49 protein-coding genes, 2 tRNA genes and 1 pseudogene (1 of these 52 cut by a window edge) are annotated in these 56,968 nt (G+C 69.6%); 22 read left to right on the top strand and 30 right to left on the bottom strand.

What is annotated here, in order from left to right; translation table 11 throughout:
* The 6 genes from HCR68_RS02175 to HCR68_RS02150 all read right to left on the bottom strand — a co-directional run.
* Positions 1 to 307: the 5' portion of a metal-dependent transcriptional regulator gene (locus HCR68_RS02175; RefSeq protein WP_208320481.1), read on the bottom strand. The gene continues 404 nt to the left of window position 1, outside the view; only the first 307 of its 711 coding nucleotides appear in the window; the start codon lies at positions 305 to 307; the stop codon falls past the left edge of the window.
* Positions 308 to 360: 53 nt separating this feature from the next.
* Entirely contained in the window at positions 361 to 1,095 is a 735-nt protein-coding gene (locus HCR68_RS02170) for a vitamin K epoxide reductase family protein (RefSeq protein WP_167145762.1), read from the bottom strand.
* 94 nt (positions 1,096 to 1,189) lie between these two features.
* Positions 1,190 to 3,052: a serine/threonine protein phosphatase gene (locus HCR68_RS02165; RefSeq protein ID WP_243858892.1), complete on the bottom strand. Its 1,863-nt coding sequence runs from the start codon at positions 3,050 to 3,052 to the stop codon at positions 1,190 to 1,192.
* A 242-nt stretch (positions 3,053 to 3,294) separates the two neighbouring features.
* A complete protein-coding gene (locus HCR68_RS02160; RefSeq protein ID WP_167145758.1) occupies positions 3,295 to 4,152 on the bottom strand; it encodes an HAD hydrolase family protein in 858 nt (285 codons plus the stop codon).
* A 93-nt stretch (positions 4,153 to 4,245) separates the two neighbouring features.
* On the bottom strand, positions 4,246 to 4,419 hold the full coding sequence (locus tag HCR68_RS02155) for a methionine/alanine import family NSS transporter small subunit (RefSeq protein WP_167145756.1): 174 nt from the start codon (positions 4,417 to 4,419) through the stop codon (positions 4,246 to 4,248).
* A gap of 1 nt (position 4,420) precedes the next feature.
* Positions 4,421 to 6,001 (bottom strand): sodium-dependent transporter, encoded by a 1,581-nt coding sequence (locus HCR68_RS02150; protein WP_167145754.1) that lies wholly within the window; start codon positions 5,999 to 6,001, stop codon positions 4,421 to 4,423.
* 227 nt (positions 6,002 to 6,228) lie between these two features.
* Here HCR68_RS02150 and deoD point away from each other — a divergent pair, with 227 nt between their 5' ends.
* Both deoD and HCR68_RS02140 read left to right on the top strand, forming a co-directional pair.
* A complete protein-coding gene (gene deoD, locus HCR68_RS02145) occupies positions 6,229 to 6,951 on the top strand; it encodes a purine-nucleoside phosphorylase (RefSeq protein WP_167145752.1) in 723 nt (240 codons plus the stop codon).
* Positions 6,952 to 7,261: 310 nt separating this feature from the next.
* Positions 7,262 to 7,540 carry a DUF1540 domain-containing protein gene (locus HCR68_RS02140; RefSeq protein WP_167145751.1) on the top strand — a complete coding sequence of 93 codons (279 nt, stop codon included), beginning with the start codon at positions 7,262 to 7,264 and terminating at the stop codon, positions 7,538 to 7,540.
* A gap of 118 nt (positions 7,541 to 7,658) precedes the next feature.
* Here HCR68_RS02140 and HCR68_RS02135 read toward each other — a convergent pair whose 3' ends face one another.
* From HCR68_RS02135 to HCR68_RS02095, 9 genes are all read right to left on the bottom strand, one after another.
* Complete coding sequence (locus HCR68_RS02135) at positions 7,659 to 8,543, bottom strand: hypothetical protein (RefSeq protein ID WP_167145749.1); 885 nt, start codon at positions 8,541 to 8,543, stop codon at positions 7,659 to 7,661.
* A gap of 127 nt (positions 8,544 to 8,670) precedes the next feature.
* Positions 8,671 to 9,315 carry a MarC family protein gene (locus HCR68_RS02130; protein ID WP_167145747.1) on the bottom strand — a complete coding sequence of 215 codons (645 nt, stop codon included), beginning with the start codon at positions 9,313 to 9,315 and terminating at the stop codon, positions 8,671 to 8,673.
* Between the two features lie 87 nt (positions 9,316 to 9,402).
* Positions 9,403 to 9,475 (bottom strand) — tRNA-Ala (locus tag HCR68_RS02125).
* Between the two features lie 40 nt (positions 9,476 to 9,515).
* Positions 9,516 to 9,588, bottom strand: a tRNA-Ala gene (locus HCR68_RS02120).
* A 93-nt stretch (positions 9,589 to 9,681) separates the two neighbouring features.
* Positions 9,682 to 10,323, bottom strand: coding sequence for a histidine phosphatase family protein (locus HCR68_RS02115; RefSeq protein ID WP_167145745.1), 642 nt, complete (start codon positions 10,321 to 10,323; stop codon positions 9,682 to 9,684).
* Positions 10,320 to 10,739 (bottom strand): ribosome silencing factor, encoded by a 420-nt coding sequence (gene rsfS / locus HCR68_RS02110; protein WP_167145743.1) that lies wholly within the window; start codon positions 10,737 to 10,739, stop codon positions 10,320 to 10,322. Before rsfS ends, HCR68_RS02115 begins: the two co-directional genes overlap by 4 nt.
* 65 nt (positions 10,740 to 10,804) lie before the next feature.
* Positions 10,805 to 12,469 (bottom strand): hypothetical protein, encoded by a 1,665-nt coding sequence (locus HCR68_RS02105; protein WP_167145741.1) that lies wholly within the window; start codon positions 12,467 to 12,469, stop codon positions 10,805 to 10,807.
* Complete coding sequence (gene nadD, locus HCR68_RS02100) at positions 12,459 to 13,142, bottom strand: nicotinate-nucleotide adenylyltransferase (protein WP_126413217.1); 684 nt, start codon at positions 13,140 to 13,142, stop codon at positions 12,459 to 12,461. The genes HCR68_RS02105 and nadD overlap by 11 nt, the downstream gene beginning before the upstream one ends.
* Before the next feature lie 183 nt (positions 13,143 to 13,325).
* Entirely contained in the window at positions 13,326 to 14,459 is a 1,134-nt protein-coding gene (locus tag HCR68_RS02095) for an ROK family protein (RefSeq protein WP_167145739.1), read from the bottom strand.
* A 287-nt stretch (positions 14,460 to 14,746) separates the two neighbouring features.
* On the opposite strand from HCR68_RS02095, the gene HCR68_RS02090 reads away from it, so the two are divergent.
* The 10 genes from HCR68_RS02090 (at position 14,747) to HCR68_RS02045 (ending at position 27,092) form a co-directional block, all read left to right on the top strand.
* Positions 14,747 to 15,523 carry a DeoR/GlpR family DNA-binding transcription regulator gene (locus tag HCR68_RS02090; protein ID WP_167145737.1) on the top strand — a complete coding sequence of 259 codons (777 nt, stop codon included), beginning with the start codon at positions 14,747 to 14,749 and terminating at the stop codon, positions 15,521 to 15,523.
* Between the two features lie 112 nt (positions 15,524 to 15,635).
* On the top strand, positions 15,636 to 16,916 hold the full coding sequence (locus HCR68_RS02085; RefSeq protein WP_167145736.1) for a glycosyltransferase: 1,281 nt from the start codon (positions 15,636 to 15,638) through the stop codon (positions 16,914 to 16,916).
* Positions 16,913 to 18,187, top strand: coding sequence for a glycosyltransferase (locus HCR68_RS02080; RefSeq protein WP_167145734.1), 1,275 nt, complete (start codon positions 16,913 to 16,915; stop codon positions 18,185 to 18,187). Before HCR68_RS02085 ends, HCR68_RS02080 begins: the two co-directional genes overlap by 4 nt.
* Positions 18,187 to 19,356, top strand: coding sequence for a glycosyltransferase family 4 protein (locus HCR68_RS02075; RefSeq protein ID WP_167145732.1), 1,170 nt, complete (start codon positions 18,187 to 18,189; stop codon positions 19,354 to 19,356). Before HCR68_RS02080 ends, HCR68_RS02075 begins: the two co-directional genes overlap by 1 nt.
* A gap of 53 nt (positions 19,357 to 19,409) precedes the next feature.
* Positions 19,410 to 21,185 carry an ABC transporter ATP-binding protein gene (locus tag HCR68_RS02070; protein WP_167145730.1) on the top strand — a complete coding sequence of 592 codons (1,776 nt, stop codon included), beginning with the start codon at positions 19,410 to 19,412 and terminating at the stop codon, positions 21,183 to 21,185.
* Complete coding sequence (locus tag HCR68_RS02065; RefSeq protein WP_167145729.1) at positions 21,182 to 22,420, top strand: aminoglycoside phosphotransferase family protein; 1,239 nt, start codon at positions 21,182 to 21,184, stop codon at positions 22,418 to 22,420. Before HCR68_RS02070 ends, HCR68_RS02065 begins: the two co-directional genes overlap by 4 nt.
* Positions 22,421 to 22,470: 50 nt before the next feature.
* On the top strand, positions 22,471 to 23,514 hold the full coding sequence (locus HCR68_RS02060; RefSeq protein ID WP_243858880.1) for a phosphotransferase: 1,044 nt from the start codon (positions 22,471 to 22,473) through the stop codon (positions 23,512 to 23,514).
* Positions 23,511 to 24,836: a UDP-glucose/GDP-mannose dehydrogenase family protein gene (locus tag HCR68_RS02055; protein WP_167145725.1), complete on the top strand. Its 1,326-nt coding sequence runs from the start codon at positions 23,511 to 23,513 to the stop codon at positions 24,834 to 24,836. Before HCR68_RS02060 ends, HCR68_RS02055 begins: the two co-directional genes overlap by 4 nt.
* A 95-nt stretch (positions 24,837 to 24,931) precedes the next feature.
* Positions 24,932 to 26,455: a HAMP domain-containing sensor histidine kinase gene (locus tag HCR68_RS02050; protein WP_243858891.1), complete on the top strand. Its 1,524-nt coding sequence runs from the start codon at positions 24,932 to 24,934 to the stop codon at positions 26,453 to 26,455.
* The gene (locus HCR68_RS02045) at positions 26,433 to 27,092 is read left to right on the top strand and encodes a response regulator transcription factor (protein WP_167145721.1); all 660 of its coding nucleotides are present in this window, start codon (positions 26,433 to 26,435) and stop codon (positions 27,090 to 27,092) included. Before HCR68_RS02050 ends, HCR68_RS02045 begins: the two co-directional genes overlap by 23 nt.
* Before the next feature lie 45 nt (positions 27,093 to 27,137).
* Here HCR68_RS02045 and HCR68_RS02040 read toward each other — a convergent pair whose 3' ends face one another.
* The 7 genes from HCR68_RS02040 to HCR68_RS02010 all read right to left on the bottom strand — a co-directional run bounded on the left by HCR68_RS02040 (position 27,138) and on the right by HCR68_RS02010 (position 36,094).
* Positions 27,138 to 27,611, bottom strand: a complete 474-nt coding sequence (locus HCR68_RS02040) for a ubiquitin carboxyl-hydrolase (RefSeq protein WP_167145719.1) — start codon at positions 27,609 to 27,611, stop codon at positions 27,138 to 27,140.
* A 158-nt stretch (positions 27,612 to 27,769) separates the two neighbouring features.
* The gene (locus HCR68_RS02035; RefSeq protein WP_167145718.1) at positions 27,770 to 29,065 is read right to left on the bottom strand and encodes a glutamate-5-semialdehyde dehydrogenase; all 1,296 of its coding nucleotides are present in this window, start codon (positions 29,063 to 29,065) and stop codon (positions 27,770 to 27,772) included.
* A gap of 34 nt (positions 29,066 to 29,099) precedes the next feature.
* The gene (gene proB / locus HCR68_RS02030) at positions 29,100 to 30,260 is read right to left on the bottom strand and encodes a glutamate 5-kinase (protein ID WP_243858879.1); all 1,161 of its coding nucleotides are present in this window, start codon (positions 30,258 to 30,260) and stop codon (positions 29,100 to 29,102) included.
* A 25-nt stretch (positions 30,261 to 30,285) separates the two neighbouring features.
* The gene (obgE, locus tag HCR68_RS02025; protein WP_167145716.1) at positions 30,286 to 31,884 is read right to left on the bottom strand and encodes a GTPase ObgE; all 1,599 of its coding nucleotides are present in this window, start codon (positions 31,882 to 31,884) and stop codon (positions 30,286 to 30,288) included.
* Between the two features lie 85 nt (positions 31,885 to 31,969).
* Positions 31,970 to 32,227, bottom strand: a complete 258-nt coding sequence (rpmA, locus tag HCR68_RS02020) for a 50S ribosomal protein L27 (RefSeq protein WP_009746875.1) — start codon at positions 32,225 to 32,227, stop codon at positions 31,970 to 31,972.
* Between the two features lie 69 nt (positions 32,228 to 32,296).
* Positions 32,297 to 32,617, bottom strand: a complete 321-nt coding sequence (gene rplU / locus HCR68_RS02015; RefSeq protein ID WP_004565174.1) for a 50S ribosomal protein L21 — start codon at positions 32,615 to 32,617, stop codon at positions 32,297 to 32,299.
* A gap of 183 nt (positions 32,618 to 32,800) precedes the next feature.
* A complete protein-coding gene (locus HCR68_RS02010; protein WP_167145714.1) occupies positions 32,801 to 36,094 on the bottom strand; it encodes an Rne/Rng family ribonuclease in 3,294 nt (1,097 codons plus the stop codon).
* A gap of 633 nt (positions 36,095 to 36,727) precedes the next feature.
* Between HCR68_RS02010 and HCR68_RS02005 the strand changes: the two genes are divergently transcribed.
* The 5 genes from HCR68_RS02005 to HCR68_RS01985 all read left to right on the top strand — a co-directional run bounded on the left by HCR68_RS02005 (position 36,728) and on the right by HCR68_RS01985 (position 45,310).
* Positions 36,728 to 38,275 carry a cytochrome ubiquinol oxidase subunit I gene (locus HCR68_RS02005; RefSeq protein WP_167145712.1) on the top strand — a complete coding sequence of 516 codons (1,548 nt, stop codon included), beginning with the start codon at positions 36,728 to 36,730 and terminating at the stop codon, positions 38,273 to 38,275.
* A 20-nt stretch (positions 38,276 to 38,295) separates the two neighbouring features.
* Positions 38,296 to 39,429: a cytochrome d ubiquinol oxidase subunit II gene (gene cydB, locus HCR68_RS02000; RefSeq protein ID WP_167145710.1), complete on the top strand. Its 1,134-nt coding sequence runs from the start codon at positions 38,296 to 38,298 to the stop codon at positions 39,427 to 39,429.
* 75 nt (positions 39,430 to 39,504) lie between these two features.
* A complete protein-coding gene (cydD, locus tag HCR68_RS01995; protein ID WP_208320475.1) occupies positions 39,505 to 41,256 on the top strand; it encodes a thiol reductant ABC exporter subunit CydD in 1,752 nt (583 codons plus the stop codon).
* Positions 41,253 to 43,145, top strand: coding sequence for a thiol reductant ABC exporter subunit CydC (gene cydC, locus HCR68_RS01990; RefSeq protein ID WP_167145708.1), 1,893 nt, complete (start codon positions 41,253 to 41,255; stop codon positions 43,143 to 43,145). Before cydD ends, cydC begins: the two co-directional genes overlap by 4 nt.
* Positions 43,146 to 43,150: 5 nt before the next feature.
* Positions 43,151 to 45,310 (top strand): GAF domain-containing protein, encoded by a 2,160-nt coding sequence (locus tag HCR68_RS01985; RefSeq protein ID WP_167145706.1) that lies wholly within the window; start codon positions 43,151 to 43,153, stop codon positions 45,308 to 45,310.
* 44 nt (positions 45,311 to 45,354) lie between these two features.
* Here the strand turns inward: HCR68_RS01985 and HCR68_RS01980 are convergent, their stop codons facing one another.
* The 6 genes from HCR68_RS01980 to coaD form a co-directional block, all read right to left on the bottom strand.
* Positions 45,355 to 46,014, bottom strand: coding sequence for a response regulator transcription factor (locus HCR68_RS01980; RefSeq protein WP_126413203.1), 660 nt, complete (start codon positions 46,012 to 46,014; stop codon positions 45,355 to 45,357).
* Positions 46,015 to 46,069: 55 nt separating this feature from the next.
* Positions 46,070 to 47,188, bottom strand: a complete 1,119-nt coding sequence (mutM, locus tag HCR68_RS01975) for a bifunctional DNA-formamidopyrimidine glycosylase/DNA-(apurinic or apyrimidinic site) lyase (RefSeq protein WP_167145704.1) — start codon at positions 47,186 to 47,188, stop codon at positions 46,070 to 46,072.
* Entirely contained in the window at positions 47,188 to 47,982 is a 795-nt protein-coding gene (rnc, locus tag HCR68_RS01970) for a ribonuclease III (RefSeq protein WP_167145702.1), read from the bottom strand. The genes mutM and rnc overlap by 1 nt, the downstream gene beginning before the upstream one ends.
* Complete coding sequence (locus tag HCR68_RS01965; protein WP_167145700.1) at positions 47,982 to 48,599, bottom strand: DUF177 domain-containing protein; 618 nt, start codon at positions 48,597 to 48,599, stop codon at positions 47,982 to 47,984. Before HCR68_RS01965 ends, rnc begins: the two co-directional genes overlap by 1 nt.
* Before the next feature lie 113 nt (positions 48,600 to 48,712).
* On the bottom strand, positions 48,713 to 49,264 hold the full coding sequence (locus HCR68_RS01960) for an ATP synthase F0 subunit B (protein WP_167145699.1): 552 nt from the start codon (positions 49,262 to 49,264) through the stop codon (positions 48,713 to 48,715).
* Entirely contained in the window at positions 49,261 to 49,848 is a 588-nt protein-coding gene (coaD, locus tag HCR68_RS01955; protein WP_167145697.1) for a pantetheine-phosphate adenylyltransferase, read from the bottom strand. Before coaD ends, HCR68_RS01960 begins: the two co-directional genes overlap by 4 nt.
* Positions 49,849 to 50,011: 163 nt before the next feature.
* Between coaD and HCR68_RS01950 the strand changes: the two genes are divergently transcribed.
* The 5 genes from HCR68_RS01950 (at position 50,012) to HCR68_RS01930 (ending at position 55,698) form a co-directional block, all read left to right on the top strand.
* A complete protein-coding gene (locus tag HCR68_RS01950) occupies positions 50,012 to 51,010 on the top strand; it encodes a LacI family DNA-binding transcriptional regulator (protein ID WP_167145695.1) in 999 nt (332 codons plus the stop codon).
* Between the two features lie 362 nt (positions 51,011 to 51,372).
* On the top strand, positions 51,373 to 52,623 hold the full coding sequence (locus HCR68_RS01945; RefSeq protein WP_167145693.1) for a sugar ABC transporter substrate-binding protein: 1,251 nt from the start codon (positions 51,373 to 51,375) through the stop codon (positions 52,621 to 52,623).
* Complete coding sequence (locus tag HCR68_RS01940; RefSeq protein WP_243858878.1) at positions 52,623 to 53,540, top strand: sugar ABC transporter permease; 918 nt, start codon at positions 52,623 to 52,625, stop codon at positions 53,538 to 53,540. The genes HCR68_RS01945 and HCR68_RS01940 overlap by 1 nt, the downstream gene beginning before the upstream one ends.
* Positions 53,530 to 54,366, top strand: coding sequence for a carbohydrate ABC transporter permease (locus HCR68_RS01935; protein WP_167145691.1), 837 nt, complete (start codon positions 53,530 to 53,532; stop codon positions 54,364 to 54,366). Before HCR68_RS01940 ends, HCR68_RS01935 begins: the two co-directional genes overlap by 11 nt.
* Before the next feature lie 3 nt (positions 54,367 to 54,369).
* Complete coding sequence (locus tag HCR68_RS01930) at positions 54,370 to 55,698, top strand: alpha-L-fucosidase (protein ID WP_167145689.1); 1,329 nt, start codon at positions 54,370 to 54,372, stop codon at positions 55,696 to 55,698.
* A 92-nt stretch (positions 55,699 to 55,790) separates the two neighbouring features.
* On the opposite strand, the pseudogene HCR68_RS01925 reads toward HCR68_RS01930, so the two are convergent.
* Together HCR68_RS01925 and HCR68_RS01920 are read right to left on the bottom strand one after the other, a co-directional pair.
* Positions 55,791 to 56,171, bottom strand: a pseudogene (locus HCR68_RS01925) (L-fucose:H+ symporter permease); the annotation flags it as partial.
* Between the two features lie 30 nt (positions 56,172 to 56,201).
* Positions 56,202 to 56,936, bottom strand: coding sequence for an IS3 family transposase (locus tag HCR68_RS01920; RefSeq protein ID WP_243858890.1), 735 nt, complete (start codon positions 56,934 to 56,936; stop codon positions 56,202 to 56,204).
* Positions 56,937 to 56,968: the final 32 nt, after the last annotated feature.

Raw genomic sequence — 56,968 nt, 5'->3', positions numbered from 1 at the left:
CGGCCTCGGCATGGACCTCGTCCCAGCCGAAGCCGAGCTGGGTGACCAGGTAGGTCTCCAGGATGCGGTGACGGCGAATCATGCCCATGGCCCGACGCCGCCCCTCCTCGGAGAGGGTGACGGCCTTGTAGGGCTCGTGGACGAGCAGCCCCTCCTCCACCAGGCGGGCCACGTTCTCCGAGGCGGTCGAGGGCGCCACCTCCATGCGCTTGGCCAGGCCGGTGATGGAGGCACCCGCGCCGCCCCACTCACAAGCCGCCCACACGACCTTGAGGTAGTCCTGGGTGACGGTGGAGTCCCCCACCACCGAGGGCTGCCTCCAGCCGAGCCTGGTCGAGGCCGGCCGACCCACGGGCGGCGTCACCCGAACAACCTCGCCAGCTGACTCCCGAAGGCGATGACGATGGTGAGGACCACTGCCAGGTACATGGCCGCCATGATCCACCAGCGGGCCTTGAGGACGTCCAGCGCCAGGTTGTCACGCAGCCCCAGGTGCCCGCCGGCCGCGGCCCAGGCCCAGGAATGGGCGGCCGCCGGGATGGTGACGGACCAGATGACCATGCAGAAGGGGCAGAGCTTGCCGAAGGTCATGATGGAGACGGACAGGAACCAGATGACGAAGACGATCCCGCCCAGGCAGCCGGCACTCAGCCCCCACCACATCCAGCGCGGCAGGCGCGCGCCACTGAGCAGGACCGCGCCGATCGCCGCCAGGGCGCCGAAGGCGATGGCCCCGATGAACGAGTTCGGCACCCCCAGGAGGTTGCCCTGCCACACGTTGAGCGAGTCGCCGCAGGACACCAGGGGGTTGACGTCGCAGATCAGCTCCGCGTCCGGGTTGCGCAGCAGGTTGAGCTGGGCACTGATGAGCTCCCAGCAGGCAACGATCCCGACGAGGGCGCACACGAGGAGCAGCCAGCCGAAGCCCCGCTCGGCCCCGGAACGGCGCAGCCAGGCCGGCCGTTCGGCAGATCCCTCGTCCGTGTCGCGGCGGGTGCGCCGGTCGAGCTCCTGCCCGGGGGCGGACCCCAGGTAGGCCTCGAGCTCGGCCTCACTCATCTCATCGATCTCGGCATCTGTGGGCATGCGCGACATCGTCAGTCTCCTCACCGGTGGTGCGTCATCAGTTCTTCTGGGCGTTGTGGGGTGATCAGGGTGCGAGCGTATGCCACAAGGGGCCGTCTGCGCCCTACCCGTCCGAAAGATCGGCCTGGTCCTGAGGCTCGGCGCCCTCCTGCGGCTGCGCCGCGTCCTCGCTCCCCGCGGCCTCCTCGGAGTCGGCCGGCGCCTCCCCTGAAGTCTCGGCCGGTGCCGTCTGCGAAGCCGACGCCGACGGGTCGGGGGTCGAGGCCATGGTCGCCGTCTCCTGGCCCGGGGCGATGCCGGGAACCGACCGCCAGGCCCCCACCGTCACCGAGGCGTCGGGGTGAAGGACGACCGCCCGCCAGGCCACCAGTGCGCCGGTGGAGTCGAAGGACATCACGTGGAGGAAGGCGTCCTCGGTCACCGAGCCCAGCGAGGTGCCGCCCTTCCCTGCGCCGGAGATGATCCCACTCACGGGCCTGCCGGTCTCGGGGCTGATCGCCGTGGTCATCCCGCGCTCGGCGTGGACGTGTCCGGCCAGGAGCAGCGGCGCGCACCCCTCCTTCATGAGCGGGTCGAAGGCGGCCGGCTGGTGGATGAGGACGACGTTGACCGGTGTGCGTCCGCAGCTGACCTTGGCCAGGCGAGTGGCGATCTGCTCGGTGGTCTCACCGCTGCGCGGCTTGGTGCCGGCCGTCGTCGTGCGCTCGGCGTCGTCGTCTCCAAGCACCGAGATTCCGGCGACCCTCTGGACCGAGCCGTCGGTGACGGTCCAGCCCTGGGAGCGCAGGCGGGCGGCCGTGGCGTCGGAGTCGTGGTTGCCGATCGTGGCGATCTTCGCGGTTGAGCTCGGGACCGCCTGGGTCAGAGCGTCCACGCACACGCGCTCCGGGTCGGAGCCGGTCATGGTCAGGTCCCCGTCGTCCATGTGGACGTCCGCGCCGGAGAGCTGGTCGAGGACCCCGGAGAAGGCGATGACGTCGAGGTTGCAGTGCAGGTCCGTGGTGAGCACGGCCGTCTTGCGGCCGCGCTCGGGGACCGAGTGGGCACCCGTCACCGGCAGCGCCGCGGCCGAGGGGGTGGCCGAGGCCGACGGCGTCACGGTGGCGTCCGAGCCCTCAGGAGGCAGGGAAGCCTCGTTCCGGGGCGCAGGGCCGGCCTCCACCAGGGTCTTCGCGGAGGCCGCCTTGAGGCGGGCCTGAAGGTCCTCGGTGTCCACCTCTCCGTCGGCAGCGGTGACGTCCACCAGGCCGTCGGTCTGCTCGGAGGCCTTCCAGGCGGCGCGCAGGTTGGTGTCGGCCTTGGCGTAGAAGTCGTTGTTGGTCTCCACGAAGGAGCGCGCCTTGGGGCCGTAGGCGGTGACGACGTCGGCGATGCGCCCCGAGAAGCGGGCCTGAGCCAGCGGAGTCCCCTCCAGCACGGACAGGGTCGAGCCGTGTGCAGTGGCCGTGCGCGTGGCCGGGACCAGGAGGGAGACCACGGTGGCCACAGCGGCCGAGACCGCCACGGTCGTCGCCCAGCGGTGCGAGGCGCCAGCGCGGACCGTCTCCCGCAGAGGCTTCGTCGGTGCCAGGCGCCAGGCGGCCACGCAGCACAGGAAGATCGCCTCGACGACCCCGGCCCGGCGCAGGGCGTCCCCCGCCAGGCCGTAGAGCCCCTGCCGAATCGTCAGGCCGGGGTGGGAGACGAGCGAGAGGTAGGAGGCGGCGTCGGAGGACAACGACTGCCCCACACTGGCGGTGCTGGCGGCGTCGGGGGCAGGGTCTCCGGGGATCTCACCCAGGACCACCTTGACGCCGAGGATGCCCGCGGGCGACTCCATCGAGGCGGTTCCCAGCGGCCCGAGGTCCAGGGTGACGGTGGAGTCCAGGGTTGTCGACCAGGTCGCCTCGTGCGGGCCGACCGGCGCTGAGGCCGTCGCCGTGGACAGGCCCAGGAGGAGGGAGACCATGCTGGAGGACAGGATCATCGCCGCCGTGCCGATCACGGTACGGGTGCCTGAGCGACGTCGGCGCCACCAGATCCGCAGTGACAGCACCACCGTGAGCGCCAGGGCGCCGCAGCGCTGGACGGCCCTCAGCAGTCCGACCCGCAGGTCGGCGGCACGATCGGCGACAACGGCACCGGAACCGGCGCCCGCGTCGGTGTCGGCACCCGTGTCAGAGCCGGAGCCGGTTCCGGAGTCGGTGTCTGTAGGTACCACGGCCCGCCTCAGAGACGGGCGCCCAGCGAGACCCGGGCGGCGTGGTCCTCACCGCTGTGCTCCTGGGAGGCGATGAGGCTCGCCAGGGAGGTGACGTAGGTGACGGTGTCCTGCCATCCGCCCACGGCCTGGCAGGGAACGCCCAGGGCCTTGACCGGGTAGTCGTTGCCCTCGGGGTCCAGGCGGTCGCCGACGAAGAGCATCTCCTCCAGCGCGATGCCGGTCACCTCGGCCAGGCGCTTCATGCCGTAGGCCTTGTCCACCCCCTTGAGGGTGATGTCCACGCTCGTGGACCCGCCCGAGCGCACCTCCAGCTCCGGCAGGAGCGAGGCGACGGCGTCGCGCAGGGCCGCCTTCCTCTCCCCTGTCGGGTCCCAGGCGCGCTTGGCCTCCAGAGGGGCGTCCTGCCCCAGGGCGGAGAAGGTGATCTGGCTGCCGCGGTCCTCCAGGATCTCGCCCCAGGTCCTCTCCTCCCACAGGCCGAGCCGGCGCGCCTGGGCCTCGACGATCTCGAAGCCGGTACGGATCTGCTCAGGCGTCAGGTCATTGGCGTAGACCAGCTTCCACGCATCGTCATCCCGCCCGGCCTGCGAGGGGTCGTAGGTGTAGTACCGCGTGCCGCAGGTGGGCATGAGGTGGAGCCGGGAGAACTCGTCGGCGTCGGCGTCGAGATGAGCCAGGACCTGGTCGCGGAACTGCCCTATCTGTCCCCCGGAGATGATGCAGACGGGGACGACGTCGAGCAGCCGCCTCAGTGCCGTGGCCATGGCGGGCGGCATGGCCGACTTCGAGGGTGCCAGCGTGTCATCGAGGTCGAAGGCCACCAGACGGGGCAGCGTCTGAGGGCTCACATCAGTCTGAGTCATAGGCGTATTGTGGCCCACCCGTCTGGAAACCGGCCGAACCGGGCCCCGGGCGGGTGGTGGAGTCAGTCTCTCTTCCCGGCGGACGGCAGACGGTCAGTCGATCCGCTCGGGGTGGAGCATGTGCTCGCGGGCCCGCGCTGAGGCCTCCGCACGGGCGTCACGATCCTCCCGGCGTCCGCGCGAGATGAGCGCGGTGATGGACACCGCCAGGCCGCCCCAGATGATGACGATGGCGAGCAGCATGATGAGTACAGCGGTTCCGGTCATCTCAGTCCTCCTCCTCGGAAGCGGCCTCGAGCGTGAGGGGCTCGAACTCATCCACCGGGGTCTTCCAGGGGATGAGGGTCATGACGGCGGTGCACAGGGCCACCAGCAGGAGCATCCCCCAGCCGAAGACCATGACGAAGCCGTTGGAGTACGACTCGGGGTCGTAACCCTCAGACAGGTAGGTCCACAGGGTCTGGAGGAACATGTAGCCCAGCAGGACGGGAACGACGACACCGACCAGGACGCGCCACCACAGGCCGATCATCCGTGACTCGGAGACGGCGTTGAGATGGTCCTGAAGCAGCCTGCTGCGCCGCAGGACCCAGGCCACGGCCACGCACATGATGATGGCCGAGGAGACCACCCCGATGTTGTTGATGAAGGCGTCGACGACGTCGAGGTCCGGCAGGCCCGAGCTGGTGGCGAACAGGACGAAGGACAGGACGGCGGCCGGGATGCCGACGACGAGCGAGGCCGCCTTCGGAGTCAGGCCGAGCTTCTCCCCGACGCCCGCGGCCACCACCTGGATGATGGAGATGAAGGAGGTCAGCCCCGCCATGGCGAAGGAGGCGAAGAAGAGCACTCCGAACAGCGCCCCTCCGGGCATCTGGGCGATGACGGTGGGGAAGGTGACGAAGGACAGGGAGGGACCGGTGATCTTCATGTCGCTCAGGCCAATGCCCTGGGTGTGCGCCATGAATCCGAGGGTGGCGAAGACGCCGATGCCGGCGAACAGCTCGAAGGAGGAGTTGGCGAAGCCCGCCACGAGGCCGGTGCCCACCAGGTTGGAGCGACGGCGCTGGAGGTAGGAGGCGTAGGTGAGCATGATGCCGAAGCCCACTGACAGGGAGAAGAAGATCTGGCCGAGGGCCGCCATCCACACCTTGTAGTCCAGCAGGGCGGACCACTTGGGGGTGAACAGGGCGTTGAGCCCCTCCCCCGCACCGGGAAGCATGAGGGCGCGCACCACGAGGGCGGCGAACATGAGAACGAGCAGTGGCAGGAAGACCTTGTTGGCCCTCTCCACACCGCCACTGACTCCCAGGGCGGTCACCACCAGGCCGAAGACCCACACGAACAGCAGCGGAAGGGCCACCCCCATGACGAGGGACGGCGAGTAGGCCACCTCGGAGCCGAGGCGGTCCATACCGATGTAGTGCTCGAAGAAGCCTCCGGCGTCGTCGCCCCAGGCGATGTTGACGGAGAAGAACATGTAGCGCAGGGACCAGGCCACGACCACCGCGTAGTAGGTCATGATGACGAAGCAGATGAAGACCTGGAACCAGCCCAGCCACTCCAACTTGGAGGACATGCGCCGGAAGACCGCCGGCGGTGATCCGCGGAAGCGGTGACCCAGGGCGTAGTCGAGGAAGAGGATCGGCAGTCCCGCCGCCAGCAGCGCGATGACGTAGGGGACGATGAAGGCGCCGCCGCCGTTGGTGTAGGCCACGCCCGGGAAGCGCCAGATGTTACCCAGCCCGATCGCCGACCCGATGGCCGCCACGAGGAAGCCGAGCTGACCGCTCCACTGCTCGCGCGGGGGCGCCTGAAGAGACTCGCTCTCCCCTGTCTTGGAGGTCATGAGCAACCTTCCGTGATGTCACAAACGAAGGCGACCCGTCGGCCGCCTTTTCCTGCGAAGTGGTCGCAGGCCCTTTTGTCGCTGGACGCTAGTCCCAGCGACCACGATGTGTCGTCCGATGTCCACGATGCGGACATCAGGTGGGGTGACACCCTGTCTTTTCTCACGCGACCTGTGCCACACTGAACGTTGCCCCATCACCCACTCGCCCTCCCGAGAGGAGTCCCATGGCCACCCCTCACATTGCCGCGGAAGCGGACGACTTCGCCCCCGCGGTCCTCATGCCCGGCGACCCCAGGCGGGCTCAGCGCATCGCCGAGACCCTCATGAACGACGCCCGCCTGGTCACCGACGTGCGCGGAATGCTGGGCTTCACCGGAACCGTTGACGGCAGACCGCTGAGCGTCATGGGCTCAGGCATGGGACAGCCCTCCTTCACGATCTACGCCACCGAGCTGTTCAGCCAGTTCGGGGTGGAGCGGATCATCCGGGTGGGCACTGCCGGTGGCATCTCCCCGAAGGTCAGGATCGGCGACGTCATCGTGGCCACCGGCGCCCATACGGACTCCTCCATGAACCAGCTGCGCATCCCCGGGGTCAATTTCTCCGCGGTCGCCGACTTCCAGCTCGCCCGAGCCGCCTACGAGGCCTCACTGAGCGAGGGAGCCCAGACGGACGGAACAGTCCACCTGGGTACGGTCATCTCGCGGGACCACTTCTACTTCACCCCCGAGGGCCAGACCGAGGCACTGGCCGCCTACGGGGTGCTGGGCGTGGAGATGGAGGCGGCCGCCCTCTACGGCGTCGCCGCCGAGTACGGCAAGCAGGCACTGGCGGTCCTGACCGTCTCCGACCACCTGCTCGACCACTCCGGCGACATGAGCGCCTCCGAGCGCGAGACACGCTTCGCAGACTCCCTTCGCCTGGCCGTGGCCGCCGCGCACAGCTGAGCCCAGGTGAACCCAGAGGCAGAAGCGGCCAAGGCTTCGGAGGGAATACAGGAGACAAGCTCTTCCCCTCTTTTCCGTGAAGGCGTGCCTTACCTGCAAGGAATAACGAAAATCGACGGCACACAACCCTATATTCCCTCGAGGGGCACCCGGGCACCGCACCACCTCCGACGGAAGCACTGAAACGTTGTCATTCCAACGTTCTTGAATTTCGAACCAAGCAGGCCAGGCTGTCCTTCGTTGCCGGGGCACGGGTGCGGATTTACGTTATTCATGTCCGCAGCGCACGTCCGCTCGAAAGGAAAGCATCATGTCCGTCACCCAGATCGCCTCCTGCACCACCACCTCCTGCGCCTTCAACAACGGGGGCTGCACCGCCTTCGCCATCACCGTGGGTGGCGACAACGGCGCACCGGCCTGTGACACCTTCATCAGCCTCGACGCCCGCGGCGGTCTGCCCGTGGCCGAGGGGCACGTGGGCGCCTGCCAGCGCCTCGAGTGCATTCACAACAAGGACCTCATGTGCACGGCCGAGGCCGTGAGCGTCGGCGGTGACACCGCCTCCTGCAAGACCTACGAGGTTCGCTGACCGGAAGGCTCTCCAGCTCGAGCGGCTGGGGGCCAGCGGGGGATGCCACCGCATGGTGGCATCCCCCGTTTCAGTCTCTGGGCGAAGAGTCGGCCGGAACCGTCCTGAGGCGTCGAGGTCAGGGACGAGCCAGGCGCTGCGGCAGAGCCTGAGAGGCGAGCCGCTCCAGAGCCGGCCCGACCTCTGCGGCACTGGCCAGGGCCTCGGGGAAGGAGACCACCAGGGTAGTGACCTCCTCTCCCGTGATGGACATGAGGGTCACTCCGTGTGCGTCGACGTCAACGCACAGGGTCCTGTCCCACAGCGTGGGGCACACGCCGACGGCGGGGCGCGATGAGCAGGTCCAGCCGGGCATCTGCCCCTCGCGCACGGCCTCGCAGACGGCGCGCAGTCCCAGCTGGCCGACCGCGCTGACCGCCTCGTGAGCGTCCATGACCTCCTGAGGACTCCAGGAGAAGGACGGAATCGTGCCGGCATCGGCGGAGAGGTCAAGAATCTCCTCGATGTCGTGACTGGAGACCCCGGAGACGCAGTGGAGCATGACGCGCTCGCAGGAGATGACGCCCAGGCGCCCGCCGGGCCCCGAGGCGATCTCCCGAACGCGCTCGAGAGGGTCCTCGCCGACGATGGCGCAGTGGCAGGCGGGGGTTCGCGAGGAGGCCAGGACCAGGGCACGGTCCTCACCGTCCACCCACGTCAGGCTGCCGAGCAGGTGGGCCGTGGCGGCCGTGATGCGAACACCGGGCTCAGCGGCGTCAAGGGTGACGTCGAGTCGAACGTCGACGGCGACGTCGTCGGGCGCGATGGCCAGCGGAGTGCCTTGCGACGGGCAGGCCGCCACGAGGATCTGGCCATCGGCCCGCATGGCGTGAGCGACGAAGGCGGCGGGCGCGGAGGGATCGATGCGGTATGCCGTCACCGCGGCGCTTCCGCTGCCGGCCAGGAGACGCCTGGCCATGCGCCGGGCGCGCTGCATGATGTCGGGGACCTGAACGGACGTCACACGCTTACCTTCCTACCGTGTTGCCGCACGTGGGAGCGGGGTGCTCCCGGCAACATCTGAAGGTGAGGCTACCCTCAGACTCTCCAAGGGGCCAGTTCCTCGTGGAAGCCCACACGTGGAGCGCGTCTCAGCGGGCCAGCCCGGGGAAGAGGTGCTGGATCCCGACGACGATCATCTGCACCGCGATCGAGGCCAGGATCATGCCCATGAGGCGGGTCATGATGGTGCGCATCGTCATGGACAGGCGCGCGCCGATGCTGGAGGAGAAGTAGAGGACGATCCCGAGCGCCACGAGGACGGCCGCCAGCGCGGCCGCCACGGCGGCATGCCCGCCAAGCCCTCGGGCCTGGGACTGGATGACGATGATGGTCGCAATCGTTCCGGGGCCCACGAGGATGGGAAAGGTCATGGGGTAGAAGGCGACATCGTTCCCGCCACCGGCCGCATCATGCTGCTTCTTCTCCTGCTTGCTTCCCTCGTGGGCGCTGGAACCGCTGCCGTTGAGCATGGACAGGGAGATGATGAGCAGTACGATCCCACCGGCGATCCGGAAATCGTCGACACCGATTCCGAAGAAGCGAAGAATCGTCGCCCCCAGGAGAAGGACGACGGCGCACATGACGGTGGAGGAGATCGTCGTGCGAACCGCTGTGCGCCGCTGGGTGGTGGCGTCCTGGTCCTGGGTCAGGCTCAGGAACAGCGGAAGGTTGACGAAGGGATTCATGATCGCGAAGAAGGCGCCCAGAGCCTTGACCAGGACAGCAGTAGTCATACCCGGCATTGTGCCGCACACACCTGCGCGCGAGCAGGAATATAGAAAAGCCCTCGCCGAATCGGCGGGGCCCGGTCATTGATTCTGTGGAGCTAGGGGGATTCGAACCCCCGACCTCTTCCATGCCATGGAAGCGCGCTACCAACTGCGCCATAGCCCCGAGATGGGTGCTCCACCCGGAGAAGGATCCGAGCGGTTCGTGGAGCTAGGGGGATTCGAACCCCCGACCTCTTCCATGCCATGGAAGCGCGCTACCAACTGCGCCATAGCCCCGTTCGGGCGTCGCTCGCGAACGGCGACGCGGATAACTGTATGAAGATCGGCCCCGCCAGGGCAAATCCGCGGCGCGTGTACTACCTCACCCGCTCAGCCGAGGATCTTGCCCAGCGGGCTCGGGTCCACCGGCGGCCCGGCGTTCCACTTCACCACGGACCAGCCCGGAGGTCGCCTGTTGGAACGCATGAGTCCGTAGCAGCAGTTGCTCATGCCACGCAGACCGAACCACTGCTGGGCGTCCATGCCCAGCAGGTAGGTGGCCCCCAGGTTGGTGGCCGCCCCGTGAGAGACGACCACGATGACGTCGTCCTTTCCGGCGTCGGCGGCGATGGCCTTGAGAGTCTCCCCCACCCGCTCGGCGGTCTGGCGGCGCCCCTCGATCCTGAACTGAGGAAGGTCTCCGCCGGCGCGCCAGGTGGCGTAGTGCTCGGGCCACTGCTTCTTGATGTCGGCCGCCTTGAGCCCCTCCCAGTCCCCGAAGGACTTCTCCGCCAGCCCCGGATTGGTCTCAACGCTCAGCCCGGTCAGTGACGCCAGGACCTCAGCGGTGGCATGCGCCCGCACCAGCGGGGAGGAGACGATCCGTGTGGGTCCGAGTGCCGCGATGTCGTCGGCTGCTCGCCGGGCCTGATCGCGGCCGGTGTCGTTGAGGGGGATGTCGACCCGCCCCTGAATACGGCCCTGGAGGTTGTAGTCGGTCTGGCCGTGGCGCCACAGGATGAGGTCGGTCATGACGCGGCGTCCCCCTGTCCGCTCTCCTCGTCGCCCTCCCGGCTGCCGGACTGCGTCAGGTCCTCAGGCAGATCGATGGCGGGGCAGTCCTTCCACAGTCGCTCCAGCGAGTAGAACTCCCGGTCCTCGTCCTGCAGGACATGGACGACGACGTCGCCGTAGTCCACCAGCACCCAGTGGGCATCGGCGAAGCCCTCACGAGTCCGCCGCTTGGCACCGGCGCGGTGCATGGCCGCGTCGACCGCGTCGACGATGGCGTGAACATGACGGTCGTTCGAGCCGGAGGCCAGCAGGAAGACGTCGGTCAGGCCGAGTCGCTCGGAGACGTCAATTGCGGCGAGGTGCTCAGCCTTCTTGTCGGCCGCTGCACGAGCGGCGGCAGCAGTAAGGCTGATGGCGTATTCGGTGGCGGGCACGGATCTCCTTCGGTGCGGTCAGTCGGCATCGTGCGGCAGCGGCGACTGTACCGCGCGCGCCGCCGTCATACGAGCTGACGGATCCACTCCCCCGCCCCGACGGTGGCGCTCATGGCGCTGGCACTATTGCTGCTGTTGGAGATCAGCAGCCACGCGACAACCGCGATAATGAGCAGCAGGACGACAATGATGAGCGCGGCCATGAGCATCTTGCCGGTACGCGAGGAGGAGCTGGGCTGCTCCATCGGCAGGACGTGCTCGGGAGCGGGCACCCTCCCGGTCACCTCGTTGACGGGAGCCAGGTACGGCTCCTCGGGTACCTCAGCGGCGGGAGCCGCCACAGAGTCCCACTCGGACCCGCCGACCGGGCCGTTACCGTTCTCGGCCTCGTCGGTATAGAAGGCGTAGGGGCTGACGGCCTCTCCGGACATGACATCGGTGGTCTCAGCCGCCCCGGTCACCCCGGTCACGATCGTCTCCTGGAAGCTGTCCGCCTGGGAGGGCTGGTGCAGCGACTTCCACTGCGGTGCACCGACCGTGCCGAACTCATCGTCCTGCTGCGTCTGCGGCGAGGGCATCATGGTCTGGGCCTCGACGTCGACCGCGACGCTCTCCTGCGTCATCGGCTCCTCGATGGAGGCCATGCCGTAGGCCTCCTGAGCATCGGCGGCGTCCTGAGCGGACGAGGAGCTGTCCACCGGCTGGACCGAGCTGAGCTCGCCCGTGGACGTGTTGACGGTGCGCACCCCCTGCGCGGCGGCCGGAATGCGGACGATCGGGCGGCGTACCGAACCGGCGGAGGACGCCGACCCGGCACTCAGACCGCTGCGGGCCGACTCGGTGACCTCCGGGGCTCCGGACTGCCCGAAGGTGGCGAAGTCGGCGGCCCCGGAAGCCGATGTCGACACGACGGGGACAGCGGAGACCGCGGTGACGGCCTCAGCCGACTGGGAGGAGGACACCGCCTCATCACCGTGAGTCGTCGGCGCGAAGCCCTCTCGGTAGTCATAGGGGCTGGTGGCGGGCTCCTCGGAGTCCGCCTGACCGATATCCTCGGCGGGTCCCTGAGGCTCGATGCCCTCCTGCTCGTCGGTCTGGGAGCCGGGACCACCCTCAAGGCGCTCCTTGAGCGAGAAGCGAGTGGGCACCGGGGCGGGCTCAGAAGCGGCGTCGGCGGCCCAGTGCGCGTCGTAGTCCAGGGTGGCCACCGGCAGGTCGACCGCCTCCATGAGACCGGTCTCGATCTCGGAGATCGCCACGGCCTCGGCCGCCGACAGTGAGCGCCAGCTCGGAGCGGAGGCTGACGGCCCCTCGGGGACGGAGAGGTTGAGAGGAGGGTTCTGCCCTCCCTGCTCGAGGTAGGCCGCACCACCCTCGTCCACAGCCGGGAACTCGGCAGACTCCTCCAGCCCGGTCTCGGCGTCGTCGCCCGACGGGGCGGAGGAACGGGGGGTGACCGATGCCGGATCGGCGAGGGGGTCCTGGAGCGCCTGGGCCTGCTCAGGGGTGATCTCGCCGGCCTCGACAGCCGCCCTGAGCGCCTTGGCCTCCTCACGCAGACGCCTCATCTCGCGCCGGGTCAGGAGCGGCTGCTGACCGGTCAGGATCGCCTCGCGCTCGGCGGCGCGCTCCGCCTGCCGGATCGCACGACGACTGCCGCGTGGAGCGTGCTCATCCTGCGTCGGCTCCTCGGACGTGGGGGCATTGACGCCGGTCTGCTCAGTGCTCACCGTCGTTCTCCTTCCTCAGGGACTGCTCGCGGGCCACTCTCGCCGTCATCGACGTCGCCGACGCCGGCCGCAAGGCCATACGATAGAGCCCGTACTTGCGTATGTACTGCACGACACCATCAGGAACGAGGTACCACACCGGTGACCCCTCGCCGACTCGCTGACGACAGTCCGTCGACGAGATCGCCATCGCCGGGACCTCCACCAGCGAGATCCGGTCCTGGGGGACCCCGGAGTCACTGAGTACGTGCCCGGGACGCGTCACCCCCACCAGGTGGGCCAGGTCGAAGATGCCCTCACTGTCCTTCCAGGTGAGGATCTGCGCCAGGGCGTCCGCGCCGGTGATGAAGTACAGCTCCGCGCCCGGGTACTCGGCCGCGATGTCATGAAGGGTGTCGATCGTGTACGTCGTACCGCCCCGGTCGATGTCGACCCGGGAGACCGTGAACCTCGGGTTGGAGGCCGTGGCGATGACGGTCATGAGGTAGCGGTGCTCGGCCGGGGAGACCCGGCGCTCCTTCTTGAAGGGCTGGGCCCAGGTGGGCACGAAGATGACCTCATCGAGAGCGAAGACGTTCTGAACCTCGCTGGCCGCAACGAGGTGCCCATGGTGAATCGGATCAAAGGTCCCCCCCATGATGCCGATGCGAAGCGGACGAGCAGACTGGGTCACGCGCTGCGCCTCGCTTCTATCCTGGGGGACACGTTGGTTCTCCTCAACCGGTTCGGACGACTGCAGTTGGCGAACATACTGCCACGGCCTGCACCCATTGTGGGTCTCCGCAACACCATAAGCGAGTTGTCAGCCAACGGCGCAGAGACACAAGGTGATATCCAGAATATTATCAGGGCGTTATCAGCCATTCAGAGCGCGCCCGGCCGCGCCCAAGGCCGAAGCCGGCTTCCCGAGCCGGGCCGGCAGCAGACTCGGCACCGGCAGACCGGCCATGAGGTCCGCGACGCGCAGACGCAGCGGCTCCAGGAAGACGGCCTCCCCCGCCCGGGTCAGTTCCGATCCGACGACGACGTCGAGGGGTCCGAGCAGACCGACACCACGAGCGATGAGATCCGCCAGCGCGTCCAGGCCGGTGTCCCAGACACGGCGGGCCTCCCGGTCCCCCGAGCGCATCGCGCTGAGGAGCGCATCGAGCCCCGAGGCGACCGGACCGGTGCGCCGAACGGAGACGACGACGTCGGACTCCCCCGAGCCGGCTGGCGACGCAATCGAGGCTGCGCCACCAGGGCCATCAACGGAGTCATCAGCAGGGCCATCAACAGAGTCATCGACAATGCCGGCCGTGTAGCGCCCCACCATCGCGTCAACGGAGGCGACATCCTCCAAGCGGGCCCTCTCACCGCTCCAGTCGGGATCGGAGACCAGGACCCGTCCGACCTGTCCGGCCCACCCCCCACCGAGCACCGGGACGCCGTCGAGCAGGACGGCGCAGGAGATACCGGCACCGACGGTCAGGTAGAGGCAGCTCTCGCCGCCCGCTCCCCAGCGGCTCTCGGCCCAGGCGCCGCATCGGGCCTCCTGGTAGAGAACCACCTTGACGGACCCGGCGGACTCGGCGGACTCAGTCGCCAGGGACCGGCTGACGAGACTCGCCAGCGCAACGTCCTGCAGTCCCAGCGCGTCGCTGTGACGGACCCACCCCTCGTTCTCGTCGACGACGCCCGGCACACAGACCCCGACCACCAGGGCCGGCAACGCCTGCGCCGAATCCTCGGCCTCCCCACCGGACCCCTGGCCGAGGAGCTCGTCAGCGGTGCTCGCACGCAGGGCGTCGATGACGCCGGCGATCTCCTCGGCCAGTCGCAGGCCGTCCGGACCGCAGCCGCCTGGGACCGGGCGCTCCAGGGAGGAGATGACGTGTCCCCGACCATCGGCGAGGACCGCGGTGATACGGTCGGCACCGACGTCGACCCCCAGTGCGACAGTGCGCCCCCTGGAGCAGGAGCACTCGGAAAGGTCTGCGGGATGTCCCATGTTTTCTCTGTTCTCAGGGGCGGGGCGGCAAGCCCACGGGACCACCGCCCCACACGTTGGCATGATTGATGTCGACGACAGTAGCAAGGTTCGTATCGCTATGTGTCGCTCTCAGCGGGCAACTGAGGGCATTCCTGATCTATGCTGGCATCAGCACACCGACTACCTGCCGCGCGGTCACCAGGATAAGGCAAGTAGTTGATGCACAAATCATGTTCCGTGCCCCAACGCCACGCGGCCCCACTCCCCCGGCCCCGGGCAGCCCCTTGAGCTCCAGGAGGACCGAGATGTCTCGGCATGATCGCCATTCGGCCATCCTCGACATCGTCATGGACGAGGGCAGTGTCCATATCGATGACATCATCGCGCGCCTGGGAGTCTCGGCGGCGACCGCGCGGCGCGACCTCGACCACCTGGCGGATCAGCAGCTGGTCACTCGCACCCGCGGCGGCGCCGTCGCCAACCCCACCTCCACCGAGCCGCCTCTGCGCTACCGCACCTCGAAGATGGCCGATGAGAAGACCCGTATCGCCAAGGCGGCCGCCGCCATGGTGAACCCGGGCGACTCCATCGGCCTCAACGGCGGCACCACGACCACCGAGGTGGCTCGGGAGATCGTGCTGCTACCGGACCTGACCGACCCGGACGTGCCGGTCACCCTCGTGACCAACGCCGTCAACATCGCCAACGAGATGACCGTGCGCCAGTGCGTACGCGTCGTCGTGACCGGCGGTATCGCGCGGGCCCGCTCCTTCGAGCTCACCGGTCCGCTGGCCGGACTCATCCTGCCCTCGATCAGCGTGGGCACGCTCTTCCTGGGCGTCGAGGGCCTCGATGACCGGGGGGCCTACACTCAGCACGACGGCGAGGCCGCCGTCAATGCCGCCCTGGTCGATGCCGCCCAACGCGTCGTCGTCGTGTGCGACAGCTCCAAGCTCGGCACCACCGCCTTCGCCCTCATCTGCCCCACCGCCAAGATCGACCTGGTCATCACCGACGACGGCGCCCCCGCCGACCAGGTCGCGGCCCTGCGTCGGGCGGGCGCCGAGGTGCAGCTGGTTTAGTCCCCCGACAAACCTGAGAGCCTTCTCATCCCCCCTTAATCGTCGTCTTCTCCTGGCCGGTCAGGATCGTCCCAGAACGATCCAGGACTGACACCAAGAGAAGAGACGATCCATGACAACCGCTCCCCTACGGGTGGCGCTCTACAGCCACGACGCCCAGGGGTTGGGACACCTCCGCCGCAATCTCGCCCTGGCCCATCACCTGGCCCGGGCGCTGCCGGGGCTCACCGGTCGTGATGTCACCGGCCTGGTCATCACCGGGCTGGCGCCGGGCCAGGAGCATCGGCTTCCGGACGGCTTCGACTGGCTGGTGCTGCCGGGGGTCAGGAAGGCCAGGGGCACCTACCTGCCCCAGCGCCTGCGCATCACCCGGGAGGACCTGACCCTGGTCCGCGGCTCCCTGCTGTCCGGTGTCCTGAGCACCTTCGCCCCGGACCTGCTCATCGTCGACCGTCACCCCTACGGGGTGCACCAGGAGCTGCGCGAGCCCCTGGCACGCATGCGTCAGTCACGCCCCGGCGCACGCGTGGTGCTCGGCCTGCGCGAGGTCCTGGACACGCCCACGACCGTGCAGCACGAGTGGGACGCGCTCGGCGATGTCGACACGCTACGTCGGCTCATCGACGAGGTCTGGGTCTACGGGGACGCCTCGGTCCACGACCTGGGCGCCGCCGGGGAGGCCCCGCCGGCACTGAGGGAGCGGATGCGCTACACCGGCTACCTCGCCCACGGCCGCGACGTCGCGGAGGCCACGGACGGCACCGCAGCGTCCACGGCCCTGGCCGGTAACACCGAGGAGACGGAGCCCTTCATCATGACGACCGCCGGTGGCGGCTCCGACGGCGTCGCCCTGCTGCGCGCCGCGGCCGCCGCGCGCGTCCCAGACGGGTACCGGCACGTCGTGGTCACCGGTCCCCAGCTCGACGCCGCCCTGTTCCACCAGGTCGCCCAGGTGGCGGGTCCCCGCACCACCGTGCGCCGGACCTGGCCCGGGATGAGCCACCACATCCAGCAGGCCGCGGCCATCATCTCGATGGCCGGGTACAACACGGTCAGCGAGATCCTCGCCTCCGACACCCCGGCGCTCCTCGTGCCCCGTGAGACGCCCCGCCTCGAGCAGCTCATCCGGGCCGCTGCCCTCAAGGACGCGGGCGCCGTGGACCTCCTGCGGGTCACGGACCTGAGCGCTGCCGCGCTGGAGGGATGGCTCACGAAGCATCTGCGGGACCGGGACGCCGACGCCGGCAACCAGCCGGCAGGACGACGTCGTCTGCGCCTGGACGGCCTGGCAACCGTCCCCCGGCTCGCCGCCGAGCTCATCGGCCGGACCGACGGCCTCGACATCCTCGACAGCCCCCTCAACAGCCTCACCAGTCTGGAGATCCCCGCATGAGTCCCGCATCCGACACCCGCATCGGCTACGTCCTCAAGGTCTACCCGCGCTTCTCGGAGACCTTCATCGTCACCGAGATCCTGGCCCGCGAGGCCCAGGGCGAGGACCTGAGCATCTACGCGCTGCGTCCCACCACGGACTCGCGCTTCCACCCCGAGATCGCCCGGGTGGCGGCCCGGGTCAGCTGGGTGGGACGCCCGCAGCGGGCCATCGACATGTGGAGCCAGCTCGCCGGCGGCCTGTCCCGCCAGGACGACCGCGAGCGCTTCGCCGCCATCATGCCGGTGCTGGCGGATCTTCCCGGTGACGAGGTCGCTCAGGGGGTGGAGCTGGCGCGTCAGGTGCGTCGCGACTCGATCACCCACCTGCACGCGCACTTCGCGTCGCTGGCGGGCAGGGTCACATGGATCGCCTCGTCCCTGACCAAGATCCCCTACACGGTGACGACCCATGCCAAGGACATCTTCCATGAGTCCGTGGACCCGGCGTGGCTGCGTCGGATCTGCGGCGACGCGCAGCGGGTCATCGCCATCAGCCGGTACAACGAGGAGCACCTGGAAACGGTGCTGGCGGGCACGGGGGCCACGGTGTCGCTGCGCTACAACGCCATCGAGCTGGATCGCTTCGCCTACCGTGTGCCGGCTCCGACCGGGGTGGCGGGGCCGCTGCGGGTGTGCGCCGTAGGGCGTCTGGTGCCCAAGAAGGGTTTCGCGGACCTGGTCGAGGCGGTGCGGATCCTGGTGAGCTCCGGCGTCGACGTCGAGGTGGAGCTGGCCGGTGACGGTGACGAGCGCGAGCGTCTGACCGCGCAGATCGAACGCTTGGGCCTGACGGGCAGGGTCCGCCTGCTGGGGCCGCTCACGCAGGCGGAGGTGCGTGACCTGCTGGCGCGTTCGGACGTTTTCGTGGCGCCGTGCATCGAGGCGGCCGACGGCAATATCGACGGTCTGCCGACGGTGGTCCTGGAGGCGATGGCCTGCGGGACCCCGGTGGTGGCCACCGCGGTCTCGGGACTGCCGGAGGTGGTCCGTGACGGCGTGACCGGGCTCCTGCTGCCGCCTGGGGACCCGGCCGAGCTGGCCGTTGCCCTGCGTGGGGTCGCGATGGGCGAGGTGGACACCGTCTCCCTGTCGCGGGGAGCGCGCCGGCTCATCGAGGAGCACTTCGACTCCCGTGCCCAGGCAGAGGTCCTGGCCGCCTGGCAGTCGGGGGCTCGCCCCGCTCCCCCTGTTCCCGCCGTGCGTTTGACCGACCGGGAAGGAGCCGCCTGATGCGGATCGCCTACATCTGCTGCGACCCGGGCATTGCGGTGTTCGGGACCAAAGGGGCCTCGGTACACATCCAGGAGGTCGTCCGCGAGCTGAGGGCCGCCGGCCATGAGGTGGTGCTGTACGCCGTGCGCCGCGGCGAGCACGTTCCCGATGACCTGGACGACCTGGAGCCGCACCTGGAGGCCGTGGCCGACGTCGAGGCCGCCGAGCGGGAGCGGGCGCAGGTGCGTGCCGCTGAGCGGATCGCCTCACGGGTGATCGACGACGGAGCCGACCTGGTCTACGAGCGCTACTCGCTGTTCTCCACCGCGCTGGCCGACATCACGGCCTCCACCGGGGTGCCGGGGATCCTGGAGGTCAATGCTCCGCTGATCGAGGAGCAGCGTCGTCACCGCTCGCTGGTGGATGCCTCCGGTGCCGCACGGGTACTGCGTCGCCAGGTCGGGGCCGCCAGGGCCACGGTCTGCGTCTCGGATCCCGTGGCCGACTGGGTGCGTCGTCGCACCGCCGACCCAGCGGGCTGCGATGACGCTTCCGGCAGGATCCACACCGTGCCCAACGGCGTGAGCGTGCGCCGTATCCGGCCTCAGCCGGAGGACCCCAGCCGGGTGGTCGTCACCTTCGTGGGGACCCTCAAGCCCTGGCACGGGGTGGCCGACCTCATCACGGCGGCGGCCCTGGCGCGTGAGGGCTGGAGCCTGCGGATCATCGGTGACGGCCCCGAAATGGGGGCGCTGCGGGCTCAGGCCGAGCGCCTCGGGGTGGAGGCGGACTTCCGCGGGGCGGTTGCTCCGCAGGACGTCCCCGCCCACATGGCGGGTTCGGCGATCGGGGTGGCCCCCTACCCGGACCTGGGTGGGAGCGACCAGCAGTACTTCTCCCCCATGAAGGTCCTGGAGTACCTGGCCGCGGGGCTCGCGGTCGTGGCCTCCGACGTCGGCCAGGTCCCCCGGCTGCTTCGGGACGGGTCCGAACGGCACGGCGTGCTCGTGCCCCCCTCGGACCCCACGGCTCTGGCCGCGGCACTGGACGATCTGGCGGCCTGTCCCGACCGGCGTGCTCGGATGGGGCGCGGTGGGCGCCGCCTGGCCGAGGAGCACCACTCCTGGAGCTCAACGGTGGCCCGGATCCTGGGGCTGGCCGGGGTTACTGAGGACGGTGAGCGCTGATGGCTTCATCTCCTCGTCGTCGGCACGGTCGTTCCCGGATGCGTCATTCCCCGATGCGTCAGACCCTGCGCCTGGTGGGCCCCGATGCGGCGCCGCAGTGGCGTCTCATGGCCGGCGGCACTGCGGTGCTTCTGGCGGAGGTCGTCTTCCGGGTCCTGGAGCCCTGGCCCCTGAAGATCGTCATCGACTCGCTGGTGGCGGCTCTGGGCCGTCACACGGGCAGCGCACCCGCCACGACCTCCTCCCTGGTGGGGCTCGGCGTGGCCCTCCTGGTCATCGTGGCCGGCCGGGCCGTGTGCAACTACCTGGCCACCGTGGCCTTCGCCCTGGTGGGCTCGCGCACGGCGGCCTCCCTGCGCAGCCGGGCCTTCCACCACGTCCAGGGGCTCTCTCAGCAGTTCCACGCCCGCAATCGCAGCGCGGACACCGTCCAGCGTCTCATCGCCGACGTCAACCGCATGCAGGAGGTGGCCGTCACCGCGGGCCTGCCGATGGCCGCCAACACCTTGACCCTGCTGGTCATGGTCGTGGTCATGGTGTTCCTGGACCCGTTGCTGGCCATGATCGTGGTCATGGCGGTGGTGGCCTTCGTCGTCGCCTCCTCGGGCAACTCGCGGCGGATCTCCGCGGCCTCCCTGCGCAGCCGCAAGTCGGAGGGGAACCTGGCCAACACGGCTCAGGAGGCGCTCGGCGCCATCAAGGTGGTCCAGGCCTACGGTCTGGAGCCGCTGCTGCACGAGCGCTTCACGGGTGCGAACACGGTGTCCCTGAGCGAGGGGGTGCGCTCGCGCCGCATCGCCGCGCGCCTGGAGCGCTCCACGGACGTCATCGTGGGCGTGGCCACCGCCGTGGTCATGGTCGGCGGCGGTATCCGGGTCCTCAGCGGCGCGATGTCCCCGGGAGACCTGGTGCTCTTCACGACCTACCTGCGCACCACCATGAAGCCGCTGCGGGACATGGCCAAGTACACCGGCCGCATCGCCCGGGCGACCGCCTCGGGCGAACGCGTTGCCGACCTCATGGCGGTCGAGCCCGAGATCGTCTCCCCGCATGACGCCATCGTGCTGGACCCGGTCCACGGCATGGTCCACTTCGACGACGTGCACGCCGCCTACGAGGGCCGGCAGGTGCTCCACGGTGTGAGCCTGACGGTGGTCCCCGGTGAGCACGTGGCCCTCGTGGGCCCCTCGGGCTCGGGCAAGTCCACCCTGGCGTCCCTGGTGGTGCGGGCCCTGGATCCGACGTCGGGCACGGTCAGCCTGGACGGTCACAGCCTGGACGAGCTGGACCTGAGGTTCCTGCGCTCACAGGTCTCGGTCCTGCACCAGGAGGCGGTGCTGCTGACCGGCACGATCCGGGAGAACATCCGTCTGGGACACCCGGAGGCCTCTGACGAGGAGGTGGAGGCGGCCGCACGCGCCGCCCATGCCCACGAGTTCATCACCCAGATGCCCATCGGCTACGACACGGCCGTGGGTGAGCGGGGCGGCACCCTCTCCGGCGGCCAGCGCCAGCGCATCGCCATTGCCCGGGCGCTGCTGCGCGACTCGCCGATCATCATCCTGGACGAGGCGACCACCGGGCTGGACCCGACCTCGACGTCGGCGGTGCTCCAGGCGATAGACGAGCTGGTGGCCGGACGCACGACGTTGACCATCACCCACGACCCGCAGGCGGCCATGCGCGCCGACCGGGTGGTGTGGATCCAGGACGGGTGGATCCGCCTGGAGGGGAGCCCCCGGCACCTCATGGACACCTCGGCCGAGTTCCGTCGGTGGGCGGCCAGCCGGCTGTCCGACTCCTTCGCCCTGGAGGGAAGCGGATCATGAGCCTTCCGACGACAACTCCAGGAGCTCCAGAGACTCCAGCGACCACGGCGACCACGGCGACGACGGCTACCACGGCCGCTGCCCTGTCCACCGTGCTCGACGCCGACCGACTCAGTGAGCTGCTCGGGCAACCGGTGCGAGCCGACAGGCTGCGCATTAAACCGGAGGTCTCGATCCTGGTCTCGCTGGCGGAGCGGAGCACCGGAGTCGTGACCGGCTGGGCCCGGCTGCTCTGGCCGGTCTCGCACTCCAAGGCCGCCCAGGCCGAGCGCCTGGCCGATTCCCTGGGACTTGAGCGGCCCCGTGTCACTCGGGCCGTGGATGGCGACCTGCTGCTGCAGAGCGGACCGGTTCACGCCGACCCCAAGCTGGCCGAGCCGATCGCACGCGCTACCCGCCAGGGGGCGCTGGGGGCCTGGGAGGCCGGTGACCTGTTGCGCTACAACCCCTCACGGCGTCTCGTGCTGCGAGTCGGTTCCGCTGTCCTGCGGCTGCGGGCGCGCGCCGAAGGACTTGCCGACGACGTCCACCACGCCCTGTCCGGTCTTCTCCCGGTACCGCGTCTCCTCGGCTCTGAGGCCGTGGCCCGGTGCGAGGGGCACGCGAGCCTCCAGCAGTGGTGCGGCGACACGGACCTGGCCGAGGTCGCGGATGACGCGACGGTCGCGGCCACGCGGCGCGTGGGAGCGCTGCTGGCCGAGCTCCACTCCTGCACGGGGATGCTGGAGCCGGGGCTCGTAGGGCGGCTGCCGCGTCAGCACCCCGATCCACGGGACCTGGCCGAGGTCCACGCCCACCAGCTCGAGGTCCTGGCCCCCGAGCTGGCTCACGGGGTGCGGGAGGTGGGCGGCATGCTGCCCGCCCGGATCCCGGGGGAACCGGTTCTCTGCCATGGCGACTTCTCCCCCGACCAGGTGCTGTACGAGTACTCGACCGGGCGGATCTGGCTGACCGATTTCGACCGGGTGCGTCTGGCGTCGGCTGCCGCGGACCTGGGCTCCTACCTCGCCGTGATCCCGCCGTCCCTGCGGCGCGTTCTGCTGGAGGGGTATGGCGAGCATCGAGCGGTACCCGCCACCGATCAGCTGGGGACGGCGATCGCCCTGTCACGTCTGGCACGGCTGGCCGATCCCCTGCGTCAGGCCGATCCGTCCTGGCGTGAGCGCGTTGGGGCCGAGATGGCCGCCATCAAGCGCATCGCTGAGGCCCCGCAGGAGGAGGCGGCCTGGACATGACGGAAGCGGCACACACGACACCGACCGCTGAGACGACAAGGAAGACAGAGATGACGGGCATGCTGAGCACGCTGCACGCGGTCCCCGGAATACGCCGGGCCTGGCCCGAGCACCGGACCTCGGTGCCCGCAACCGCGAGCATCGAGTGCGTCGATGGCCAGGGCCGCCTGCGCGCCGGGCACGTCACTGCGGGGGCCGCCCCCGACCTGCTGCCCTACGCCACGGACCCGGAGCTGCCGGCCCTGTCCGCTCACCTGACCGGGGCGCTCGTCGTCCACCGCGCCGGCCGCCGCGCCGTGGTGATGGAGCACACCCGGGTCCGCAAGATCGTACGGCCCCACAAGGCCGTCTCCCTGGTGCGGGCGCACACGACCGCCGCCTCGGTCCTGCGAGTCACCGGCCTGCGCACTCCCAGGATCCTGGGCGACGCAGACGACGTCGTCGACCTCGAGCTGCTGCCCGGCCGCAGCCTCGACGAGCTCGGCGACGCCGGCCTGCCCGCATGGAGGAGGCTCGCGGACTCCTGGGCGCACCTGGCCCGCGCCGAGGCCGACCTGCCCGTGCACGGGCCGCGGCAGGAGACCGAGGTGCTGCGCCGCTGGTTCGCCTCCGCCCATCGCTACGGCGTCATCGACCAGTCGAACCTCCTGCGCGAGCAGGTGGTGGACACCTGCCTGAGGCTGCGGGAGGACGACGGGGCGCACGTCATCGCCCACCGCGACCTCCACGACGGCCAGCTCCTGTGGGACGGGCGAGACCTGTCCCTGCTCGACCTGGACACCGCCGCCATGGCCGAGGCCGCCCTCGACCTGGGCAACCTCTGGGCCCACGTGGACCTCATGGCGGTTCGGGGCCGGCTCGGCCCTGAGTCCCATGCACGGGTCCGGGACCTGCTCGACGACCTGGCCCGCACGCTGCCCACCACGACGGAGCGTCTGGAGGCCTACTACCGCTCATCGGCGCTGCGTCTGGTCTTCGTCCACGCCTTCAGACCCGCTGCCCACCGGTGGCTGCCCGCCTGGGTGCGCCACTGCCTGGCAGAGGCCTCACCCTTCACCTCTCTGGACCTCACGAACGATTGGAACGACTCATGAACCCCCTCAAGATCACCGTCATCGGCTGCGGATACCTCGGCGCCGTGCACGCCGCCGCCATGGCTCACCTGGGACACCACGTCCTGGGGATCGACACCCGGCCCGAGCAGGTCGAGGCCCTCTCCCAGGGCCGCGCCCCCTTCTATGAGCCGGGTCTTCCCGAGCTGCTGACCACCGGAGCCCAGCAGGGCGACCTGCGCTTCACCTCGAGGCCGACACCGACGGAGCTGGCCGAGGCCGACGTCCACTTCATCGCCGTGGGGACCCCGCAGTCAGCCACCGGCGGGCAGGCCGACCTCAGTCAACTGTGGAGCGTGGTCGACATGCTGCGTGACACGCTGCCCGAGGGCGGACGCAGCCTCGTGGTGGGCAAGTCGACGGTCCCCGTGGGCACCGCCCAGCAGGTGGCCGAGCGCCTGGCCGGTCGCGCCCTGGTGCTGTGGAACCCCGAGTTCCTGCGCGAGGGCTTCGCCGTGGCCGACACCCTCCACCCCGACCGCATCGTCTACGGCGTGCCCGCAGACCCCCGGGACGCCCAGGAGGCCCAGGCCGCGCTCGACGCCGTCTACCGGGACCTGCTGGACGAGGGCATCCCCCGGATCGTCACCGACTACCCCACCGCCGAGCTGGTCAAGACCGCGGCGAACTCCTTCCTGGCCACCAAGATCAGCTTCATCAACGCCATGGCCCACCTGTGCGACACCGCCGGGGCCGACGTGACCGTCCTGGCCGACGCCATCGGCCACGACCCGCGCATCGGCAGGCGCTTCCTCCAGGCCGGCGTGGGTTTCGGCGGCGGCTGCCTGCCCAAGGACATCCGGGCGCTGCGGGCCAGCGCGGACCTGCACGGCGCCGTGCACCTGGCGGACCTGCTGGGACGGGTCGACTCCATCAACCGCGAGCAGCGCGACCGGATCGTCGAGCTGGCCGGCACCCACGTGGGCGGCGACCTGACCGGTAAGGCGATCACCGTCCTGGGGGCGGCCTTCAAGCCCCTGAGCGACGACGTGCGCGACTCCCCCGCCCTGGACGTCGCCTCCCGTCTGGCCGACCTCGGGGCGGAGGTCACCGTGTGCGACCCGCAGGCCCTGCCCGTCGTGGCCCGGTCCCACCCCCACCTCACTCTGGAGGACGACCCCAAGGCGGCGCTCAAGGGAGCCGAGCTCGTCCTGCTGCTGACCGAGTGGGACCAGTTCGTGGCCCTCGATCCCGCCGACGCCGGCGTCGGCGTCGCCGATCGCGTCATCATCGACGGACGCAACGCCCTGGACCCGGCGGCCTGGCGCCGGGCCGGGTGGACCTACGCCGGGGTGGGGCGCTGAGTCCCCTCGGTCCCCTCGCTCCAGGCTCCTCCCGGGCCCGGACTCGCCGGGCGGAGCCCGATGGGACCGGGCACAATGGCGAGGTGACCTCACTGATGCCCTCACGTACCGTCACCATCGGTACCCGCGTCATGTGGGCGATCGTGCTGGTGGCGAGCATCGCGCTCATCACCTGCGGGGCGATCGTCTGGGCGCTGGGGCACTCCAGCGTGTCGGCCGACGCCACCAACCGGCTCGAGCACAGCCGCGACCGGATCCGCCAGCTGGCGGCCGACCGGGTCGACCCCTCCAGCGGCCGGCCCCTGGAGGACGTCTCATCCGTCCTTCGCGCCCATATCCAGCGCACGGCGGAGGGGCCCGGTGAGGCCGAGCTCGGATTCGTGGGTACCAGCTCCGGCACGGAGCTGACATGGGTCTCCTCCGACAACGTCTCCTTCCGCCCCGAGGAGGACGCCGAGCTGCTCAAGCAGGTGACCTCTCAGGCCGCCGCATCGGAGTCGGTCATCGAGACGGTGCGCACCCCCTCATCGAGCTACCGGGTTCTCGTGGTCCCGGTGCAGGACGGCTCCCAGCGAGGGGCGCTGGTGCACGTCATCGATCTTCAGGTCGCAGAGTCTCAGCTCTTGCGCACCATGGCCTTCTACGCCGCGGCCGCCGTCTTCACCGTCGCCCTGGTAACGGGACTGGCCTGGTTCGCCGTCGAGCGGCTCCTGCGCCCCATCGAGCAGCTGCGGCGCGCCACCGAGTCCATCGGCGAGGACGACCTGACCACCCGGGTCCCGGTCAGGGGCCGGGACGACCTCACCGCTCTGGCTGCGGCCGTCAACCGGATGCTCGACCGGGTCCAGACCTCGGTGGAGGCCCAGCGCAACCTGCTCGACGACGTCGGCCACGAGCTGCGCACGCCCATCGCCGTGGTCCGTGGTCATCTCGAGCTCACCGATCCCGGCGACCCGGAGGACGTACGTCAGACCCAGCTGCTGACCATTGACGAGCTCGACCGGATGGGGATGCTCGTAGACGATCTGATCCTGCTGGCCAAGAGCGCCCAGAGCGACTTCACCGCCCCCGTGGCGACCGACGTCGCCGAGCTCACCGAGCTGGTCTTCGACAAGTCCCTCGCCCTGGGTGAGCGCCGCTGGCAGCTGGAGTCGGCGGCCTTCACCCGGGCCGACATCGACCCCACCCGGATCACCCAGGCCTGGCTCCAGCTAGTGGCCAACGCCGTGAAGTACTCCGAGCACTGCAGCACCGTCTCCCTGGGCTCCGCGGTCCGGGAGGGCCACCTGCTGATGTGGGTGGGAGACGAGGGCATCGGGATTGCCCCCGAGGAGATCGACCTGGTGCGCCAGAGGTTCAAGCGCACCGCCGACGCTCAGGAGCTGGCCCCCGGAACGGGACTGGGACTGAGTATCGTGGAGACGATCGTCGCGGCGCACGGCGGGGAGCTGGACATACGCTCCCAGGTGGGCGCCGGTTCGGTGTTCACCATGAGAATCCCCCTGAAGGCGCCGGTCTCCGCTCCTGCCACCAAGACTGACACCCCGGAGTCGACCGCCTCTTCAGCCCCGCACCGCACTCAAGGAGTGATCCGCCATGAGCAGCATCCTGATTGTTGAGGATGAGCCCCGGATCGTCGCCTTCCTCACCAAGGGCCTCAAGGCGGCCGGCTTCACCACGCACGACACCTCGGCCGGCCTGGAGGCCGTGGCGCTCGCGGTCCAGGAGAGCTTCGACCTCATCATCCTGGACGTGGGGCTGCCCGACATCGACGGCTTCGAGGTGCTCCAGCAGCTTCGTGGTCAAGGCGTGAGGGCACCGGTCATCATGCTTACGGCGCGATCATCGGTGGCTGATCGCGTCGCCGGGCTCGAGGGCGGCGCGGACGACTACATGCCCAAGCCCTTCTCCTTCGAGGAGCTTCTGGCCCGCATCCGGGTCCGGCTGCGCCCGGAGGCCACGGGCCCCGACCAGATGCGGCTGGCTCACCGGGACATGGTCCTGGACCTGCGTACCCGCACCCTGACGCTGGAGGGCCGGACCGTGGAGCTCTCCGCGCGCGAGTTCGCCCTGGCCGAGGCCTTCATGCGTCACCCCGGCCAGGTCCTCAGCCGCGAGCAGCTTCTGAGCTCCGTGTGGGGGCTGGACTTCGACCCCGGCTCCAACGTGGTGGAGGTCTACGTCTCCTACCTGCGTAACAAGCTGGGCAGGCACCGGGTGGAGACGGTGCGCGGCATGGGCTACCGACTCACCTGACCCGAAGGCCCTGACTCGCGGAGCAACAATCGCGCACCGATCGGGTCAGTCGTCGACGTCGTAGTCGTTGTCCCGATCCCCGGCACCGCTCCTGACGGGGTTCTTGTCGTCGTCATCGTCGTCGATGTCCGGGTAGGTGTCATCGGACCCCCTGGTTGCTGCGGGCACGTTGGGCACGGCGGGAGCGGGCTGACGGCTGCCGTGGTCGACGGCGACCGGAGGATCGGGATCAACCGGTTGGGGGGAGTGACTCTGCTCCGCGGACGAGTCCGCCTCGGTGTCGTAGTGCTCGTAGCGCGTACTGCTGGCGTCACCGGCGATCTGGCTCGGCGCCGTGGAGGAGGACCGCGACGGGGTGTCTCCCGGGGTACCGGTCAGGACGATGCCCGGCTCGCTCACGGACTCGGCGGGGCTGAAGAACACCATACGGGTGACCCCGACCAGCAGCGCGGAGGTGACGACGACGACCGCCGTGGCGACGACGCGGCCACGACCGACCCGGTGAAGCAGGTTCCGCATGCAGTGCCCCCTTCCGTCTCGTTCCGTCTGGCCGCTGCCTGACTTCCGCCCGGCTGTCCCGCACCCGGGCCTTCCGGCCCTCAAAGACCTCATGAGACGACCTCACAAGCCCCCAGGGCTGTCTACGACCGTAACATGAACGACGGGTCAATCAGGCCTCAGGGGCGGATGTGACCCTCGCCCTCGACGATCCAGGTGGTCGTGGTCAGCTCGGTCAGGCCCATGGGACCGCGGGCGTGGAGCTTCTGGGTGGAGATGCCCAGCTCGGCCCCCAGGCCCAGCTGGCCGCCATCGGTGAAGCGGGTGGAGGCGTTGACCATGATGGCCGCCGAGTCCATGCCCGCGATGAAGTCGTTGATGACGCCCACATCCTGGGCGAGAACCGCCTCGGTGTGCCCGGTGGTGTGGGCCCGGATGTGGTCGATGGCCTCTTCGAGGCTCTCGACGACGCGGACGGCCAGGTCCAGCGAGCCGTACTCGGTGTCCCAGTCGGTCTGCGTGGCCTCGGTCAGGAGCCCCTCGCGACCGATGCCGGCCGCGGCCTCGGCCAGGAGCCGGTGGGCGGTGGGATCGACGTGCAGGGTGGTGTCCTTGTCCCACAGGGCGGCGGCCGCCTGCGGAAGGAAGGTAGGGGCGACGTCGGCGTGGACCAGGAGCGTCTCGGCGGCGTTGCACACGCCGACGCGCTGGGTCTTGGCGTTGACGATGATGTCGACCGCGCGCTGGAGGTCGGCGCTGGCGTCGACGTAGACGTGGCAGTTGCCCGAACCGGTCTCGATGACGGGAACGGTGGACTGCTCGACGACGGTGCGGATGAGTCCGGCCCCACCGCGTGGCACCAGGGCATCGACCAGGCCGTGGGCCCGCATGAGGGCTCGGGCACCGTCCCGTCCGGCTGCGTCGACACTGATGACGAGGTCGGCGGGCAGTCCCTGGGAGACCAGGGCGCTGCGCAGGGCCGCGACGATGGCGGCGTTGGAGTCCTGGGCGGCGCTGCCCCCGCGAAGGATGATGGCGTTGCCGGACTTGACGGCCAGGGCGGCGGTGTCGACGGTGACGTTGGGGCGGGCCTCGTAGATCATGCCGACCACCCCCAGGGGCACGCGAACCCGACGCACCCGCAGCCCGTTGGGCATGACCGAGCCGTCCACGACCTGACCGACGGGGTCGGGCAGGGCGGCGACCTCACGCAGGGAGCCGGCGATGGCGTCCAGGCGGCCGGTGTCCAGGGCCAGGCGGTCCAGGAGCCCGGGCCTCATCCCGGCCTCGCGTCCGCGATCCAGGTCGATGGCGTTGGCCGCCAGGATGGCCTCGGTGTGCTCGGTGAGGCTGCGGGCCATGGCCTCCAGGGCGGCGTCCTTGACGGCGCGCGGGATCCTGGCCAGGCTCCGTTGGGCGGCGCGGGCTGCTCGGGCGGCTGCGGTGACGAGCTCGTGGGCGTCGACGTCGTTCATGGGGCCACCATAGAAGACGAGGCCGATGGTGTCCTCAGACCCCGGCGGTGCGGGGCAGCTCGGCGAGGTCGTCGCGATGGACGACGGGGGCCACGTGATCGGGCGCCGGTGCGCCTGCGGCCCTGGCGGTCAGGACCTCACGCAGCTCGGGCGCGGCGTAGCGGCAGATCCCGCGAGCCAGGACGCCATCGGGGCCGACGACATCGACCACGGCCCCGGACTCGAAGTCGCCGTCGACGCCGGTGAGACCGGGCAGCAGCAGCGACTTCTTGCCCACGGTCAGGGCCCGGGCGGCCCCGGTGTCGATGAGGAGGCGCCCCTCGGGCTGGGAGGCGTGGGCCATCCACAGCCGGCGGCTGGGGCGGTGCGGTCCGGTGGGCTCGAACCAGGTGCCCAGGTCCGAGGGGACTTGCTCCTGTCCCAGGAGGCGGGCGGCGTCGTCGGCCCGGGCGATGAGGGTGGTGGTGCCCGAGGCGCAGGCGATGGTGGCGGCCTGGAGCTTGGTGGTCATGCCGCCGGTGCCCACGAAGGAGCCGCGTCCGGAGACGCTGACTCCCTCCAGATCGGCGGCTGAGCGCACGTGCCGGATGGGCTCGGCGCCGGGGGTCCCGGGCCGCGCGGTCCACAGGCCGTCGACGTCGGTGAGCAGCACGAGAACGTCGGCGGTCACCAGGTGGGCCACGAGAGCGGCGAGGCGGTCGTTGTCACCGAGGCTGAACTCGCTGGTGGCCACCGCGTCGTTCTCGTTGATGATGGGGACGGCCCCCAGGCAGAGCAGGGAGTCGAAGGTGGCGCGCACCGTGCGGTAGTGACTGCGGATGGCGACGTCGTGGGCGGTCAGCAGGACCTGGGCGGTCACCAGGCCGTAGGCGCTCATCGCGGTCTCCCAGCGGGCGGCGAGCCGGCCCTGCCCCACCGAGGCGGCGGCCTGCAGGAGCCGTAGCTCGTCGGGGCGCCGGTCCAGGCCCAGGGGAGCCAGCCCCGAGGCGACGGCCCCGGAGGAGACCAGGACGACGTCGTGCCCGCGCCGCCGCATCCCGGCGATCAGGCCGGCCAGGATGTCGATGCGGTTGAGGTCGAGCCCGCCATCACTGCGCGTCAGCGAGGAGGAGCCGACCTTGACCACTACGCGGGCGCCCCCGGGCAGCCGGCCCGGACGCCTCCCTGCATCGAGGCCGCCGCTGCTGTCAGTCACTGATCGATTCACCGGTTCCCGCCCGTCAGTCCTCGTCGCCCTCGTGCCAGGTGGTGGCATCGGTCCACAGACCCTCGGCGGCCTCGGCCCGCAGCTGCTGGCGCGCGGCCTCCTTGGCGTCCATCATCTCGTGGTACTGACTGCGCCGCTCCACGTTGGTCCGACGTCGACCGCCCTCCAGGCGCAGGTCGGTGCCGCGAGCACCCAACAGCTCGGGGCCGGTGCTCATCGAGGGCTCCCAGGTGAAGAGCACTCCCCCATCCACCTCACCGATGAGGACGGTGTCACCGGCGTGGGCGCCGGCCTTGACGAGCTCGTCCTCAACCCCGGCTGCAGCCAGCCGGTCAGCGAGGTAACCGACCGCCTCGTCGTTGGAGAAGTCGGTCTGACGCACCCACCGCTCGGGGCGCTGACCGCGGACCTGGTAGACCTGCCCCTCACTGGGGTGGGCGAGCAGACGCACCTGGGCGACGCTGTCCTTCTCACGGCGTCCCACCGCCGCGGGGCGGATGACCGGGCGCGCCCCGTCCGTCCCGCCGGGATCACCGCTGCTCGAGGGCGCCGCCGGGGCCATCGCACGGGCCCGCTCGACCTCAGCGGCCAGGGCGAAGGACAGGGGTCGCAGCCCCGTGTGGGCGACCGCGGAGACGATGAGCACGGGCAGGCCCCGGTCCTCGATGTCGGCGCGCACGAACTCGGCGAGCTCGGCGGCGTCGGGGACGTCGACCTTGTTGAGCACCACGATGCGGGGCCGCTCCATGAGCGGGACGCGGCCGGTGAGGGAGGGGTCGTCCTCCTGGTCCCCCAGGCGCTCGGAGTAGGCGGCGAGCTCGGCCTCGATGGTGTCCAGGTCGGACAGCGGGTCGCGGCCCGGCTCAAGGGTGGCGCAGTCCAGGACGTGGACGATGACGGCGCAGCGCTCGATGTGCCGCAGGAAGTCCAGCCCCAGCCCCTTGCCCTGGGAGGCGCCGGGGATGAGCCCCGGGACATCGGCGATCGTGTAGCGGACGTCGCCGGCCTCGACGACCCCGAGGTTGGGCACGAGGGTCGTGAAGGGGTAGTCGGCGATCTTGGGGCGGGCCGCACTCATGGCGGCGATGAGGGAGGACTTGCCGGCGCTGGGGTAGCCCACCAGGGCGACGTCGGCGATGGTCTTGAGCTCCAGGGTGATGTCCCGGGCCCGGCCGGGCTCGCCCAGCAGGTGGAAGCCGGGCGCCTTGCGCTTGGAGGAGGCCAGGGAGAAGTTTCCGCGTCCGCCGGTACCTCCCTCGGCGACGACGACGCTGGCCCCCTCACCCACGAGGTCGGCGATGACCTGGCCGCCGGCGTCCTTGACGACCGTGCCCTCGGGGACGGGCAGGACGAGGTCCTTGCCGTCGGTGCCGCGCCGCCAGTCCCCCATGCCGGGGGTGCCGTTGCCGGCCCGCTGGTGCGGGGAGCGGTGGTAGCTCAGCAGCGTCGTCACCCGGGGGTCGACGGCCAGGACGACGTCGCCGCCATGACCGCCGTCGCCGCCGTCGGGCCCGGCCAGGGGCTTGAACTTCTCGCGGTGCACGGAGGTGCAGCCGTTGCCACCGTCGCCGCCGGCCACGTGGAGGACCACTCGGTCAATGAAGCTGGGCATGGGGTCTCCTGTGAGTCCGGGGATAGCGTGAGGGCGGACGGCAGCTGCCGTCCGCCCTCATGCGACGTACTGATGTGCTCGGGGCTCAGGCCTCGGGGAGCACGACATTGACGACCCGGCGACCGCGGAAGGTGCCGAACTCGACGTTGCCTGCTGCGGTGGCGAACAGAGTGTCGTCGTTGCCGCGGCCGACGTTGCGGCCGGGGTGGAAGTGGGTGCCGCGCTGGCGGACGATGATCTCGCCGGCCTTGACGAGCTGGCCGCCGAAGCGCTTGACGCCGAGGCGCTGCGCGTTGGAGTCGCGGCCGTTGCGGGAGGAACCAAGACCCTTCTTGTGTGCCATGGTTGAAGGCTTCTTTCTTCTCGAGCGTGTAGGTTCAGGATGCCCACGTACTGGCTGACGCCGGGGCGGTCACTTGATGGCGGTGACCTTGACGGCCGTCAGCTGAGCGCGGTGGCCCTGGCGCTTGCGGAAGCCGGTCTTGTTCTTGAACTTGAGGATGTTGATCTTGGGGCCCTTCTCGTCACCGATGATCTCGGCGGTGACGGAGGACTTGGCCAGGTCGGCGGCAGAGGTGGTCACCTTGTCGCCGTCCACCAGCATGACGGGGGCGAGGGTGACCTCGTCGCCGATCTCACCAGCAAGCTTGTCGACAACCACGACGTCGCCGACGGAGACCTTCTCCTGACGGCCGCCGGCCTTGACGATCGCGTAGACCACTTGAATGCTCATCTCTGTAGATTCTTCGAAAGGCTCTCACGCGCAGCGGGGCTTCGATCAGCCTCGCCGGGAGGGCCCTGTCCTGGGCAATGGCGCAAGACGCACCGGCAGATAACTCTAAGCGATCCTGCTCCCAGCACCAACCTCCGGTTCGCCCCGCCCCCTGTGTTCTTGGGCACGAAGGCCTCACGGGCGCTAGGCGGACGCCTCGGAGGCGTCTGAAGAATTCTCCGGCGACGGCGCGGTGGCCTTCGCAGTGGCCCGCCTCCTCGTTCTCCTCGCGGGGCTGGTGTCGTCCGGCCCTTCAGCCCCCTGACCGGCGACCGACTCCCCAGCAGTCTCCTCAGACCTCCCGCCGGCCGCCCTCTCGGCAGGATCCTCGGAGCTCTTCACAGACCTCTTGCCGGCCTTCTTCTCAGACTTCTTCTTCTCAGTCTTCTCACCGGCCTTCTTGCCGGTCCTCCTCGCCGACTTCTTCTCACCGGCCTTCTTCTCAGCCGACTTCCGTGTCCTGGCGGCCGGCGGGTCCTCGGCCTGCGAGGACTGATCACTCTGGGTGCCGGTGGCCTCCTGAGCATCGCGAGGCTCCTGGCTCTCCTGCTGAGCCTCCTTGTGGGCCTGCTCGGCGGCGGCCGCGATCTGGGCCAGGGCGCCACGGACCGCGGCCCGGGCCTCGTCGTCGACGCCGGACTCGGGCGAGCCCGCGGCGTCGGCCCCTGCGGCGCTCTTGGCGCCTCCCTTGGCGTTACTGCTCCCCTTGGTGCTCTTGGCGCTCTTGCTCTTGGTCTCCTGAGCGTCCTTCTTACCGGATCCAGCCTGCTCCTCGCGGTTCTTGCGCCCGCGCGAGCGTCCGCCGCGCGAGGCCGAGGCCGACATGTCGACCTGCTGGTTCTCCACGGGCTCGTCGTGGACGATGAAGCCACGGCCCTTGCAGTGCTCGCAGGTGGTGGAGAAGGCCTCGACCAGCCCCTGCCCGACCCGCTTACGGGTCATCTGGACCAGGCCGAGCGAGGTGACCTCGGTGACCTGGTGGCGGGTCCGGTCGCGACCCAGGCACTCCACGAGCCGGCGCAGGACGAGGTCCCGGTTGGACTCCAGGACCATGTCGACGAAGTCGATGACGATCATGCCGCCGATGTCGCGCAGGCGCAGCTGACGCACGATCTCCTCAGCGGCCTCGAGGTTGTTGCGGGTGACAGTCTCCTCCAGCGTGCCGCCGGCCCCGGTGAAGCGGCCGGTGTTGACGTCAATGACGGTCATCGCCTCGGTGCGGTCGATGACCAGGGTTCCGCCGCTGGGCAGCCAGACCTTGCGGTCGAAGCCCTTGGCGAGCTGCTCGTCGACGCGGTGGGCGGTGAAGACGTCCTCGGGGCCGGTCCAGTGCTCGAGGCGCTCGGCCAGGTCCGGGCTGACCTCGTCGATGTACTGGGAGATCGTCGACCAGGTCTTGTCCCCGGAGACGATGAGCCTGCGGAAGTCCTCGTTGAAGACGTCGCGAATGACCCGCACGGCGAGCTCGGGCTCGCCCTTGAGGAGGACCGGGGCCTTGCCGCTGCCCTTCATGACCGAGGAGGCCTTCTTCTCGATGGTCTCCCACTGGGCCACCAGCCGCTCGACGTCGGCGGTCAGCTGCTCCTGACTGGCCCCCTCGGCGGCGGTGCGCACGATGACTCCGGCGGAGTCGGGCACGATCCGCTTGAGGATCTTCTTCAACCGGCTGCGCTCGGTGTCCGGCAGCTTGCGCGAGATACCGGTCATGGAGCCGCCGGGGACGAGGACCAGGTAGCGGCCCGCCAGAGTGATCTGGCTGGTGAGACGAGCGCCCTTATGACCGATCGGGTCCTTGGTGACCTGAACCAGGACGGTGTCACCGCTGGAGAGGGCGTCCTCGATGCGGCGGGGCCTTCCCTCCAGGCCGGCGGCGTCCCAGTTGACCTCGCCGGCGTAGAGCACGGCGTTGCGCCCCTTGCCCAGGTCCACGAAGGCGGCCTCCATGGAGGGCAGGACGTTCTGAACCCGACCGACGTAGACATTGCCGACCGTGGAGGTCTGGGTGTGCCGGGAGACGTAGTGCTCCACGAGGAGCCCGTCCTCCAGAACGGCGATCTGGTTGAGGCCGTCGGACTCGCGCACGATCATCTGACGGTCCACGGACTCGCGGCGGGCCAGGAACTCGGCCTCGGTGACGATGGGCCGACGACGCCCGGCCGCCCTCCCCTCACGGCGGCGCTGGCGCTTGGCCTCCAGCCGGGTGGAGCCCTTGAGGGCGGTGACCTCGTCACGCGGGTCACCGCCCTCGGAACGGGTGCGGGACCGACGGCGCCGCCGGCGCGTTCCGGACGTGGCTCCCGCGGTCGCCTCGACGGCGGCGTCCGCCGAGGTCTCACGCGCCGGGGAGGCCGCGTCGGCGGGCCTCTCCCCGGCGTCCTGGGACTCGTCGTCGGAGTCGCTGCGCGCGGAGTCCTCACCGCGTGAGCGAGAGCGCCGACCGCGCCCACCACGGCGGCGCTTGCGGCGAGCCCCGCCCTCACGGGCGTCATCCGGCGAACCGTCCGACGAGTCGGCCTGAGCCTGGTCCTCGGCCTCGGCGGCGTCAGCATCGTCTCCGGACTCCTCTGCCGCGGAGCCCCCGCGTCCCTCCTGGGTCACGCCCGAGTCGGCGACCGCCCGCCGCCGCCGACGGCTGCGTCCACCGCCTCGACCCGCTCGCGACGAGGAGGACGACGCGGACTCCCCCTCGTCGTCGTCCGCGTCCCGGTTCCCCGCACCGGTCGGAGAGCCGGTCCGCAGAGCCTCGTCCTCGTCCCCCCAGCCACGTGCGCCCTGGTGACGCGACGCCGTCGGCGCCTCTTGAGGGGCAGCGGTTGCGGCGGTGACCCGCCGACGTCGACGGGCCCGGCTGGGGTCGGGGGCCTGGAACAGGAGCGAGGCGGCGGGCAGGCGGGGCACCTCCGGCTCCTCCTCGTCCTCACCCGAGGAGGTCTGGGCGAGCTCGCCGTCGGAGTCCTCCTGATCCTCCCGGGCGTCAGGGTCCTCCTCGTCGGTCTCCTCTTCCTCGGGCTGCGCCTCAACGACGCCCTCGTCAACGTCAGTGTCCGGCACGGCGCTGGACCCGGTCTCCTCCGCCGGCGACTCGTCGGGCTCACCGGTCGCCTCAGCGACGGCGGAGCGAGGATCGGCGGCCGGAGCGGCATGCGGGGCGGCGGATGCCGCGACGACCTTGCGGCGGCGACGAGACGGGGACGATGCGGTCGCCGAGGCGCCTGGAGCCCCGGAACCGTCGATGTCGGGCTCGCCGTCACCGGAGGCGGTGACGGCGTCCGAGGCGCCCACCGAGCCTTGCTGCTCGGCAGCGGGAGCCTGGGCGGGAGCGGCGGCAGCGGCGGTGACTCGTCGGCGACGGCGCGGGGCCGGGGTACTCACGACGTCGCCGGCGGCCTGGTCCTGCTCGTGCGATTCTGTTGATTCTGATGTGGTGCGACGTGCCATGGGGCTTGCACTCTCCGAGGCTGACGCCGTCGTCGTACCCTCGACGCGTCAGCGCGGTTGTGCTCCCCTGCGGGAGCAGCGAAAAAGTCTCGAGCGCGCCCGGTAAGGGCGCATGCCTCGCCTGACGTCCACACAGACCGGGCTCGCAGCGGCGCAGCTCAGGCGGCGCAAGGTCCTCGGACAGGGTCGGTCGGAAGGCGCGGCCCCAGGTACTGGTACGAAGCACCCGAAGCCGAACGAAGTATCCCACACATACAGAGATAAGCACCTGCGCGACTCGTCATGGTCATGGTGGCTCATCTCTCGCTCCACACACAGATCTCATCACCTAGTCAGCTCTCACTCAGCATTCAGTCAGTCTTCAGTGGATTCCCGCCGGTTACTTACGGGCCTTCAGTCCCACTCACAAGATCGTCAGTCTTCAACAATCCCAGCCCGAAACCACGTCACACAACCCTTGGAACGATAGTCTTGACAAGGAAAGCAGGGGTCGTCGTCAGCGTCGTCACCGCATCGAAACTCATCCGTTTCACGACAGCACGTCATAGATGACCTATAATACCCTTATTGACCTGTAGGACGTTCTACAGAACACCTTATCGATCTCATCGTCATCTCCGAAAGGTGGCACGGATGGCCATCTCTCCCATGGCGCTGGACTCCCTGGATCTGGCGCGCTGGCAGTTCGGTATCACGACCGTCTACCACTTCATCCTGGTCCCGCTGACCATCGGGCTCTCCCCGCTGGTGGCTCTCATGGAGACGCTGTGGCGCCGGACCGGCAACAAGCAGTGGCTGGTGGCCACCAAGTTCTTCGGCAAGATCCTGCTGATCAACTTCGCGCTGGGCGTGGCCACCGGAATCGTCCAAGAGTTCCAGTTCGGCATGAACTGGTCGGAGTACTCGCGATTCGTCGGCAACATCTTCGGCGCCCCGCTCGCCTTCGAGGCCCTGCTGGCCTTCTTCATGGAGTCCGTCTTCCTGGGCCTGTGGATCTTCGGGTGGGACCGGCTGTCCCCCAGGCTCCACAACCTGTGCATGTGGGCCGTGGCTGCGGGCACGAACTTCTCCGCCTTCTTCATCCTGACCGCCAACTCCTGGATGCAGCACCCGGTCGGCGCCGTCGTCAACCCCAGGACGGGGCGCGCCGAGCTCGACGGCGTCAGCGGCTTCCTCAAGCTCCTGTCCAACGAGCTGGTATGGGCCACCGTCCTGCACGTCATCTCCTCGGCGCTGCTGGTCGCCGGCGCCGTCATTATGGGCGTCTCGGTGTGGTGGATGACCAAGGCGGCCCGCGCCGAGCAGGACTTCGAGGCCCGTGAGCTGTGGCGGCGGGTCACCCGTTTCGGGGCCATCGCCATGGTGGCCGCGGGCCTGGTCACCGCCGGCACCGGTCACATGCAGGGCCAGCTGGTCGCCGAGTACCAGCCGGCCAAGATGGCCGCCGCCGAGGGGCTGTGCCACTCCGAGACCGGGGCGCCCTTCACCGTGGCCGCCTTCGGGGACTGCAGGAACGAGGACGGCATGGTCCGGTTCATCTCGGTGCCCGGCGTCTACTCCTTCATGGCCACCAACGACTTCAACGCCGAGATCACCGGGCTCAAGGAGGCCGGGGACACCTACGCGGAGCGGTACGGCACCACCGACGCCCGCGGCAACACCGTCGACCACAGCCCCAACGTCATGGTCAACTTCTGGTCCTTCCGCCTCATGATCGGACTGGGCATGGCCTCGATGGGGCTGGGGGTCCTGGCCCTGTGGCTGACCCGCTCCGGGAGGCTGATCTCCCGCCCGCTGCTGGGCAGGATAGCGCTGGCCACCATGTGGCTGCCCTTCATCGCCTGCTCCTTCGGGTGGATCTTCCGCGAGATGGGACGCCAGCCGTGGGTCATCGTGCCCAACCTGTCCGACCCGGTCTCCCAGGTCTACATGCTCACCGCCGACGGCGTCTCCTCCGTGGTCTCCTCCGGCACGGTGCTGGCCTCCATGGTCATCTTCATCCTGCTGTACGCCGCACTCGGCGTCGTCTGGTTCGTCCTGCTGCGCCGTTACATCCGTGAGGGCGTGCGCACACCGGTGCCGGGCAAGGCCGGCGAATCCGATGACCCGGGCTCGGAGAGCCCTGACGGCGAGCCCAAGGGCTCGCCCGAGGGCACCCCGGCCCTGTCCTTCGCCTACTGAACCGAGGAAGGTAGACACCCATGACACTGAGCATCCTCTGGTTCATCCTCATCGCCGTCCTGTGGATCGGCTACCTCGCCCTGGAGGGCTTCGACTTCGGCGTCGGAATGCTTCTGAAGATCCTGGGCCGCGACGAGCGCGAGCGGCGCGCGACCCTGGCCACCATCGGCCCTCACTGGGACGGCAACGAGGTGTGGCTGCTGACCGCCGGAGGGGCGACCTTCGCGGCCTTCCCCGAGTGGTACTCCACCCTGTTCTCGGGGGCCTACATCGTCCTGTTCATCATCCTGCTGTGCCTCATCGTGCGCGTGTGCGCCATCGAGTGGCGCCCCAAGGTCAACTCCCAGACCTGGCGCGACCGCTGGGACTGGGTCCACACGATCAGCGCCTGGCTGCCCTCCATCCTGTGGGGCGTGGCCTTCGCGAACCTGGTCCAGGGCATGCACATCGAGGTCGTCCAGATATCCGACGGCGCCGTGGTCCCGGCCGGGCAGGTCCCGGCGGACTCGCTCGTGCCCGGCGCCGCCCACCAGATCACCGGCGGTCTGCTGACCATGGTGACGCCCTTCACCCTGCTGGGCGGAGTCGTCACCTGCCTGCTCTTCCTCAACCACGGTGCGCTCTTCGTGGCCCTCAAGACCACCGGTGATCTCTCGCAGCGGGCTCTGCGGCTCTCACGCGGGCTCGCTCCGGCGGCCACCGCCGTCACCGCCGCCTGGGCCCTGTGGGCGCAGCTGGCCTACTCGGGCAGTGTCCTGTCATGGATTCCGCTGGTCATCGCGGCGGCCGGCCTCATCGGCTCGCTGCTGGCCGGCCGCGCCGGGAAGGAGGGACGGGCCTTCGCCCTGCACTTCGTGGGAATCGCCTTCGCCGTCGTCTTCATCTTCGCCGCGATGGTGCCCAACGTCATGCGCTCCTCGGTGGACCCGGCCTACTCGCTGACGATCCAGCAGGCCGCGAGCGCCGACACGACGCTGCTCATCATGACCGTCGCCGCCGCCGTGTTCGTCCCCGGCGTCCTGGCATACACGGTCTGGAGCTACAAGGTGTTCGCCTCGCGCATCAGCGCCGAGAGCATCAACCCCAACCAGGGAGGGCTGCACCCCACGCTGGTGCGGGACTCCGCCCAGCCCGAGGCGCACTTCGGCTACTGAGCTGACGTGGAGCGCTGCTGAGCGCATCAGCCGGAGGTGTCGGGCCTTAGGGCCTACTCCCCTATCCTTGGGAGGGTGAAGCCTCTCGACCCCCGGCTGATGCGCTACGCCCGCTCAGCGCGCAGATACATCGCAGCCACGGCCGTGACCGGAATGGTGACCGCCGTGCTGGTGGTGGCGCAGGCGTTCCTCATCTCGGGCGCCGTCTCCGCGGTCATCTCCGACGGTGCCGGACCGGCGTCGGTCAGGGGTCTGGTCATGGCCCTGGGCGGCGTCGTGGTGGCCCGGGCGCTGGTGGTTCTCCTGCAGGAGCTTCACGCCCACCGCTCCGCGGCAGGGACGATCGTCGAGCTGCGACGGCTGGTCCTGGAGCACGCCGCTCGGCTGGGTCCGCGGTGGCAGGCCCTGCACGGCGCCGGGACCGCCACGCTGCTGACTCGCGCCCTGGATGACCTGGAGCCCTACTTCACCCGCTACCTTCCCCAGCTGGTGCTGGCCGCCACCGTCACCCCGGCCACGGTCCTGGTTCTCATCACCCAGGACTGGCCCGCCGCGGTGGCCGTGGTGTGCACGCTGCCTCTCATCCCGATCTTCATGATCCTCATCGGGCGGATGACCCAGTCCGTCTCCCAGGAGCGGCTGGAGGCCATGAAGGTCCTGGGGGACCAGGTGCTCGACCTCATCTCGGGGCTGCCCACCCTCAAGGCACTGGGGCGCGAGCAGGGGCCGACCGAGCGGGTGCGCGCCCTGGGGCGCGCCTACCGGCGCACCACCATGTCGACCTTGCGGATCGCCTTCCTGTCGGGAGCGGTCCTGGAGTTCATCACGACGCTGTCGGTGGCGATCATCGCCGTCGAGATCGGGTTCCGGCTGGTGGCCGGCCGCATGGACCTGTTCACCGGTCTGCTCGTGCTCATGGTGGCGCCTGAGGTGTACCAGCCGCTGAGGCAGGTGGGTTTCCAGTTCCACGCCTCGGCCAACGGGGTGGCCGCCGCCGAGTCGGTCTTCGAGGTGCTTGAGACCCCCGTCCCCTCGCGCGGCACGCTGCCGGCCCCCGACCTGCGCACGGCCACGATCGAGCTCGACGCCGTGTCCGTGGCCGCCCGGGGAGCGTGGGCCCCGGCGGGGCTGAGTGCCACGATCCGCCCCGGCGGCCTCGTGGCCCTGACCGGGCCGTCGGGTGCGGGCAAGACGACGACGACGCAGGTCCTCCTCGGTCTGCTGCCCGCTGACCGGGGCCGGGTGAGGGTCGTGCCCGACGGCGAGGGACCGGACGGAGCCGTCGATCTCGGCGAGATCGACCCGGTCACCTGGTGGGAGCAGATCGCCTGGGTCCCCCAGCGCCCCACCATCACCCCGGGCACGGTGCTGGACAACGTGCTGCCCGGCACGGCGCCGGACGCTTCGCAGACCGTGCCCGGATCAGTGGTGGAGGCCTCCCAGGCCACCGGTTTCGATGAGGTGGTGGCCGGTCTGCCGCAGGGATGGGACACCCTTGTGGGCAGCGGTGGCGTGGGCCTGTCCGTGGGCCAGCGCCAGCGACTCGCCCTGACCCGGGCCCTGTGCTCGACGGCGCCCCTGGTGGTCATGGACGAGCCGACCGCGCACCTCGACGCCGCCAGCGAGGCCCATGTCCTCTCCGGAGTGCGCGCGCTGCACGCCTCGGGACGCACGGTGGTGGTCATCGCCCACCGCCCGGCGCTCATCGCACTGGCCGAGCAGACCGTTCCGGTGACGAGCGAACCGATGGAGCCGGCGTCACCAGCAGCCACCTCTTCCGACCCGTCTCCCGCCCACGAGTCGACCGCAGCGCAGGAGGAGGCGTGAGCCCGGTGACCAGCATCCTCTCCCCGACTCTGTCCGCCCGGGAGCGACGGTCGCTGCACCGGGCCGTGGGCCTGCTGCACCTGGACCGCTCACGCTTCGCCCTGGCGGTGCTGGCCGGCACGGCCGGGATGGCCTCGGCCGTGGCCCTGTCCGGGGTGGCGGCCTGGCTCATCGCGCGAGCCTCACAGATGCCCGACATCGTCGCGCTGGGGGTGGCGCCGGTGGCGGTGAGGCTCTTCGGCATCTCCCGCTCGGTACTGCGGTACTGCGAGCGGCTCGTCTCGCACGACACCGCCTTGAGGGGTATGGGAGCCCTGCGCACCCGTCTCTACGAGGCACTGGCCTCGGCCCGCACGGACACGGTCGTGGGACTGCGCCGCGGTGACGTCCTGGCACGGGTGGGGGCCGACATCGACGCGGTCGGCGACCTCGTGGTGCGCGCCTACCTGCCCGCGGCGGTGGCGACCGTCCTGGGTGCCGCCACCTGTGTCGGGATCGGTCTCGTCTACTGGCCGGCGGGCCTCATCCTGGCGGCATGCCTGCTGCTGTCCGGGCTGGGGGCCCCGCTGGCCACGTTCCGTTCCGCCCGGATCGCCGAGCAGGCCCGCCAGAATGAGGCCACCGAGCTGTCCGCCGAGGTGCTCGCGGTTCTGGAGGGTGCTCCGGAGCTCACCGTCTCCGGACGTCTGGTGGACTCCATGCGCCAGGTCGCCTCTCGGGAGAAGAGCCTGGTCCGGCTGCGCGACCGGGCCGCGGTCCCCGCGGCGATCGCGGCGGCCGTGGATGTCGCGGCCATGGGGATCGCGGTCGTGGGCAACCTGGTGGTCGGGGTGAGCGCCGTGGCCGCCGGTCAGCTCGGCCCGGTCTGGCTGGCGGTCATCGTCCTGGTTCCGCTGGCGGCCTTCGAGGCCACCTCCGCGCTCGGTCCGGCCAGTGTGCAGCTGGTGCGATCGGCCGGCGCCGCCCGCCGCATCGTGGAGCTCATCGAGACGGCCGAGGCCAGCACCCGCAGCGACAGCGGCGCCAGCAACGACGGCAGCACGACCTCCACCATGGCTCGTGAGCTGCCTGCGCCCTCCGGGCGGGGGCCGCGCCTGAGGGCCAGGAACCTGGCGGTGGGCTGGCCGGGCGGCCCGGTCGTGGCCGAGGGCATCGACCTGGATCTTGAGGTCGGCAGCCGGGTGGCGGTCGTGGGTCCCTCGGGGATCGGGAAGTCGACCCTGCTGGCCACGTTGGCCGGGCTGCTGGAGCCCCGGGGCGGCACGCTGACGCTCGACGGCGTCCCGCCGTGGCGGGTCTCCCGTCCCGAGGTGGCGGCCAGGGTCTGCCTGACCGCGGAGGACGCGCACGTCTTCCACACGAGCGTCCTGGAGAACCTGCGCGTGGCACGGGGGGACGTGGCTCCCGCCGAGGCGGACGAGCTGCTGAGGCAGGCCGGGCTCGGCGACTGGCTCGAGTCGCTGCCCGACGGCGTCGACACCATCATCGGGACGGACGCCACGACGCTGTCCGGCGGTGAGCGGCGTCGGCTCCTTCTGGCCCGGGCGCTGGCGGCCCCCGCGCCACTGATGCTCCTGGACGAGCCCGGTGAGCACCTCGATGCGGCCACGGCGGACCGCCTCGTGGCCGATCTGCTGACGGTGGGGGCCCGCCAGGGGCGCGGCACGCTCCTGGTCACCCACCGCCTGAGCGCCCTGGCGCACGCCGACGAGGTCCTGGTCATGGGACGCCCATCGCAAGCGGCCGAGGAGCAGGTGCCGGCGACTATCCTGCACAGGGGCGGTCACCGCGAGCTCCAGGAGGTCTCCGAGGCCTACCGGTGGTCGCTCTCCCAGGAGGATCAGGACAGGCAGCAGGACGACACGTCCCACATGAGGCGGACGAGCTGAGAACGATGACGACACACGACCCGCAGCGCGCAGCAGACGCGCTCCCGCAGAGCGCCGGCTTCCCCGGTGTGCCCGAGGACGAGCCGGAAGAGCCCCACACGCCGGTCCGAGGAACCGAGGAGGCGGTGGCACCGCTCTCCGAGGAGACCGCTGCGGCGGGGCGCCTGGCCTACGCCGTCCATGCCGACCAGCTCGTCTCCACCCGGGGCCGCCAGGCGGCGGCCCTGCAGCCGAGCCTGGATGAGGCGACCGTCGACCTCATCCAGGCGGCCCTGAGACTCACCAGCTCCCTACGGGTCCCCGACGCGCTGCGCAGCCTGGTGGAGTCGGCCTGCTCCATCACGGGCGCCTCCTGGGGAACCATCGCGGTGCTCAGCCACGCGGACATGGATGTCGAGGCCGTCGAGGCCGGAACCTCCCCCGAGGGATCGGGCACCGGGCTGTGCAGCGGGGTGCCCACGGCTACCCTCGACGAGCTCGCCCAGATGGCCGGCACCGCCTCCAGCGCGGCACAGGGAGCCGGCAACAGCGCCGAGGCCCCCGGTGCGACCGGTGTCTCGGGTGTCTCTGACACGTCCGCGCACGCCCTGCTCAGCGGGCTCGAGGGCACCGGCCTGGTCATCGACAACGACCTGGGGAGGGCCTCGGCCTTCACCGGCGCCATCGAGGACGAGGAGACCGGCAGCCTGCTCTCCGCGCCGCTGCGTCTTCACGGGCAGGTCTACGGGCACCTCTACCTGTGCGACAAACCCGGGGGCTTCACCCGTTCCGACGCCGACGCGGTCCTGACCCTGGCCCAGGCGGCGGCCGTGGCCGTGGAGAACGCCCGTCTCTATCGCGAGGCCCGTGATCGTGAGCAGTGGATGGCCGTCTCCCAGGAGCTGACGACGCTGCTGCTCTCGGGCGCCGAGGAGGACGACGCGCTGACCCTCATCGCCCACCGGGTCCGCCAGGTCGCCCACGCCGATACCGCGGCACTCATCCTGCCCAGCATCGGGCAGAGCTGGATCTGCGAGATCGCCGACGGCGAGCACGCCAAGGAACTGGTCGGCACCTTCTTCCCGCCCGAGGGCCGGGCCCTGACCACCCTGGCCCACCAGACGGGCCTCGTCGTGGCCTCACTGGAGGACGCCTGGCGGGGCGGCGACCTCCGGGTCCCCCAGCTGGCCCGGTTCGGTCCGGCCCTCTACGCCCCGATGATCCACCGGGGTCGGGGGGTGGGCGTCATGCTGCTGCTGCGCTCCCCGGGCGCGGCCCCGTTCACCGCCCAGGACCTGGAGATCGCCGAGCTCGTGGCGGGCCAGGCCACCATGGCCTTCGAGCTGGCCGATGCCCAGCACGCCGAGGAGATGGCCACGCTCCTGGACGAGCGGGCCAGGATCGGCCGGGACCTGCACGACCTGGCCATCCAGCAGCTCTTCGCCACCGGCATGCAGATCTCGGCGGCCCGGGAGCGTCTGGCCGCCGCCCGGGACGGTGACGAGAGCACCGGCGCCGAGGCGGAGCTGGACACGGTGTGCTCGGTGCTGAGCACCGCCCTGGAGGCGGTGGACGACTCCGTGGGCCAGATCCGCTCCATCGTGCGCTCCTTGCGGGATCGCGACGAGGACGTCGGTGTCGTCGAGCGGCTGCGGCGGGAGGCCTCTCTGGCCCGCAACGCCCTGGGCTACGCCCCCTCGCTCCTGCTGAGCGTCGATGGCCGGGGCCTGGCCCAGGTGGACCGTGACGAGGAGGACCGGCTCATCGGCTCGGTCGACGCCGTCGTGGGCCCGGACATCGCCGACGACATGGTGGCCGTGGTGCGCGAGGGGCTGAGCAACGTGGCCCGCCACGCCCACGCCTCCTCGGTGACGGTGGACGTCAAGATCGAGGGGGTGCTTCCGGGCTCGGAGCTGTGCTGCGGTCCGGGGGACGATGAGGGTCACGCCTCGGGGGACGCCGAGCCCTTCCGGGGCAGCCCGGTGGTGGAGATCGTCTGCCGCGACGACGGCATCGGGGTGAACCCGTCCGTCAAGCGCCGCTCCGGGACCGCCAACATGGCCGAACGGGCCCGCCGCCACGGCGGCAGCTTCGTCATCGGCCCGCGGGCCCGCTCCGACGGCGAGCGCCGCGGCACCTGCTTCACCTGGCGGGTGCCGCTGGGCGGGGGCGGTCGGCTGCGCTGAGTCCTGGAAGCCGGCCGCCGGTCCCGGCGGCCGGACGAGCGGCGTCAGCCGTTGCGCCAGCCCGAGGCGCGCTGGCCGGCGACCCAGGCGGCGACCTGGGTGCGTCGTTGCAGGCCCATCTTGGCCAGCAGCGAGGTGATGTGGTTCTTGACCGTCTTCTCGGCGACCCCGAGGCGCTCACCGATCTCCCGGTTGGACAGGCCGTCGCCGATGAGGTCGAGCACCTTGCGCTCGGCATTGGTCAGGTCCGCGGTGGGATCGTCATGGTCGGCCCGACGACGCGTGACGGTGCGCTCGTCGAGCAGGACACGGCCGGAGGCGACGGCCCGCACGACGTCACTGATCTCGGCACCGTGGACGGTCTTGAGCAGGTAGGCCCGGGCCCCGGCGGCCAGGGCCTCGGCCAGGGCCTCGTCGTCGTCGAAGGAGGTCAGCACGATCGGCAGGGCCTGGGGCACCGAGTCGCGCAGCTCCTGCATGAGCTCGATCCCCGTGCCGTCGGGCAGCTGAAGGTCCACGAGGATAACATCGGGGCGGACCAGCTCGGCGCGGCGCACCGCCTCCGCCCGGGAGCCCGCCTCGGCGACGACGTCGAGCCCGTCGGCCCGGTCGATGATCTCGGCGATGCCGCGGCGGACGATCTCGTGGTCGTCCACGATCATGACGCGGACGATCTCCGAGGAGGGGGTGTGTGACATGCTCATGACATTACCAGGGGCCGGGGACCTACGTCACATGAACAGCTGCGTCATTGCACCGTTATCTCGGGGCTCTCGGGGTCGGCTGCGATCGGACGGGCCGTCGCGGCCGGGTCTGACAGCGGGGGCAGTAGGTGTGGGAGCGCCCTGCCAGGACCTCACGGGCCATGGCGGCCCCGCAGCGACGGCACTCCAGGCCCTGGCGCCCATAGGCCCTGAGCTCACGGGCGAAGAATCCGGCGGCCCCCTCGACGTCGACGTAGAGGGCGTCGAAGCTCGTGCCGCCGGCCTGAAGGGCCCTGGCCATGACCTCCGCCGTGGACCGGAGGATCCGGGCCACGACCCGGGGACCGAGGGCCGATCCGGGGCGCAGCCCGTGCACCCCGGCCTCCCACAGGCCCTCGTCAGCGTAGATGTTGCCGATGCCGGAGACGAGTCCCTGATCGAGCAGGAGGGTCTTGATGGCGCGTTTCGAGGCGCGTACCCGGGCGACGACCCCGCCGGGACCGGTGCGCTGCAGAGCGGGGTCGAGCAGGTCACGGGCGATGTGGGTGGCGTCGGCCGGCAGCAGCGGCTCCGGGCTGCCCGCCCCGCCTGGGGCGCCGTCGGCGGTGGGGACCAGCTCGACGACGTGCAGCCCGCCGAGCATGCGCTGGTCGACCAGGTCGAGGACCGCGCCGGAGCCCGGGCCCGGAACGGACTGGCCTCCTCCGGCACTGATGTCGGTGCTCGTGCAGGTACTGAGATGGATGCGTACACGCAGGTGGCGCGGGGAGATCGAAAGATCCCGCACGTAACGGGGCTGGACGGTGGCGCTGAGGTCCACCGGACGCCCGCCGGGCCGAGCGCCCGGATCGGCCAGGAAGGCCGCGGCGCTCGCTGACTCGGGGCCGGGTCCCGCTCCGGTGGCGGAGGCCGTGCCACGCACGAGCAGCTGGCCGCTCATGCCCAGGTGGGCCGACAGGGCGTGGCCGTCGTCCAGGGGCAGCCACAGGAACTTCCCCCGCCGGACGGCCGCGGTGACGGTGCGCCCGGTGAGTCGGTTGACGAAGGCCTGCGCCCCGCCGTCCTGGCGGCGCAGGGGGCGCGGATCAAGGACCTCGACGCGGGTGACGGTGCGTCCGGTCACGTGCCGGGCGAGCCCAGCACGCACCACCTCCACCTCGGGGAGCTCGGGCATCAGCTCTGCCGGGAGGCCTGCTGGGTGAGCAGGTCGGCGCGCAGGGCCTCGTTGACCCCGGGCAGGTCGAGTCCGCCGTCGCCGCGTGCGGCCAGGATGGCGGCGTAGGCGGCCTCGGCGGCGTCGTGCTCGGCGATCTTCTTCGAGCTGCCCGTGCCCTGTCCCATGATCTGGCCGTCGACGATGGCGCTGGCGGCGAAGACCCGCTGGTGGTCGGGGCCGGTGCCGGTCACCTCGTAGGTGGGGTTGCCGAGCTGGTGGGCCGCGGTGAGCTCCTGGAGGCTCGTCTTCCAGTCCAGGCCCGCACCGCGGGTGCGGGCCGAGTCCAGGAAGCGTGAGACGAGCCGGGTGACGACCGTGCGGGTCTCCTCAAGCCCATGGGTGAGGTAGGTGGCCCCGATGAGGGCCTCGACCGTGTCGGACAGGATGGAGTCCTTGTCGCGTCCGCCCGAGAGCGCCTCCCCCTTGCCGAGCCTGATGAACTCCCCCAGCCCCAGGTCACGGGCGACCGCGGCCAGGGCCGGCTCGGAGACCGTGGCCGCACGCATCTTGGCGAGCTGTCCCTCGGGAACGGCCGCGTGGGTGCGGTAGAGGTACTCGGTGACGATGATGCCCAGAACGGAGTCGCCCAGGAACTCCAGGCGCTCGTTGGTGGGCAGGCCGCCGTTCTCATGGGCGTAGGAGCGGTGGGTCAGGGCCAGGTCGAGGAGCTCGGCGTCGATGCCGGGACCCCAGCGGTAGACGAGTGCCTCGGTGTCGGTGCGCGCGGGCGGGGCGGTGCGGCGTCGGGCCATCAGGACTGGTCCCTCTGCGCGTCTTCCCGACTGTCCTGCTCGTCGTCCCCGTCGCTCTGCTGGTCGGTCCGCTGGTCGCTCTCCGTCTGGAGCAGACCGGCCAGCGCGGACCAGCGCGGGTCGAGGACCTCATGGTGGTGGTCGGCGGGCAGGTCCTCGAGCCGCTGCCCGCAGTCGGGGCACAGCCCCGGACAGTCGGGGCGGCACAGGGGCTGGAACGGCAGCGTGGGCACCAGGGCGTCGCGCAGGGCGGGCTCGAGGTCCAGCGTGGTCCTCCCGACGGCGAGGAGCTCGTCGGCCTCCTCATCGCCCTCGGCCCGCTGGGCCTCGATGGCCTCGGGGAAGAGGTAGAGCTCGTCGATCCTCACGGTACGGTCCTCGTCGAGGTCGCGCAGGCAGCGCACGCACTCGCCGTGGAGGTGGAGGTCGGCGTCGGCACGGGCCAGGACGCCGTCGTCCATCGAGGTCAGGGTGACGTCGAGGGCGACGTCGCTGCCCTCGGGCACACCGATGACCTCGGTGCCCAGATCGGCGGGGGCGGGGGTGCGGATCCGCAGGTTCTTGACCGAGCCGGTGGCACGGGGCAGGTCGACGATATCGACGACGAGTCCTGACATGGTTTCCTCCACAACGGGTTGACCGCGCCGTCTGAGACGGTGTCCGTCGTCGGCGAGGTGATGGACGAGGTGTCTGGTGCGAGCGTACCCGGTGGGCCGGCGACGCCGGTGCCTCAGCGGGCGGAGGGGTCCACGGACCAGCCGGAGCGGCGGCGGACGGGCTCCTGGACCTCCACCGACTGGTCCACACCGTCGCCCAGACGGCCGGCCAGGACCTCTCGGCCGGCGCGGATCTGCTCGGCGACCTTGGCGACCTCGGCCTCCAGGGAGGCCAGGGTCCGGTCGGAGTACTCATCGGCCCCGTGGCGCAGGGAGGCGGCCTTGTCCTCGGCGGCGGCCACGATGCTGTCGGCCCGATCGTTGGCCATGCGCACGATGTTCTCGCCGGCCACCAGCCGCTCGGACTCCTCCTGGGCGTACTGGACGAGCCGCTCGGACTCGGCGCGCCCCTCGGCCAGGACGGCGTCGGCGTCGGCGACGATCTTCTCGGCGCGGTGGACGGCGGTGGGGACCGCGTCGCGTGCCCGGTCGATGAGGTGCTGGGCGGCCTCCCGGTTGACGATCACGGAGGCGCTCATCGGCATGGAGCGCGCGGTGGTGATGAGCTCGTCGAGCTCGTCGAGGATGTGCAGCAGGTCGTCTCCGGCATCGCGGCTGGTCGTCACGGTAGGTCCTCTCGTGTGTGGTCGGCGCCGACGAAGCGGCCTGGCGGGGTTCCGGGTGGGACGGGTCCTGGCACGTCGCCCTGCTGAACCGGCTGTGGCGCGCCGGTGGCGAGCCGGGTCTCCAGGGCGCGGGCGACGGCGGGTGGAACGAGTGCGGAGACGTCCCGGCCGTAGCCCGCGACGTCCTTGACAAGGGAGGAGGAGATGTGGGCGTGGGCGGGCGAGGCGACCAGGAAGACCGTCTCGGGCGCGCCCAGGTCCCGGTTGAGCAGCGCCATGGGGAGCTCGGCGTCCAGGTCGCTGCCGTTGCGCAGCCCCTTGATGACGGCGCTCGCGCCGCGCCGGCGGCAGTAGTCGGCCAGCAGCCCGGGGACGAGGTCCACCTCGACACCGGGCAGGTGGGAGGTGGAGGCCCTGGCCAGGGACAGGCGCTCCTCGACGTCGAGCAGGTGGCGCCCGGCCTTGGCCGCGTTGTGGGCGATCCCGATGACGACGACGTCGAAGAGCGCGGTCGCACGGGCGGCGATGTCGACGTGCCCCAGGGTGAGGGGGTCGAAGCTTCCGGGGTAGACGGCCAGGCTCATGCGGCCACGCTACTGGCTGGGCGTGTCGTCGCGGGGGACGCGCGCCGCGTTGTCCTCCTCAACGGCGCACCCGCATTCACGCTCCACGACAGCACGACGCCTCTCGAACCCGGCGCCCGCCGATGTCTCAGAACTGTGCGAAGGCGCTGCTAATATTTTCCTTGTGCCCACACGCGTGACCCTCAGTGACGTGGCTGACGCCGTCGGAGTCTCGTCTCAGACCGTCTCCCGCGTGCTCAACAACCACCCGTCGGTCCGCCCTGAGACGCGTCAGAAGGTGCTGGCCGCCGTCCAGGCTCTGGGTTACGAGCCCAATCTTGCGGCACGTCTGCTGGCGTCGGGATCCTCGGGGGCCGTCGGGATCCTTCTGACTGCCGGGCTCTCCCACGGCATGGCCTCCACCTTCTCCGCAATTGCCAGGGCCGTTCGCGAGCGGGGAGACACATTCGTTCTCGCCACCGCTGATGACGGATCGCCGGAGTCGGTCAAGGAGGCTCTTGCCCATCTTCACGGCCACCGTGTTGCCGCCACCGTCGTCCTCGCCCAGCGCGCCGACGTCCTGGCCATCCTGTCGTCTCAGCGCCACCGAGGCCCTGTCGTTGCCATCATCTCGGGTCAGCACGAGTTCTCCACGCTGTCGACCGTCTCCATCGACCAGGCGATGGGGGCCAGGCTGGCGACAGAGCACCTCCTCGCCCAGGGGCGCACACGACCGCTCCATGTCACCGGGGACCTGTCGTGGCAGGACGCCTCCGAGCGGCTCGCCGCCTACCAGTCGGTGTGCGCCGAGGCCGGAGTCCCTGGTCGCTGGGTGGGAACGGACTCCTGGACGGGAGAGGCCGGAGCCAGGGTTGCTCGGCGTCTGCTCGACAGCGGTCTGCCCGACGCCGTCTTCGCCGGCAACGATGACATCGCCCTGGGCCTGTGCCACGAGCTGCTCGCCGCCGGCGTACGGATCCCCGACGACGTCGCCGTCATCGGCTTCGACGACATTCCCCTGGCACGTTGGGCGACTCCGTCCCTGTCGAGTATCACGCAGGACTTCGACGCCCTGGGACGGGCCGCGCTGAGCCTGTCCGACGACCTCGTCGGGGGCGAGCCGCCCCACAGCATCTCTCTCGAGCCGCGGCTAGTCGTCAGGTCGTCAACGGTAGGCGTCTGAACCGCACTCCTCCCAGGGTCGGTGTCCGGCGGGGACGGCGCCCGTCAGGCTGCCCGCAACCGTCGTACCCCCACGCACAGCACGCGCCCCTCCAGCAGCTGACCAGAGGAGGAGACGAGAACCCGGATGTCAGCGCTCACTTTATTCTCTGCCTTCACCAGACCTTCACCGGACATCCGCGGACACTCATGAGCGACCACTATCGCGCTTAATTGCCATCAATTCAGCAAGTTACAAGGCTTGACACCTTTCTGTGACCCAACTAATGTGAGCACCATCATTCACCAGTTCCGACGAGAACGTCGGACCACAGCGGCAGCAGCAATGAGGCAGCCCCGCTCGCTCAACGAAGAGAGAAGACCATGACCCCAGCATCACTCTCCCGCCGTACCCTCATCTCAGCATCGCTTCTCAGCGGCGCTGGAGCGGTCCTGCTGTCATCGTGCTCATCGGGCAAGAGCAAGAACGAGAACGCCCCAACCCAGATGTTCACCTGGGTGTCCAGCGAGTCGGACCGCGCCCAGTGGCAGGCCTTCGTCGACGCCGTCAAAGAGACCGACCCCAGCTTCAAGCTGGACTTCTCGGGTCCCAGCTACAACGACTACTTCACAAAGGCGAAGACTCGAATGACGGCCGCCGACGCTCCGGGGATCCTGACCACGCAGGCAGCCCGGACCAAGGAGCTCGTCGGCATCATGGAGCCGCTGGACGATCTCATCAAGAAGCACGGGGTCGACACGTCGGTCTTCAACAAGGCCATGATTGAGGGCATGACGGTGGACGGCAAGCTTTACGCACTCCCCTACGACGCCGAGCCCTGCGTCATGTTCTACAACCGGCAGTCCTTCAGCGCGGCGGGCCTGACGGAGCCGACGACCGGATACACCTACGAGCAGTTCCTGTCAGACATGAAGGCCCTGACCACTGACGGCAAGGTCGGCATGGCCATCAAGCCGAGCCTCATGGACACCGCCCCCGGGGCATTCGCCTACGCCGATGGCGCCACCGCGCTCGACGACAAGGGCAACCTCTCCCTGACCTCCGCCGCCTTCGTCTCGGCGGTTCAGAAGGCTTTCGATCTTTCTGCCGTGAACGGCTACGCCAAGGCCCCCTCCGCCTCGGACGGCGACGAGGTTGCGCAGGGCGCCTTCACATCCGGTCAGGCCGCCTCCCTCATCGACGGCCCCTGGATGTACTCGACCTTCGCCGAGCAGCTCGGTGAGAACCTGGGCGTATGCGTCATCCCCAGTGACTCCGGACAGGCCATCGGCGTCATCCAGGGATCAGGCTTCGGCATCGGCAAGAACTGCCCGGACAAGGACGCCGCGTTCAAGAACATTATGAAGCTGGTCAGCCCCGAGGTCGTTGGCAAGGTGGCACGTACTCGTGGGACAGTGCCGTCGATCAGCTCCCAGATCGACGGATGGGCCGAGGGCAAGCCGGCCGGGAACGTCGATGCGATCAAGTACCTCCTGGACCATGGCACCCCCCTGGTGACACCAGCCAACTGGAACCAGATCGTGACCTCATTCACCCAGTACAGCCCCGAGGGCTATCGAGGCTCACGCACCGCCGCGGACATCCTCAAGGACCTGCAAGAAAGTGCCGGCTGATGGGGACAGCCACCATCGCGGAAAGCCGTAGGGCCCGCGGAGGGCTCCGAAGCAGGTTGCGCATCCTCGCATACCTGGCCCCCGGAATGACCGGATTCATCATCTTCATCGCCGTCCCTCTGATCGCATCACTGATCATCTCATTGTTCTCATGGTCGCTTCTAGGGACGTCGGAGTTCGTCGGCATTGGCAACTATCGGCGAATGTTCTCCGGTGAGGACCCGGCCTTCTATACGATCCTCAGAAACACAGTAGTCTTTGCGCTGCTGTACACGGCGGCCAACCTCATCATCTCCACCGGAATATCCTACTGGCTACAGCATCTGCCCAGCAGGTTCTCTCGCGCCCTCCGCGTCATCTTCTTCATCCCCGTCGTCACTCCGATGGCCGGAAACGCATTGATCTGGCGCCTCCTTCTCAATGACGACGGAGTTGTCAACTCTGCACTCAACAGCATAGGAGTTCCACCTCTCCCCTGGCTTAATAACCCGGGCCTGGCGATGACCTCCCTTGTTATCATGAGCCTGTGGCAGGGACTTGGATACAATATCGTCGTCCTTACTGCAGGACTTAACGGGATCAACCCGTCAGTCCTTGAGGCGAGCGAGCTTGATGGCGCGACAGGAATGAGACGATTCTTTCAGGTCGTCTTCCCCATCCTGTCTCCCACCTTCTTCTTCTGCACCGTCATGACGGTCATTGGGGCGTTCAAGGTGTTCGCCCAGCCGTTCTTCCTCACCAAAGGAGGCCCAGGAGAGTCGACGAACACCATCGTACTCGCCCTGTACCGCAATGGATTCTCCTTCGACAAGCTCGGGTACGCCTCCGCCCTGGCATGGGTACTATTCGTTATCGTCATGCTGCTGACAGCCCTTCAGTTCAGCCAGCAGAAGAGGTGGGTGAACTATGACTCTTGAGCATCGCTCCAGGATCAGCAGGATTGTCTCCTACTCCCTGCTCACGCTGATCGCTATAGCGTTCCTCTTCCCCTTCGCCTGGATGCTGGCGTCCTCCCTCAAGCCCACGTCCGAGGTGTTCTCCACCGGAGCCTCTTTCACCGGCTCACGCCTCGCATGGGACAACTACACCGAGGCAACTCGCCAGATCCCCCTGGGTCGCATCATCCTGAACTCGATTCTCGTCTCGACGTGCGGAGCCGCCCTGACCATGACGGTCTCGCTACTGAGCGCGTACGCCTTCGCCAGACTCCGGTTCCGGTTTCGCGACCACCTGTTCATGCTGTTTCTGGGAACCCTGGTACTTCCGCAGGAGGTGCTCGTCATCCCCCTGTACATCGGCTTCCAACGTCTGGGGCTGGTCAACAGCTACACGGCCCTCATCCTTCCCTTCGCCTTCGGCGCCTTCGGAGCGTTCCTCATCCGACAGTTCATCCTGAGCCTGCCTCTGGAGTTCGAGGAGGCGGCAAGGATCGACGGGGCCGGCGATCTCAAGATTCTCTGGCACATCCTCATCCCGCTACTGAGGGCTCCGGTGCTCGTCGTCGGAGTCTTCTCCTTCATCGACTACTGGTCCACGTTCCTGTGGCCGCTTATTGTCATCAATGACGCAGACCTGGCCACGATCTCACTGGGACTTCAGATGTTCTCAGGTGAGAGGGGAACCGACTGGGGGCCCATGATGGCCGCCGTGTCCATGTCGGTCATACCGTCCTTCTTCATCGTCACCTTCCTGCAGAGCCAGCTGGAGAAGGGTGTCACCCTCGGCGCCTTCGGAGGTCGTTAATCCATGAATCGGCCCACTGCGTCACAGCACAGAACCCGCCTCGGAACTCATCAACCGAAGTGGCTGGATGAGACACCTCTTGGAATCTTCATTCACTGGGGGGCGTACTCAGTACCCAGTTGGGCCGAGCCTCACGGAGAGCTTGGCACGGAGCCCGACGAGAAGACGTGGTTCACCCACAACTCCTACGCCGAATGGTATTTCAACACCATACGTATTCCAGGCAGTCCGGCAGGAAGACACCATCGAGAGACCTACGGTTCCCTGCCATACGACCATTTCCTGGACATGTGGCACGCAGAGCACTTCGATCCTGACGACTGGGCCTCCCTATTCAAGGAGGCCGGGGCGGGGCTCGTCATTCCGACAACCAAGCATCACGACGGCATCACCCTGTGGGAGGCCCCTGATACCTACGAACGCAACACGGTCCATCGCGGCCCTCGACGGGACCTCATCGAGGATATCTCTCGGGCGACGCGCAAGGCGGGAATGCGATTCGGAGTGTACTATTCGGGCGGCGTGGACTGGCACTATCGCCCTTTTCCCGTTATCCTGACTGAGGAGGATCTGCAGCTTCTTGCGAGGACCGTTGACCCCGAGTACGGCCGCTATATCTTCAGCCACTGCCTTGACCTGTTCAAACGATATCGTCCTGATGTCTTCTGGAATGACATCGAATGGCCCGACTGCGCCAAGAACTTCGGTCCCTACGGTTTGGGAACACTGCTTGAGCACTACTATGAGCTGTGCCCGGAGGGCGTTATCAACGATCGATTCGGCGGGTTCCACTCCGATTACGAGACCAGCGAGTATCAGGCGATGCGCGGATCCGAGGCCGCGGACCGGTGGGAGAACTGTCGCGGAATCGGGCTGTCCTTCGGCTACAACCGGCTGGAGGGAGACGAGCAATACCTCACCGGGCCCGCTGCTGCTCGTCACCTGGTCGACGTGGTCTCACGAGGAGGACGCCTTCTGCTCAATGTCGGTCCGCGCGCGGACGGCACTATTCCCGGCCCTCAGCGGGCCTGCCTGCAGGGGCTGGGTGCCTGGATGCGTGCGGCGAGGCCGGAACTGTCCCGACCCTCTCCGGAGCTCATGGAACGGACCGGCTCGCTCCCGGGGGCACGACTCATGTCTCATGGAGACCATGCCGTCCTCTTCGCACTGGACGACGTCGAGGTCCCACTCGACCGCCTGCCCGAGCAGTTCGACTGGGGCTCCTCGAGGGCCGGCGACGAGTTGACGCAGGTGAGCCACGATCACGGCCTGCTCACGGCGGCACCCACCGCACTGGGCCCTGGGATCGTCCTGGCCGAGCGTCTGCACTGACTCCACAGTCTTCTCTCCGCCCACTTGGTACGAAGTGGGCGGAGAGAGCACATGATGGCAGGTGCCCCGAGATGGATGTCACCAAGACGCCGTCAGGCTGCGCTGATGGGTCTTGGTGTGCGCAGCGTGTAGAGCCCGTAGGCAGCCACCACCAGGAAGCAACCGGCGACCGCCACATAGGACACCGCGGCAGAGGTTCGGTCCATGATGGCGCTTTGCACCAGAGGCATGGTGGCTCCACCGATGATGGCCATGACCAGACCGGCAGCCCCGTACTTGGTGTCCTCCCCCAGCCCCATCAGGGCCTCCCCGTAGATGGTGGGGAACAGGAGGGAGATGCACGCGGATAGGGAGATGATGGCGAGCACTCCCAGAATGTTCACGCTCACCATCGCGAACAAGGAGAGCGCGACCCCGATGGAGCACATGACCAGAAGCAGCTTGCGCGCGTCGTACCTGCCCATGAGACCCACTGTCAAGCCCCGGGTTTTGTGGAGGCTGGTTTAGCTGGATGTGGTGGTGGCTGGTTGTAGTTGTTCCTGGCGGTGGGTGTCGGGGGCCCAGGCGGCTTCGTGCTCGGCGGGGGTGCGCATGCCGATGGCGGAGTGAGGGCGAATGGTGTTGAACCAGTGGACCCACTCGGCGGTGGCGACCTCGACGGCGTCGATGTCCTGCCAGGGTCCTTGGTTACGGATGAGCTCGGCCTTGTACAAGGAGTTCAGCGCCTCGGCCAGAGCGTTGTCGTAGGAGTCTCCCTTCGACCCCACCGAGGCGACCGCCTCGCAGTCGGCCAGAGCCTGCCCGTAGCGGATGGACCGGTACTGCACGCCGCGGTCGGAGTGATGGATCAGGCCCGAGAGGTCGACCCCCTGACGTCTTCGCTGCCAGACAGCCATCTGAAGGGCGTCCAGGGCCAGGTCGGTGTACAGGCCGGTGGAGGTCTGCCAGCCGATGATCCGCCGCGAGAACACGTCAGTCACGAAAGCCACATAGACCCACCCGGAGAAGGTGCGCACGTAGGTGATGTCGGCGACCCACAGCTCGTTAGGGGCGAAGGCCTCGAAGTGGCGCTTGACCAGGTCGGCCGGACACCGGTCCGGAGGGGCCGAGCGGGTCGTCCTGGGCGACTTGGCGCGTCTGACGCCGTGAAGACCCAGGTCGGCCATCAGCCGTTCGACGGTGCACCGGGCCACGTGACCGGCACCGTGACGCTCGGCGGCCTCGGGTCGGTTGAGCATCACGTGCATCTTGCGGGCCCCCAGGACCGAGT

This window comes from Actinomyces sp. ZJ308, from assembly GCF_011752065.1.
Lineage (GTDB): Bacteria > Actinomycetota > Actinomycetes > Actinomycetales > Actinomycetaceae > Actinomyces.
This window is presented reverse-complemented; position numbering and strand designations above follow the sequence as displayed.

What these genes read in the sequence shown, in the direction of transcription:
- obgE (WP_167145716.1), bottom strand. Translation starts at nt 31,884, where the DNA reads ATGCCCAGCTTCATTGACCGAGTGGTCCTCCACGTGGCCGGCGGCGAC.
- HCR68_RS02065 (WP_167145729.1), top strand. Translation starts at nt 21,182, where the DNA reads ATGAGCCTTCCGACGACAACTCCAGGAGCTCCAGAGACTCCAGCGACC.
- HCR68_RS02040 (WP_167145719.1), bottom strand. Translation starts at nt 27,611, where the DNA reads ATGCGGAACCTGCTTCACCGGGTCGGTCGTGGCCGCGTCGTCGCCACG.
- HCR68_RS01985 (WP_167145706.1), top strand. Translation starts at nt 43,151, where the DNA reads ATGACGACACACGACCCGCAGCGCGCAGCAGACGCGCTCCCGCAGAGC.
- HCR68_RS02070 (WP_167145730.1), top strand. Translation starts at nt 19,410, where the DNA reads ATGCGTCAGACCCTGCGCCTGGTGGGCCCCGATGCGGCGCCGCAGTGG.
- HCR68_RS02055 (WP_167145725.1), top strand. Translation starts at nt 23,511, where the DNA reads ATGAACCCCCTCAAGATCACCGTCATCGGCTGCGGATACCTCGGCGCC.
- HCR68_RS02035 (WP_167145718.1), bottom strand. Translation starts at nt 29,065, where the DNA reads ATGAACGACGTCGACGCCCACGAGCTCGTCACCGCAGCCGCCCGAGCA.
- HCR68_RS02045 (WP_167145721.1), top strand. Translation starts at nt 26,433, where the DNA reads ATGAGCAGCATCCTGATTGTTGAGGATGAGCCCCGGATCGTCGCCTTC.
- HCR68_RS02005 (WP_167145712.1), top strand. Translation starts at nt 36,728, where the DNA reads ATGGCCATCTCTCCCATGGCGCTGGACTCCCTGGATCTGGCGCGCTGG.
- HCR68_RS02165 (WP_243858892.1), bottom strand. Translation starts at nt 3,052, where the DNA reads ATGATCCTGTCCTCCAGCATGGTCTCCCTCCTCCTGGGCCTGTCCACG.
- deoD (WP_167145752.1), top strand. Translation starts at nt 6,229, where the DNA reads ATGGCCACCCCTCACATTGCCGCGGAAGCGGACGACTTCGCCCCCGCG.
- HCR68_RS01945 (WP_167145693.1), top strand. Translation starts at nt 51,373, where the DNA reads ATGACCCCAGCATCACTCTCCCGCCGTACCCTCATCTCAGCATCGCTT.
- HCR68_RS01920 (WP_243858890.1), bottom strand. Translation starts at nt 56,936, where the DNA reads ATGCTCAACCGACCCGAGGCCGCCGAGCGTCACGGTGCCGGTCACGTG.
- rpmA (WP_009746875.1), bottom strand. Translation starts at nt 32,227, where the DNA reads ATGGCACACAAGAAGGGTCTTGGTTCCTCCCGCAACGGCCGCGACTCC.
- HCR68_RS02140 (WP_167145751.1), top strand. Translation starts at nt 7,262, where the DNA reads ATGTCCGTCACCCAGATCGCCTCCTGCACCACCACCTCCTGCGCCTTC.
- HCR68_RS02010 (WP_167145714.1), bottom strand. Translation starts at nt 36,094, where the DNA reads ATGGCACGTCGCACCACATCAGAATCAACAGAATCGCACGAGCAGGAC.
- HCR68_RS01935 (WP_167145691.1), top strand. Translation starts at nt 53,530, where the DNA reads ATGACTCTTGAGCATCGCTCCAGGATCAGCAGGATTGTCTCCTACTCC.
- HCR68_RS02090 (WP_167145737.1), top strand. Translation starts at nt 14,747, where the DNA reads ATGTCTCGGCATGATCGCCATTCGGCCATCCTCGACATCGTCATGGAC.
- HCR68_RS02080 (WP_167145734.1), top strand. Translation starts at nt 16,913, where the DNA reads ATGAGTCCCGCATCCGACACCCGCATCGGCTACGTCCTCAAGGTCTAC.
- HCR68_RS02155 (WP_167145756.1), bottom strand. Translation starts at nt 4,419, where the DNA reads ATGACCGGAACCGCTGTACTCATCATGCTGCTCGCCATCGTCATCATC.
- mutM (WP_167145704.1), bottom strand. Translation starts at nt 47,188, where the DNA reads ATGCCCGAGCTCCCCGAGGTGGAGGTGGTGCGTGCTGGGCTCGCCCGG.
- rnc (WP_167145702.1), bottom strand. Translation starts at nt 47,982, where the DNA reads ATGGCCCGACGCCGCACCGCCCCGCCCGCGCGCACCGACACCGAGGCA.
- HCR68_RS02075 (WP_167145732.1), top strand. Translation starts at nt 18,187, where the DNA reads ATGCGGATCGCCTACATCTGCTGCGACCCGGGCATTGCGGTGTTCGGG.
- coaD (WP_167145697.1), bottom strand. Translation starts at nt 49,848, where the DNA reads ATGAGCCTGGCCGTCTACCCCGGAAGCTTCGACCCCCTCACCCTGGGG.
- HCR68_RS02150 (WP_167145754.1), bottom strand. Translation starts at nt 6,001, where the DNA reads ATGACCTCCAAGACAGGGGAGAGCGAGTCTCTTCAGGCGCCCCCGCGC.
- HCR68_RS02095 (WP_167145739.1), bottom strand. Translation starts at nt 14,459, where the DNA reads ATGGGACATCCCGCAGACCTTTCCGAGTGCTCCTGCTCCAGGGGGCGC.
- HCR68_RS02050 (WP_243858891.1), top strand. Translation starts at nt 24,932, where the DNA reads ATGCCCTCACGTACCGTCACCATCGGTACCCGCGTCATGTGGGCGATC.
- HCR68_RS01980 (WP_126413203.1), bottom strand. Translation starts at nt 46,014, where the DNA reads ATGAGCATGTCACACACCCCCTCCTCGGAGATCGTCCGCGTCATGATC.
- HCR68_RS02085 (WP_167145736.1), top strand. Translation starts at nt 15,636, where the DNA reads ATGACAACCGCTCCCCTACGGGTGGCGCTCTACAGCCACGACGCCCAG.
- HCR68_RS02130 (WP_167145747.1), bottom strand. Translation starts at nt 9,315, where the DNA reads ATGACTACTGCTGTCCTGGTCAAGGCTCTGGGCGCCTTCTTCGCGATC.
- HCR68_RS01940 (WP_243858878.1), top strand. Translation starts at nt 52,623, where the DNA reads ATGGGGACAGCCACCATCGCGGAAAGCCGTAGGGCCCGCGGAGGGCTC.
- HCR68_RS02160 (WP_167145758.1), bottom strand. Translation starts at nt 4,152, where the DNA reads ATGACTCAGACTGATGTGAGCCCTCAGACGCTGCCCCGTCTGGTGGCC.
- HCR68_RS01965 (WP_167145700.1), bottom strand. Translation starts at nt 48,599, where the DNA reads ATGTCAGGACTCGTCGTCGATATCGTCGACCTGCCCCGTGCCACCGGC.
- HCR68_RS02170 (WP_167145762.1), bottom strand. Translation starts at nt 1,095, where the DNA reads ATGTCGCGCATGCCCACAGATGCCGAGATCGATGAGATGAGTGAGGCC.
- HCR68_RS01930 (WP_167145689.1), top strand. Translation starts at nt 54,370, where the DNA reads ATGAATCGGCCCACTGCGTCACAGCACAGAACCCGCCTCGGAACTCAT.
- rplU (WP_004565174.1), bottom strand. Translation starts at nt 32,617, where the DNA reads ATGAGCATTCAAGTGGTCTACGCGATCGTCAAGGCCGGCGGCCGTCAG.
- HCR68_RS02115 (WP_167145745.1), bottom strand. Translation starts at nt 10,323, where the DNA reads ATGACCGACCTCATCCTGTGGCGCCACGGCCAGACCGACTACAACCTC.
- cydB (WP_167145710.1), top strand. Translation starts at nt 38,296, where the DNA reads ATGACACTGAGCATCCTCTGGTTCATCCTCATCGCCGTCCTGTGGATC.
- HCR68_RS02060 (WP_243858880.1), top strand. Translation starts at nt 22,471, where the DNA reads ATGACGGGCATGCTGAGCACGCTGCACGCGGTCCCCGGAATACGCCGG.